Source organism: Devosia sp. A449, from assembly GCF_054489375.1.
The window spans coordinates 170869-227027 of sequence record NZ_JBTMWU010000004.1; the positions used below are offsets into that span (position 1 = coordinate 170869).

The following is a 56159-nucleotide window of genomic DNA, read 5'->3' on the forward strand; positions in this document are numbered from 1 at the left end:
TGAGCGGGCCGAAGAGGTTCGCTTTCGATCCGGCAACAAGACCCACCATATTGTCGCCGGGCTGGTGGCCCTGCATGAGGGCGTCATTCCCGGCCAGAACGCCACCCGTATGCTTGGATGTGCCCATGTTTGGGACCAGCGCCAGTTCGCCTTCAAGCCGCTTCTTGACGCCTGGGGGGCAAGTTCGGTCGAGGGCATCCGTGTTGCGGGCGATGCCGGCGGCATCGTCGGTGCGCGCAGCGCCGAGCATCAGGGCCGGTTGGCAGCGCTGGATATTTTGCATGAACTGGGCCGGCTGGACAATGCGGCCCGCGACCGGCTCGCGGCCGACGAGCGGCGCGCCCTCAATGCCCACCTAAGCGTTCGTGCTTTCCTCGATGACCTCTATCCGCCACGCACGGCCATCAATACGCCGAGCGGCGATGTGGTGCTGTGCCGCTGCGAGTCCGTCAGCGCCTCGGCGGTGCACGCCTTGGCCAAGGATGGGCTTGGGCCCAATCAGATCAAGGCCGCGCTGCGCTGCGGCATGGGGCCCTGTCAGGGGCGGCTATGCGGCTCTACGGTGGCGCAAGTCGTGGCCGCCGCGCAGGGCCAGCCTCCGCAGGACTATTACAACATCCGCCCACCACTGAAGCCGGTGTCTATGGGCGAGATTGCCACTCTGGCAGCCAAGCGCCCTTAGGCGTCAGCCTGCCAGGGCGGCCAGAACGCGCACCCAGCTGCGAATGCCGCGATGGTAGCTCTCGAGATCGTATTTCTCGTTGGGCGAGTGGATTTTGTTGTCGACGCGGGCAAAGCCGATCAGCAGCGCATCGAGGTCAAGAATGCGCTTGAAGTCGCCGACCACCGGGATGGAGCCGCCCGAGCCGGTGATCACCGCCGGCTTGCCCCATTCGTCGGAAAGCGCCGCCAACGCCTGACGCAGATGAGTGCCATCGTCCGGCACGGTGATGGCGGGTGAGCCGCCATGTTCGGTGAAGGTCACCGAGCAATCCGCCGGGATGCGTGCCTGCACATGCTGGCGGAAGGCGGCGCGGATCTTGTGTGGGTCCATGCCGGACACCAGCCGGAAGCTTATCTTGGCACTGGCCTTGGCCGGGATCACGGTCTTGAAGCCGTCGCCGGTATAGCCGCCAATCATGCCGTTGATTTCGCAGGTCGGCCGCGCCCACAGCATTTCCAGCACCGAGCGATCCCGCTCGCCCGCTGGCACTGATAGCCCGGCTTCGCCGAGAAACGCCGCCTGATCAAAGCCGAGGCCCTGCCATTGCGCTTTCAGCGCCGGGCTGATTTCGGCTACGTCATCATAAAACCCCGGCAGCGTCACCGAGCCATCCGGCCCCCGCAGGCTGGCGATGATTTCGGCCAGCACCTGATTGGGATTGCGCGCCGCATTGCCGAACATGCCGGAATGCAGATCCTTGTTGGCGCAGCTGATTTCCACCTCGTCGGCCACAAGGCCACGCAGCATGGTGATGACGGACGGCGTTGCGGCATCCCACATCCGCGTATCGCAGACCAGCGCGATATCGGCGACGCCCAGCTCAGCCTTGTTGGCCTCCATGAAGGGCGGCAGGTTCACGCCGCCGCTTTCTTCCTCACCCTCGATCATCATCGATATTCTGATCGGCAGGCTGCCAGTGGTTGCCTTCCAGGCGCGACAGGCCTCGATGAAGGTCATCATCTGCCCCTTGTCGTCCGAGGCGCCGCGCGCCACGATGATCTGGCGGCCATGGGCATCGGTCTTGAGTTCGGGCTCGAACGGATCGGTGTGCCACAGATTCAGCGGATCGACCGGCTGCACGTCGTAATGCGCGTAAAACAGCACATGCGGCCCGGCCTGCTCAGGACCATGCGCCACCACCACCGGATGGCCCGGCGTCGGGCGGGCCGCAGCGTCAAAGCCCAGTCCGGTGAGCTCACTGGTGATCCAATCTGCCGCGCGCTGGCATTCGGCGGCATAAGCGGGATCGGTGGAGACGGACTTGATGCGGAGCAGGGCATAGAGCCGCTCCAGGCTCTGCTCGAGTCCACCATCCACTGCGGCAAGAACGGCATCGAGTTTTGTAGCAACGGTCATCACGCGAATCCCTTTTCCCTACCCTGTTTGAGCCCGCTTCCGCTGTCCAGCAGCAGGCGTTCCCCGACGCAGTATTCTTGCTGATCGGGCGGTTTGACGTATGGGAAAGCCGCATTTTGAAAAGGGCGCACCTCGGCAGCGACGGCCGAAAATGCCCTGCTGGGGGCTGCTGAAAGGAATGGGGCGCGTGCTTGCCATCGCGCCCTGTTTTCGGCGCGATGGTCGTCAGCACGACTGGGCCGCGTGACTCTAGAGGGCGATCACTGCCTCGATTTCGACCTTGGCCCCCATTGGCAGGGCGCTCACCTGGTAGGTGGCGCGGGCGGGGTAGGGCTCCTGAAAGTGACGGGCATATTCCGCGTTGAGTTCGCCCCAGCGCGACAGGTCCGTCACCAGGACGGTGGTCTTGATGGTGTTGGCGAGCGAGCTGCCGGCGGCTTCGGCGATGGCGGCGATGTTGCGCAGGGACTGCGCCATCTGCGCAACGGCATCGTCGGGCATGGTGCCGGTCGCGGGGTCGAGCGGCAATTGGCCCGAGACGAAGAGCAGGTCGCCATGGCGGCGGGCCTGCGAATAGGGGCCGACGGCGGCGGGGGCGAGATCGGTAGCAATGACGGTCATGATGGGCTCGTGCAGTTGAAAATTAGCGCTGGCGGGTGCCGAGCAGCAGATCGGGGTGAAAAATGCCGGTCTCGAGGCTGTCTTCGATCAGGGCTTCGTGGGGGGCGATGTTCAGGCCTTGCTGGGTCAGCCAGGCGTCATCAAAATAGGTCTGGGCATAGCGCTCGCCGCTATCGCAGATGAGCGACACGATCGAGCCGGCATCCTTGTCCTCGCGCATCTGGCTCGCCGCCCACAGCATGCCGATGAAATTGGTGCCGGTGGAAGCGCCGACGCGCCGGCTCAACAACCGCGACAGCACGCGGGTGGCGGCGATGGAGGCAGTGTCCGGCACCTTGAGCATGGCATCGACCACATTGGGGATAAAGGACGCTTCTATACGGGGGCGACCAATGCCTTCGATGCGGCTGCCGCGCGCGCAATGCGCCTCCTGATTGACGCCGCACCAGCCCTCGTAAAACGCCGAGAATTCCGGGTCGGGGACGCACAGGCTGGTGTTGAGGCCGCGATAGAGGATGTAGCGGCCAATGGTGGCGGAGGTGCCGCCAGTGCCGGGGCTCATGACCACCCAGCGAGGAATGGGATGCCGTTCCATGGTCATCTGCTGGAAGATGGATTCGGCGATATTGTTATTGCCGCGCCAATCCGTCGCCCGTTCGGCGAAGGTGAACTGATCCAGATAATGCCCATTTTCGCGCACCGCGAGCAGCCGCGCTTCCTCATAGATGGCGGAGGGATCATCGACGAAATAGCAGGAGCCGCCCTGCTGCTCGATCGCCTCCACCTTGCTCTGGCTGGTGGTGCGCGGCAATACGGCGAAAAATCTCAGCCCCAGCAGCTTGGCATAATAGGCTTCGCTGACGGCGGTGGAGCCGGACGAGGCCTCAACCAACGCGGTGGTCGGGCCAATCAGGCCGTTGCAGATGCCATAGAGGATCAGCGAGCGGGCCAGCCGGTGTTTCAGGCTGCCGGTGGGGTGGGTCGACTCGTCCTTGAGATAGATGTCGATGTCGGGAAATGTCGGAACGGCCAGCGGAATGAGGTGTGAGTCGGCCGAGCGATGGGCGTCCGCCTCCATCACCTTGATCGCACGACGCGCCCAGCAGCGCTTGGTTTCCTCAATCTCGACAGTATTTAGCATGTGGTGCCCTATATGGTCACTGAATTAGAATTCAGTGCTGCAAATGACCTGCAACACAGAAATTCATATCATGCGCCTTGTCGGTTTTCTAGGGATAGGCTCACAAATTTCGTCAGCGTGCTGTTTTCGGCGTTAGCGGCGGGGCGCGTCTGCACAAACGACAATCCGGCCACCGCAACGCGCAGCGACCGGATTGGCGCAGGGAGCTGAAATGCGTCAGCCGTGATTGATCATCACGTGGCGAACGCTGGTGTAGTCTTCGAGCGAATAGCTCGACAGATCCTTGCCATAGCCGGACTGCTTGATGCCGCCATGCGGCATTTCATTGACCAGCATGAAGTGGGTGTTGATCCAGGTGCAGCCATAGCGCAGGCTGGCGGCGGCGCTCATCGCCTTGGAAATATCCTTGGTCCACACCGACGAGGCCAGCCCGTAATCGCTGTCATTGGCCCATTTCACCGCCTGGTCCGGCTCGTCGAAGCGGGTAATGGACACCACCGGACCGAACACTTCGCGGCGCACGATCTCGTCGCTCTGCAACGCCCCGGCCACCACCGTCGGCTCGAAGAAAAAGCCCTGTTCGCTTGATTTCTTGCCGCCCGCCGTCACTTCGATATGGGACATTTCCTGCGCCCGCTCGACAAAACTGGCCACCCGGTCGCGCTGCCGCAGCGAAATCAGCGGTCCCATTTCGTTGAGGCTATCGTCTTCCTGATTGAACTGGATGGTCGAGACCGCCGACGACAAATCCGCCACCAGCCGGTCATAAATCTTCGAGCCGGCATAGATACGGCAAGCGGCGGTGCAGTCCTGCCCGGCATTGTAATAGCCAAACGCCCGCAGCCCGGTCACCACAGCGTCGAGATCGGCATCGTCATAGACGATCACCGGAGCCTTGCCGCCCAGTTCGAGATGGGTGCGCTTGACCGATTTGGCCGCCGCCTGCAGCACCTTCTTGCCCGTGGCGATATCGCCGGTGATCGACACCATATCGATCTTGGGGTGGTTGATCAGCGCATTGCCGACGCTTTCCCCACGCCCCAGCACGATATTGACCACCCCTTCGGGCAGGATTTTCGCCAGAATCCGCGCCAGCTTGAGCGCGCTGAGCGGGGTCTGTTCCGAGGGCTTGAACACCACCGTATTGCCCCCGGCAATCGCCGGCGCCAGCTTCCACGCCATCATCATCAGCGGGTAGTTCCACGGCGCAATCGAGCCGACAATGCCGATCGGATCGCGCCGCACCATGGAAGTGTGGCCTGCCATATATTCGCCGGCCACGACGCCACTCATATTGCGCACCGCCCCGGCAAAGAAGCGGTAGCAATCCACCACCGCCGGGATTTCATCATTGCGCACCGCATTGATCGGCTTGCCGCAATTGAGCGCTTCCAATGCCGCGAATTCATCGGCCTCGGCCTCGATGGCGTCGGCAATGCGCAACAGATAGGTCGAACGCTGCTGCGGCGTGGTGCGCGACCAGTGGACAAACGCCTTGCCCGCTGCCGTCACCGCCTTGTCCACCTGCGCCAGCGAGGCTTCGGGGATGGCCTTGATCAAGCCGCCCGTCCGCGGATTGAGCACCTGTTCTTCAAAATCCACGCCGCTCTCGAACTGCGCGCCGATCAGCATGCTGGTGTCCATCATCATCTCCTGAGCAGGTTATTTGCCGGCGCCGGCGATCTGGTCGCCGTCGCGGGTGAGGTAAAAGGCGGCCAGAATGGGTAGGGTGGTAACCAGCACCACAATCATGGCGACGACATTGGTCACCGGGCGCTGACGCGGCCGGACCAGTTCCTCCAGCATCCATAGCGGCAGAGTCTGCTGCTGCCCGGAGGTGAAGGTGGTGACAATCACTTCGTCAAACGACAGCGCGAAGGCCAGCATGCCACCAGCCAGCAAGGCCGTGCCGATATTGGGCAGGATGACATGGCGGAAAGTCTGGAAGCCGTCGGCGCCGAGGTCCATCGAGGCCTCGATCAGCGATTTGGAGGTGCGGCGGAACCGCGCCACCGCATTGTTGTAAACCACCACGACGCAGAAGGTGGCGTGGCCCAGCACAATGGTCCAGAAGCTGAACGGGATTTCGGCGATGCTGAAGGCCGAGCGCAAGGCGATACCGGTGATCACGCCGGGCAGGGCGATGGGCAGAATGACCAGCAGCGAAATCGTCTCCCGGCCAAAGAACTGCGTCTGGCTCACCGCCGCGGCACACAATGTGCCAAGCACCAGTGCGATGGCGGTAGAAATACTCGCCACCTGCACCGACAGCGTCAGCGCCTGCCACACGTCGGGCCGGTTCCAGGTCACCTCGAACCATTTCAGGGTGAAGCCCGGCGGCGGCCATTGATAGCTCTTCTCCTCGGTGGTGAAGGCATAGATGAAGATCAGCACCAGTGGCGCGATCAGAAAGATCAGCCCGGCCGCCGAAGCAATTTTGAGGCCCAGCGGAGCCCGCGTCAGGTCAGAGCGCATCGAATGCCCCCTTCTTCTTGGCGGCCCACAGATAGAGGCCCATGATCAGGATCGGCACCACGGTGAAGGCGGCGGCCAGCGGGATATTCCCGGCCGTGCCCTGGTGCTGGTACACGGCCTGGCCGATGAACAGGCGCGACGTGCCGACGATCTGGGGAATGATGTAATCGCCCAGCGTCAGCGAGAAAGTGAAGATCGAGCCGGCAATCACCCCCGGCAGCGCCAGCGGGAAGATGACCTTCCAGAAGGTCTGAAACGGCGTGGCCCCGAGGTCCGACGAAGCGTCGGTCAGATTGACCGGCACGCGCTCGATTGCCGCCTGCGTCGGCAGGATCATGTAGGGCATCCACACATAGACAAACACCAGGAAGGTGCCGAGATAGCTGATCGACAGCGAGCTGCCGCCGACCACCGGAAGGGCCAGAATGGCGTCGAGCAAGAAGGTGATATGCAACTGGGCGAAGATCCAGTTCAGGATCCCTTCCTTGGCCAGGATCAGCTTCCACGCATAAATCTTGACCAGATAGCTCGACCACAGCGGCAGCATGACGCCGAGATAGAACAGCGCCTTCCATTTGCCGCGCACATAGCGCGCCGCCATATAGGCGATGGGAAAGGCGATGACCGCCGAGGCCAGGGTCACCGCGCTGGCCATCAGCACGGTGCGGATGATGATGTCGAGATTGGCCGGGCGGAACAATTCGCCATAGCTCTTGAGCGTCAGGTGGGAATAGTCGACCACGCCGCTGAATTCATCGATGGCGTAAAAGCTCTGCGCCAGCAGCGCCAGCAGCGAGCCGATATAGACCACGCCGAGCCACAGCAAAGGCGGGGCCAGCAACAGCGCAACGAACAGCTTGGGGTGGCGCCACAATTGATCCGACAGCCAGCCGAGAACCCCCGGACGCCGCTCATGTATGGCAATGGTAAGGGCCGGGGTGCTCATTGCTCACCCTCCATCAGATGCAGCGCGCTGCGCTCGAAGGCGAGGCCGGTGCGCGCGCCAATGGCGGGCAATTCGTGGCCCGAAGGCACCAGCGCATGAATGCTGCCGCCATCGACATCAATGCCGACCCGCGTCGTCGCGCCCAGATAATTCTTGGTCGTCACCACGCCGGCCAGCGCACTGCCGGCTTCGGGCACCAGCCGCACCGCTTCGGTGCGCAGGCTCGCCCAGCGCCGCTCACCTGTCAGCACCGCCACCTGGGTGGGATTGAGCACATTGGAGGAGCCAACAAAATCGGCGACAAAGCGGCTATTGGGCCGGGCATAGATTTCCTCGGGCGTGCCGACTTGGATGACCCGACCACCCGAAAACACCGCCACCCGATCCGCCATCGACAGGGCCTCGCCCTGATCATGGGTGACGAAAATAAAGGTGATGCCCAGCGCCTTTTGCAGCGACTTCAGCTCTTCCTGCATGCTTTCGCGCAGCTTGAGATCGAGCGCGCCCAGCGGCTCATCCAGCAGCAACACCTTGGGCCGGTTGACCAGTGCCCTGGCCAGCGCCACGCGCTGCCGCTGTCCGCCGGACAATTCGGAGGGGCGGCGCGCGCCATAGCCATCCAGCTTGACCATTTCCAGCGCCGCCTCGGCGGCCTTGTTGCGCTCGGCCCGCGGCACCTTTTTCAGCATCAGCGAATAGGCGACATTGTCCAACACGTTCAGATGCGGGAACAGCGCATAGTCCTGAAACACCGTGTTGACGTTGCGCCGATAGGGCGGCACGCCGGTGGCGTTCTCGCCGAAAATCTCGATATGGCCGAGCGTGGGTTGCTCAAAGCCGGCGATCACCCGCAGGCAGGTGGTCTTGCCCGATCCCGATGGGCCCAGCATGGCGAAAAACTCGCCGCTGACGATATCGAGATCGACCTGATCCATGGCCTTGATCGGGCCGAAATGGCGCGAAACGCCTTGCAGGGACACAGCAACGGTCATTTTTAGCAGCTCCGTTTCCGACGGCGGACACACCGCCGCGCAGCACAGCCTTTGCCGGCCGGCCAGACAGGATCGTCAGAATTCAACTGGGGCAGGGTGGGGGAGGCAGCCTGCCTCCCCCCTTGGCCGGGCGGTCAGCGGCCGCCGATCACGCCGATATAGTCCGAGACCCAGCGATAATAGGGCACGCATTCGCCCTGGGTGCACTGCGTGGTCGGGGTGCGCCAGAACTTGACCTGGTCGAACTGGTCATAGCCATTGTCGGTGCAGCCGGTAGCGCCCAGCAGCTCATTGCCCTGGCAGGCCGCCGGGACCGAGGGGTTGGCGCCGAACCAGGCCGAGACGTCGCCCTGGACCTTGGGGGCGAGCGAATGCTCCATCCACATATAGGCGCAGTTCGGATGCGCGCTGTTGGCGTGCAGCATGGTGGTGTCGGCCCAGCCGGTGGTGCCTTCCTCCGGGAACACCGAGGTCACCGGGCTGTCGGCCTTGAGGATATTGACCTGGAACGGCCACGAGCCGGACGCGGCCACGCCTTCATTCTTGAAGTCATCGATCTGGATGAAGGCGTCGTGCCAGTAGCGGCCGACCAGAGTGCGCTGCACCCGCAGCAGCTCAAGCGCGGCGGCATACTGCTCTTCGTTCAGTTCATAGGGGCTGGTAATGCCCAGCTCGGGCTTGTGCGCCATCAAATAGTTGGCGGCATCGGCGATATAGATCGGGCCGTCATAGGCCTGGATGCGGCCGGCATTGGGCTGCCCATCGGGGAAGTCCATCGGCTCGAACACCACATTCCAGCTGGTCGGCGGCGTGTCGCCAAACACGTCGGTATTATACATCAGTACGTTGGGACCCCAGACGTAGGGGGTGCCGTAATGCACGTCGTCAATGGTGTGCCAGGCGGCGTTCTGAATGCGTGGATCGAGCGTCGACCACGACGGGATCAGCGCGGTATTGATCGGCTGCACCTTGCCGCCGGCAATCAGTCGCTGCGAGGCGTCGCCCGAGGCGGTGACCAGGTCAAAGCCGCCTTCGTTCATCAGCGCCACCATTTCGTCCGAGGTCGCGGCGGTCTTGACCGAAACCTGGCAGCTGGTGGCCTTTTCGAAATCGCTCACCCAGTCATAGGCCGGGTCGGTTTCGCCTCGCTCAATATAGCCGGCCCAGGCGACGATGCTCAATTCGCCTTCGCCGGCGCCCAGCGCCTGCAAGGCTTCGGCGCCCATGGCCTGGGCGGAAAATACAGTCGCCATGGCAATGGCGGTACAGGTGCGTAACACAGACGTCATTTTGTCCTCCCAAAATCGCCGGTCCCCGCCAGCTATGGAAAGAGTACGCCCCGCATTAACTTTCGCAAATTCATTCGACAGATAGATGATATCGGCAAAATCGATACCACGCGTTCAGAACTTGCGCTGGTTCTGCTGTGCCTGCACTAAGCCGATGAAATCGCGGGCGGATTGCGGCAGGCCCGAGCCGCGTCGCCACACCATGCCGACCTGCACTACCGGCAAACTTCCCGAGATAATCCGGTTTTCGATGCGGTCGCCTTCCAGCGACCAGGGGCGATACACCAGATCGGGCAGGATCGCGACGCCCGCTCCGGTGGCCACCAGACTGCGCACCGCCTCCACCGACCGGGTGCGAAACGCCACCCGCGGCTTGGTGCCCAGCGCCGACAGCAGCTTGCCGGTATTTTCCTCGGTCTCGTCCACCGTCAGCATGATCAGCGGCTCGGGCACAATATCCTCGATCTGGATCACATCGGCAGAAGCCAGCCGGTGCCCCAGCGGCAGCCACAGCCGATAGGACGAGGTCTCGAAGATTTCCGCCTGCAGCGCATGTCGATCCTGCAAATCGGAAATCACCATCACCGCGACATCCAGCTCGCCGCCGATCAGCAGATGTTCGAGATAGTCGCGATTATCCTCAATCGCCGTCACCTGCACCGCCGGATAAGCCCGCCGATAGCGCGCCAGCAATTCGGACAGCACATAGCCGGCCACCAGCGACGTCACCCCCAGCGCCAGCGGGCTGGGCGGCGCCGAGGCCACTTCCACAAAGCTCCGCCGCGCATCCTGCACCCCCGAAAGAATGCGCGCGGCATGACGATGAAACTGATGCCCCTGATGGGTAATGTTGAGCCCGCGCCGATGCCGCTCAAACAGCGACACCCCCAGATCGAGCTCCAGGTCGCGGATCGCCTCGGTCACCGCCGATTGCGAAATCGACAAATTCTGCGCCGCACCCGACACGGTGCCATGCTCGGCCACGGCGATAAAATATTGCAATTGGCGCAGGGTGAAGGACATGGCCTTCACCCTAGCCGGACTTCGATCAGTCGGCGAGCCCGCCCAGGCAGGCATATTTGAGTTCGGTGAACTCCAATATGCCGTGCTGCGAGCCCTCGCGCGAATTGCCACTTTCCTTGACCCCGCCAAACGGCGCCAGTTCGGTCGAAATCAGCCCGGTATTGATGCCCACCATGCCGTATTCCAGCCCCTCCATGACGCGGAAAATCCGCCCCACATCGCGCGCATAGAAATACGCCGCCAGCCCGGTTTCGGTGTCATTGGCCGCCGCAATCACCTCCGCCTCAGTCTCGAATTTGAACACCGCCGCCAGCGGCCCAAACGTCTCCTCATTGGCCAGCGTCATCCCGGCATTGGCCCCCGTGAGCACGGTCGGCTCAAAAAACGTCCGCCCCAGCGCATGCCGCTGCCCGCCCAGCCGCACCGTCGCGCCCTTGGCCGTAGCGTCGGCGATATGCTCCTCCACCTTGCGCACCGCCGCCTCGGTGATCAGCGGTCCCTGGTTGACGCCCTCGGCAAAGCCATCGCCAACCTTCAGCGCCGCAACCCGCGCCACCAGCTTTTCCACAAACGCATCATGCACGCTGGCCTGCACATAGAAGCGATTGGTGCAAACGCAGGTCTGCCCCATATTCCGGTATTTCGAGACAATCGCGCCCTCGACCGCCGCATCCAGATCGGCGTCGTCAAACACGATGAACGGCGCATTGCCGCCCAGCTCCAGCGCCACTTTCTTGACCGTGGTGGCGGCCTGCGCCATCAAGATCTTGCCCACCGCCGTCGAGCCGGTGAACCCCACCAGCCGCACCTTGGGATGGCTGGTCAGCACCCCGCCAATGGCCTTGGCATCGCCAGTCACCACATTGATCGTACCCGCCGGAAAACCCGCGCGCTGCGCCAGTTCGGCCAGTGCCAGCGCCGTCAGCGGCGTCTCCAGCGCCGGCTTGACCACCACCGTACAGCCCGCCGCCAATGCCGGGGCAATCTTGCGGGTAATCATCGCCGCCGGGAAATTCCACGGCGTAATCGCCGCCACCACCCCAATCGGCTGGCGCAGCACCAATAGCCGCGCATCGGCCCGATGGCTGGGCAGCATTTCGCCGGCGATGCGCTTGGCCTCTTCGGCATAAAATTCGATATAGGACGCCGCATAGTCGATTTCGCCCAGCGCCTCGGCCAGTGGCTTGCCCTGCTCGCTGGTCAGGATCACCGCCAGATCCTGCCGATTTTTCACCACCAGATTGAACCAGTCGCGCAAAATCTTGCTGCGCTCCTTGGCGGTACGGACGCTCCACGCGGGCAGGGCGGCTGCTGCCGCCTCCACCGCCTGCGTCGCCTCATCCGCCCCAAACGCCGGCACCTGACCCACCACCGCCCCACTGGCCGGGTTGGTCACATCGATACTGGCCGCGCCGACAAAGCGCCCATCGAGAAACGCCTGGTTCTTCAGCAGGTTGCTATCGGCAAGATTGTGCATGGCCATATCCTTAATTCCGCGCCGCGATCAGCGCGGCTTCGAGCTTGTTCAGCCCCTCATCCAGCAAATCATCCGCGATGGTGAGCGGGTTGAGCAGCCGGATGCTATTGCCATGGATGCCGCAGGACAACAGGATCAACCCATCCGCCAGCGCCGCCTGGATCACCCTTTTGGTCGCCGCCGCATCCGGCCCGCCATCCGCCCCCACAATATCAAACGCCACCATCGCGCCCGGCCCGCGAATAAACCCAATCGGCGTGATGTCGTTGCGCCGCGCGGTAATCTCCAGCGCCGCCTTGATCCGCTCGCCAATCCGATTGGCGCGCTCGACCAAGCCTTCCTCGGCAATCACCTCCAGCACCGCCAGCGCTGCCGCACAGGCCATCGGACTCCCGGCATAAGTGCCGCCCAGCCCGCCGGCTTCCGGCGCGTCCATGATCTCGGCCCGCCCAATCACCCCCGATAGCGGAAACCCACCCGCCAACGCCTTGGCCACCGTCACCAGATCTGGCTCCACTCCCGAATGCTCGATACCAAACATCTTGCCGGTCCGGGCAAAGCCCGTCTGGATTTCATCGGCAATCAGCACGATGCCATGCTGATCGGCGATTCCGCGCAGCGCCACCAGCAGCTCGGTCGGCGCCGGCAAAAACCCGCCTTCGCCCTGCACCGGCTCGATGATGATGGCCGCCACCTCGCTCGGATCAATATCGGCGCGGAACAGCGTCTCCAGCGCCCGCAGGCTCTCACCCACACTGACGCCATGCGATTCCGCCGGGAACGGCACATGAAAAATGCCGGGGGGCGAAATGCCGAACTTCTTCTTGTACGGCGCCACCTTGCCGGTCAGCGCCATGGTGAAAGTGGTGCGGCCATGAAACCCACCGCTAAAGGCGATGACACCGGGCCGCCCGGTATGCGCCCGCGCGATCTTGACCGCATTTTCCACCGCCTCGGCCCCGGTCGAAAACAGCACCGATTTGGCCGGCCCGGAAAACGGCGCCAGCGCATTCAGCCGCTCGCACACCGCCACATAGGGCTCATAGGGCACGATCTGAAACGCCGTATGGGTGAACTGGTCGAGCTGCGCCTGCACCGCCGCCATCACCTTGGGGTGGCGGTGGCCGGTATTGAGCACGGCAATGCCGGCAGCAAAGTCGATATAACGCTTGCCCTCGACGTCCCACAATTCGCTGCCTTCGGCGCGCTGGGCAAACACCGGGAAGGCGGTGCCGATGCCGCGCGGCAAGGCCGTCTGGCGGCGGGTCTGCAAACTGGCATTGTCGGTCATGGCAAGTCTCCTCAATGCGCCCAGCCTAGGCCGTTGCCGGGCCGAGGCGGTATGTGATTATGTGGGGCAGTGTGGTGCATCCATGTTGCCACCGGAGACGCCCGCCATGCCCGACGATTCCGCCTCGCGCCTGCCGCCGCTGATGATGCTGCGCGCCTTCGAGGCCACCGGCCGCACCGGCTCGATGCGCAAGGCCGCCGACGATCTGGGCGTCAGCCACACCGTGGTCAGCCGCCATGTGCGCAATCTGGAAGCCTGGATGGGCCGCAAGCTGCTCACCGCCGGCCCGCGCGGCGTCACGCTGACTGATGAAGGCCAAATCCTGCTCGCTTCGGTCAGCAAGGCCTTCCGCCTGATCGCCAATACCGCCGGCGAATTGCGCTCGGCCCGCGCCGGGGCCATCCTGCGCATCTGGTGCATTCCCGGGCTCGCCACCCGCTGGCTGACCCCGCGCCTCGCCATCATCGAAGAGATTTTGCGCGGCACTGAGGTGGTGCTGCGCTCCACCGACGCCATGCCCGATTTTGCCAGCGGCGAAGCCGATCTGGCCATCGGCTTTGGCGATTTCGACACGCTGGCCGCTGGCGGCATGCCGCTGTTGCGACCCCGCATGTTCCCCCTCGCCAGCCCGCAATGGCTGGCCACCCATGGCACGCCAAAATCGCTGGCCGACCTGCCCAACTGGCCGCTGATCCATGAGGCCAGCCACCGCCAATGGACCGACTGGTTCGAGGCGGCCGGGGTCGGGGCCGGCCATCGCCTGCACGGCCCGCGCCTCTGGGATTCCAGCCTGGGGCTCGACGCGGCGAGCGCCAATCAGGGCATCGTGCTGGGCAGCCGCATTCTGGCCGCTGACGATCTGTCCAGCGGCCGGCTGGTGGAACTGTTCGACACCAATATCCGCCTCGGCGGCTACTACGTGGTCAGCGCCCCCCAGCGCCGCGGCAATCCCGCCATCGACCGGTTGATCGCCTGGCTCGGCACCGAACTGAAACGGGCCGAACAGGACCGCTAGCGTTGCCGCAATCTACGCCTGCAGGCGGATATTGCCGTTCATGAAATAGCGCTGGAATAGCGGGCTGGTGGCGGCGCCGATGGCGCGGGCATTGCCGCCCACGGTACCGGCCTCGATACGGGGCGCGATCAGCCCGCGCATATCCTGATTGTTCAGATAGCGCCGCGTGCGCTCGACCAGTGCGTGCTTGACCGCATCGGGAAAGGCGCCATCGATCAGGATGGCTTCAAAATCGATCACGGAGCACACCGACAGGCTCGCCTTGGCCAGTTCCTGCGCCGTCTGCCCGAGCCAGGGATCGACCAGCCGCGATAGCCCGCTCCAGTCCTGCGGCTGTGCCCACAGCGCCTGCGGATCGAGCCCGACTTCGGTCAGCCTTGTCTCCAGCAGATGGATCGAGGCGGTGTCGATCAATTGCTGGCTTTCGCCATGCGGGCCAAAACTGCGCAGCGAGCCCAGCGCCCCGGCATTGCCCTGGTGCCCCTGATACACCGAGTGGTTCAGCACCACGCCGCCGCCAATAAAGGCGCCGATGAAGAAATAGGCGTAGTCGCGGAATTCCTTGCCCCGCCCATAAATATGCTCGGCCTGGCAGCCGGCGGTGGCGTCATTGACCACGCTGACCGGCAAATCGGTAAAGCCGGCCAGCTCGGCAGCGAAATCGACGCCCTTCCAGGAATACAGCGCCTCGGCCGGCGCGCGGACCAGCTCGTTCCAGCGCCACAGCTCAAACGGAATGGCGATGCCGATGCCGCAGATGCGGGTGACTTCCACCGGGGTGCATTGCAGCAGCAGCGTCGTCATCCCCTCCTTGATGAAGCGGAAGATCTGCTCCGGCATCGGGTAGTTATAGGTGAGCTGCAATTGGTGGCGCACCGTGCCGCGAAAATCGGCCAGCAGCAGCACGGCGCTGCGCCGCCCCACCTTGCAGCCGAACGACAACACCCCGTCCTCGGCCAGACTCATCGGCACCGATGGTTTGCCCACCTTGCCCTTGATCGGCGTGCCGCGACTCAGCAGTCCCTCGGCCTCCATTTCGCGCAAAATGATCGACACTGTCTGCGGCGACAAATTCGCCAGCCGCGCCAGATCGCTGCCCGCCGTAGGGCCATTGCGCTGCAACAAGGTCAGCAGTAGCCGTTCGTTATAGTCACGAACGCCACTCTGGTTCACGCCACTGCTAAGGGTTCTGATGATTGGTTTGCCCATGGCGAGCACCATAAGCGGCGTCCGATCAGCCGGGAAGATACCCGGCATCGAATAAATAAATAAATGAGATTTATATATTGACGGGCTGCCAAAAACTGCGCCACGATGCTGGCGTCGGATCGAAAGATCAGTGGCTGCGGATCAGGGAGGAGCCCAATTCGCCGCCCACCAGGGAGAGATAAATTGAACAAGCTGCTTTTGAGCACGGCGCTGTGCCTTGCCGGCCTGTCCGTGCCTGTCATGGCGCAGGACGCTATTACCGCCTGCCTCATCACCAAGACCGATACCAACCCATTCTTCGTCAAGATGCGCGAAGGCGCCGAGGCCAAGGCCGCCGAATTGGGCGTGACGCTGAAATCCTATGCCGGCAAGGTCGATGGCGACCATGAAACCCAGGTCGCGGCCATCGAGACCTGCATTGCCGATGGCGCCAAGGGCATTCTGATCACCGCTTCGGACACCTCTTCCATCGTGCAGTCGGTGCAGCAGGCACGCACTGCCGGCCTGCTGGTGATCGCGCTCGATACCCCGCTGACCCCGGCCGATGCCGCCGACGCCACCTTCGCCACCGACAATTTCCTCGCCGGCGAACTGATCGGCAAATGGACCGCCGGCACGCTGGGCGCCGAAGCCGCCAATGCCAAGATTGCCATGCTCGATCTGGGCATCAGCCAACCCACCGTCGACGTGCTGCGCGATCAGGGGTTCCTCCAGGGCTTCGGCATCGAACTGGGCGACCCCAACAAATGGGGCGACGAAACCGATCCGCGCATCGTCGGTCATGACGTGACCGCCGGCAACGAGGAGGGCGGCCGCAAGGCGATGGAAAACCTGCTCGCCAAGGACCCGATGATCAACGTCGTTTACACCATCAACGAGCCCTCGGCGGCCGGCGCCTATGAAGCGCTCAAATCCATTGGCCGCGAAAATGACGTGACCATCGTTTCTGTCGACGGCGGCTGCCCCGGCGTCGCCAATATCAAGGACGGCGTCATCGGCGCCACCTCCCAGCAATACCCGTTGCAGATGGCCGCGCTTGGCGTCGAGGCCATCAAGGCCTGGGCCGATACCGGCGTGAAGCCGGAACCCACTCCCGGCAAGGAATTCTTCGATACCGGGGTGAAGCTGGTGACCGACGCGCCAGTGGCTGGCGTCGACAGCATTGACAGCACCGAGGGTACGGCGCTCTGCTGGGGCTAAAGCAAGGGGCGAAAAGGTGGGAACCGGCTTTTCGCTTCGAACCTTGCGACAACCAGAGTGTGCCTTAACCTGAGTGCGTATGCCCGGGGGCGGACCATGAGTCCGCCCCTATTCGATACCAATGGGGGAGAAGAGCCCATGCCCAGCGAAGCCGACATGGATGCGGCCAGCGCCGCACGCAACGAGACGGTCGCCACATTCGATCACCAGCCGACCGGATTGCTGTCGCGGCTGCAACACGCCCTGCACAGCACGCCGTCGCTGGTGCCGCTGATCGTTCTGGTGCTGTCGATCATCATTTTCGGCGCGCTGCTGGGGGGCAAGTTCTTCTCCTCCTTCGCGCTGACGCTTATCCTCCAGCAGGTGGCCATTGTCGGCATTGTCGGCGCCGCGCAATCGCTGGTCATTCTCACCGCCGGCATTGATCTGTCCGTGGGCGCCATCATGGTGCTCAGCTCGGTGATCATGGGCCAGTTCACCTTCCGCTACGGCCTGCCGCCAGTGGTATCGATCGGCATTGGCCTTATCGCCGGCACGGCGGTCGGCTATCTCAATGGCTGGCTGGTCGCGGTGGTCAAGCTGCCGCCCTTCATCGTCACCTTGGGCGTCTGGCAGATCGCACTGGCCACCAATTTCCTCTATTCCGGCAATGAGACCATCCGCGCCCAGGAGATCGAAACCCAGGCGCCGATCCTGCAATTTTTCGGCCAGACCATAAATTTCGGCGGCGCGGTGTTCACCTATGGGGTGATCTTCTTCGTGCTGCTGGTGCTGCTGCTGGCCTATGTGCTGCGCCACACCGCCTGGGGCCGCCACGTCTATGCCGTCGGGGACGATCCCGACGCGGCCGAGCTGTCCGGCGTCAACACCAAGCGCATCCTGATCTCGGTCTATATGCTGTCGGGGCTGATCTGCGCCTTTGCCGGCTGGGCGCTGATCGGGCGCATCGGCTCGGTCTCGCCCACCTCCGGCCAGTCGGCCAATATCGAAAGCATCACCGCCGTGGTGATTGGCGGCATCTCGCTGTTTGGCGGCCGCGGCTCGATCCTGGGCATGCTGTTCGGGGCGCTGATCGTCGGCGTGTTCTCGCTCGGCCTGCGCCTGCTCGGCGCCGATGCGCAATGGACCTATCTGCTGATTGGCGTGCTGATCATCGCCGCCGTTGCCGTGGACCAGTGGATCAGAAAGGTGTCGCTATGACCGAACCCCTGCTCAAGGCGCGTAACCTGTCCAAGCGCTATGGCCGCGTCACCGCGCTCGACAATTGCGACTTCGATCTGATGCCGGGGGAAATCCTCGGCGTCATCGGCGACAACGGCGCCGGCAAATCCTCGCTGATCAAGGCCCTGTCGGGGGCCATCATTCCCGACACCGGCGAGGTGTTCCTCGATGGGCAGAAGGTCAATTTCACCTCGCCCATCGATGCCCGCAATGCCGGGGTGGAAACCGTCTATCAGACGCTGGCCATGTCGCCGGCTTTGTCGATTGCCGACAATATGTTCATGGGTCGCGAGCTGCGTAAGCCGGGCATTCTCGGCTCGGTCTTCCGCCAGCTCGACCGCTCGGCCATGGAGCGCATCGCCCGCGAAAAGCTCTCCGATCTGGGGCTGATGACCATCCAGAACATCAATCAGGCGGTGGAAACCCTGTCCGGCGGCCAGCGTCAGGGTGTGGCCGTGGCGCGCGCCGCCGCCTTTGGCAGCAAGGTCATCATTCTCGATGAGCCCACCGCCGCCCTCGGCGTCAAGGAATCCCGCCGCGTCCTCGAACTGATCCAGGATGTGCGGGCGCGCGGCATTCCGATCATCCTGATCAGCCACAACATGCCCCATGTCTTCGAGGTCGCCGACCGCATCCATGTCCACCGCCTCGGCCGCCGCCTCTGCGTCATCGACCCCAAGGACTACACCATGTCCGACGCGGTCGCCTTCATGACCGGCGCCAAAGGCGCCCCCGGCGGCGCCGTCGCGGCCTAGCCATCAGCGGTCCATCCGTCGCCCAACGGGTGGACCTAACCCATATTATGATTGAAGCGCTCTACTTAATATGCGACCTGCGGGCTATTGTGTCGTTCGCCCTTTTTGCCCGCCCCCATATTCAGTAGCCTTTCATGCTCAAGCGCTTTTTCTCCTATTACGCCCCCTATAAGGGCCTGTTCATTCTCGATTTCGGCTGCGCCATCATTGCCGGCCTGCTCGAACTCGCCTTCCCGATGGCGGTGGCCTATTTCATCGATCAGTTGCTGCCGCGCTCCGAATTCGGCTTCATCCTGATCGCCGGCGCCGCGCTGCTGGCGATCTATGTGCTCAACGCCGTGCTGATGGGCGTGGTCAATTATTTCGGCCACATGCTCGGCATCGGCATCGAAACCGACATGCGCCGCCAGGTGTTTGACCACCTGCAAAAGCTCAGCTTCAGCTTTTTCGACAACAACAAGACCGGCCATCTGATCACCCATGTGACCAAGGATCTTGAGGATGTCGGCGAGGTGGCCCATCACGGCCCCGAAGACGTGTTCCTCGCCATCATGACCTTCATCGGCGCCTTCGTGCTGATGTTCACCGTCAATTGGCAACTGGCGCTGATCACCACGCTGATTGTGCCGGTGATGACCTGGCTGGTCAGCCGCTACGGCGCCAGGATGACCCAGAACTGGCGCACCCTGTTCCGCCAGGTCGGCGATTTCAACACCCGCATCGAGGACTCGATCGGCGGCATCCGCGTGGTCAAGGCCTTCGCCAATGAGTCCCACGAAGCCAAGCTGTTCGCCGGCAACAACAATGCCTATCGCCAGACCAAGCTGCAGGCTTACGCCTATATGACGGCCAGCATCACCATCACCTATCTCAGCACCCGCCTGGTGCAATTGGTGGTCATGCTGGTGGGCGCCTGGCTCGTGGTGCAGGGCGAGTTGAGCAATGGCGGCTTTGTCAGCTTCCTGCTGCTGGTCAACGTCTTCATGCGCCCGGTCGACAAGATCACCGGCGTGCTCGAAAGCTATCCCAAGGGCATTGCCGGCTTCCGCCGCTTCACCACCCTGATCGACACCGAGCCCGACATCGCCGACCGCCCCGGCGCCAAGGCGGTGACCCACCTCAACGGCGATATCGTCTTTGATAACATCGGCTTTGCCTATGAAGACGGCCGCAGCGTGCTCGACGGGGTCAGCCTCGCTATCAATGCCGGCGAAACCGTCGCCATTGTCGGCCCCTCCGGCGCCGGCAAGACCACGCTCTGCTCGCTGCTGCCGCGCTTTTACGAGCTGAACAGCGGTTCGATTTCCATCGACGGCATCGACATTCGCGACATGACCCAGACCTCCTTGCGCAGCCAGATCGGCATCGTGCAGCAGGACGTGTTCCTGTTCGGCGGCACCATTCGCGAGAACATCGCCTACGGCCAGCTCGGCGCTACCGACGACGCCATCATGGAAGCCGCCCGCCGCGCCCGTTTCGACATGGTGATCAAGCGCCTGCCCGAGGGCCTCGACACCGTGGTCGGCGAGCGCGGGGTGAAGCTCTCCGGCGGCCAGAAGCAGCGCGTCGCCATCGCCCGGATTTTCCTCAAGAACCCGCCCATCCTGATCCTCGACGAAGCCACCTCCGCCCTCGACACCGCCACCGAAGTCGCCATCCAGCGCTCGCTGAGCGAGCTGTCGCAGGGCCGCACCACCCTGGTCATCGCCCACCGTCTGGCGACCATCCAGCACGCCGACCGCATCGTGGTCATCGACGAAACCGGCATCGTCGAACAAGGCACCCACACCGCCCTCCTGGCCCAAGACGGCGCCTACGCGGTGCTGCACAAAGCCCAGTTCGGTTATCTGGCGGGGTAGGGGAGGCTACGCTCCCTTCTTCCCTTCTCCCCTCGTGGGAGAAGGTGCCCGCAGGGCGGATGAGGGGGCTCTAGCTTGCACCAAGCATCGTGGCTCCCGTCACCCCCTCCCAACCTCCCCCATCAAGGGGGAGGTGCCGCCCGGTGGTTGTGACTCGATGGTGCCCCGACCTCGATCTGATACCTCCCCCTCGATGGGGAGGCTAGGAGGGGGTGACGGTTTAGGCAGAGACGATGGGTGAACCTCAATACACCCCACCCACGATGTCATCCCGGCCTTGCGCCGGGACCCATCCTGAGATGCCCGTTCTTTCTCCCTTCTCCCCTTGAGGGAGAAGGTGCCCGAAGGGCGGATGAGGGGTCTCTTTAACGCGCCTCAAAGCATGGGATGACGCAGCACCCCTCACCCTGCTTTTCTGCTGAACGCAGAAAAGCTGTCCCTCTCCCTCAAGGGGCGAGGGAAGAGCGCTACTGCGCCGCCGCCCTCACACCATCCAACCCCGCCAACCCCCGCGCCCGGCGCAAACACTCCGCCCGCTCACTCCGATACCGCATCCCGATCTCCATCATCATCACCGTACCCGGCAAAAACGTCAGTTCCCCAAAAATCCCATCCCAGTCGATATCGCCCCAGCCCAGCGGCAGATGCAGGTCGCCAATGCCCATGGCGACGTTTTCGGCCTGATGATAGGGCACATAAAACCCCTGCGGCCGGCCAAAACTGTCATGCACATGCAGATGCCCGGTCACCGGCGCCATGGCCGCAATCTGCTGGCGGAAGTCGAGCCCGCGATAGGTCGATTCAATATAGGCGTGGCTGAAATCAATCAGCCCCACCAGATTGGGATGGTTCACCGCCCGCACCGTGTCGGCCACTTCGGCCGGCGTCTGCCGGTATTGCCCCGGCGCGGTGCTAAAAATGTTCTCCAGCGCCACGCGAATGCCATAGGGGCGGCAGAATTCGGCCAGTTCGCCCAGCGCCTCGCGCTCGCGCTGGTCGGCGCCCGGGCGGTGGTGCCACTGGTCGGCGCGCAATTCCCCGCTATGCTGCACCAGGATGCGGGCATCGATCCGGTCGCAGATTTCGGCCAGCGCCTTGGCCGCCGCCATCTGGTAGGGCAGGGTGTCCGGGTCCATGAAATTGGACGACACCAATCCATGCACTGTGTAGCGAAAATCGAATTGCCTGGTCATCGCGACCAGCCGATTGAGCCGCTCGGGCAGGATGCGGCCGCCGGCGATCAGATCGACCCCGGTGAGCCCGAGTTCCACCGTATCGGTGCCGATCTCGGCCAGCCGCCGCAGGTCGGCTTCGAGGCTGAACAGCTCGCCATCCTCGGAATCGGCATTGAACCCGGTGGCGACGATATTGCTCATGGCTGGTCCCCAAATCATGCCGGCTTGTTCTCGCCGCTGTGCATGACGATAATACGACCCTTGTCGGCGGGATAGATCGACTGTGGTCGCCAAACTGTCATGAAGTTCGGCTAGCGCAGGCCCCAACATGCCAGGCTTACGAACGCAGGATCGGCTTATCGTTATGAACACCGTCGCTCTCGGGGAACTTGTCCTCACCAATGCCCGGATCGTGCTCGCCAATGAGGTGCTGGAAGGCTCCGTGCGGGTCGATGGCGGCCTCATCACCGATGTTGGCGCGCCCAGCCGCTCCGGCGTCGATCTCGACGGGGATTATTTGATCCCGGGTCTGGTCGAACTGCACACCGACCACCTCGAAACCCATTATGCCCCGCGCCCCAAAGTGCGCTGGAACCCGGTCGCCGCCGTGCAGGCGCATGACGCCCAGATCGCCGCCTCCGGCATCACCACCGTGCTCGATGCGATCCGCGTCGGGCTCGACGAAAATTCCGATATGGGCGCCGCCGAAATGCTGACGCTGGCCAATGCCATCGCCGCCGGCACCAAAGCCGGCCGCCTGCGCGCCGAGCACCATATCCATCTGCGCTGCGAAGTCTCCGCCCCAGATTGCCTCGAAAGCTTCCTGCTGCTCAAGGACGATCCGCAGGTCCGTCTGGCCTCGCTGATGGACCACGCCCCCGGCCAGCGCCAGTTCGCCAGCATGGATGCCTACAAGACCTATTATCAGGGCAAGCTGAAGATGAGCGACGCCGCGCTCGCCGACTTTTCCGAGCGCCGCATTGCCGAATCGACCGCTCACGCCGGCCCGCATCGCCGCGCCATCGCCGCCGCCTGCCACGAGCTGGGCATCGTGCTGGCCAGCCATGACGACGCCACCCGCGACCATGTCGAGGAAGCTCTGGCCCTGGGCATCGACGTCGCCGAATTCCCCACCACGCTCGAAGCGGCCAAGGCCTCGCGCCAGGCCGGCATGGCGATCCTGATGGGCGGCCCCAATGTGGTGCGCGGCGGCTCCCACTCGGGCAATGTCTCGGCGCGGGCACTGGCGGAAGCCGATCTGCTCGATATCCTGTCCTCGGATTACATCCCCTTCTCGATGCTGCAGGGGGCCTTCGCGCTCACCGACACGATGGACCTGTTCAAGGCCATCCAGCTGGTCACCAAGCGCCCGGCCGAAGCGGCCGGTTTCCATGACCGGGGCGAAATCGCCATCGGCAAGCGCGCCGACTTCGTGCATGTGCGCGTCGAGGATGGTATCCCCATCGTGCGGACAGTGTGGCGTCAGGGCCAGCGAGTGATATGAGCGGAAAATTTGTTGCCGTTGTCGGGCCGAGCGGCGTCGGCAAGGACAGCCTGATCGGTTACGCCCGCGAGCGGCTGGAACACACCGGCCGCGTCGTCTTCGTCCGCCGCGTCGTCACCCGCCCCGCCGATGGCGGCAGTGAAGATCACGACAGCATGGATGAAGCCGCTTTCGCCGCCGCCGAAGCAGCGGGCCAGTTCACCCTGAGCTGGGGTGCCCATGGTCTGCGCTATGGCCTGCCCATTTCCCTCGAAGCCGACCTCGCCGCCGGCCGCGTCGTCGTCGCCAATCTCTCGCGTCGGGTCATTCCGGCATTGCTGGAACGCCACCCGGATGCGGTGGTGGTCCTGGTTACCGCCGAACGTTCGGTTTTGGCCCAACGCCTCGCCGCCCGCGGTCGCGAAACACCTGAGTCGATTCAGGCGCGTTTGGCCCGCAATGTTGACGACGGATTGCCGGAAAACACGATCCGCATCGACAATTCCGGCGAATTGGCAGCAGCCGGCAAGAAATTCGCCAGCATGCTGGCAGCCAATGCTGGCTTGGTCGAACCGGTCTAGCACCCAGCCTTTGCCGCTGAAACCGGCGAGCCCCGATGCGCCCCCTCCCCCTTGAGGGGAGGGCCGGGGTGGGGGTGTCGTGCCCGCAATCCACCTCGATCTGCGCTCCCTAAACCACCAACTCCATCCGCTCCGCCGGAAACCGGCTCAGCGCATAAGAGATTGGATTTCCAGCCGAATCCTCATCCACCGCCTCCGACACCAGCAGGATTGCCCCCGGCGCCAGCCCCAGCAATTTGGTCTCCTCCACATCGGCATGTCGCGCCGAAATCCTTGTCGAGGCCCGGCCATAATCACCCAGCCCATAGCTGGCAAACACCGCGGTAAATGAGCGCAATTCGGCGTATCGGTCGGCCATATCGGGAAATAGCCGATACGGCAGTATGCTTGTTGCCCGCGACAGCGGTTTGCCATCCGCCAGCGACATGGTCTCGAGCCGCACCACCTTGCTCCCAAGCTTGATTCCGAGTGCTTTGGCAGCGGTGGCGCTGGCATTTTCGAGCCTGCTGGACAGCAATTGCCCGGCGACATTTTGCGCCTGTCCGGCCAGCCCCTCGGAGAATCTGGTGCGCTTTCCGATGGGGTAGCTCAGCCGTTTGGCGCTGCGCACAAAGGTGCCGCGCCCCTGTTCAGCGCCCACCACTCCCTCTTCAGCCAGCACCGCCAGCGCCCGTCGCACGGTATGGCGATTGGCGGAAAAGCGTTGTGCCAGAACGGCTTCGGTGGGCAGGCGATCCCCCGCGGCCAGCTTGCCGCCGACGATATCGAGGCGGATCGCATCAACGATGCGCCGCCACAGGGCGATGCCGCCCAGATCGGATTTCACAACTGTCATTGCATTTTCACATAGGAAGCGTAGGACCGGATTTAGGACATTAGTTGTCTAGTGTAATAGACAAATCGAGGCAAGCATGCAAACGCCGACTTCGTTTCACAGAAAAGCGGTGCTCGACGCCCTCGCCGCTGCCCCAGCCCGCGCCTTGGCCGGGCTTTGGGACAATTGGGCCAACAAGCCAAATCACACCATGCTGCGTGGTCCCGAGGTCGGTTTGGTCATGGTTCGGGGCCGGGCCGGGGGCGGCGGCGCGCCGTTCAATCTGGGCGAAGCCAGCGTCAGTCGCGCCAGCATTCGCCTCGCCAGCGGCGAAGTGGGACACGGCTATTGCCTCGGCCGCGACCTCGCCAAAGCCGAGGTCATCGCCGTAATCGACGCCCTCTGGCAGCAACAGCCCGCGCAGGTCGAAGCCGAAATTATCGTTCCCCTGCAAGCTCTTGCGGCGAAAGCCGAGCAGCAGAGCCGCGACGAAACAGCGGCGACCAAGGTCGACTTCTTCACCATGGTACGCGGAGATGACTGAAATGGATTTCGGACTCGACAGCGGCTTCGCCAACCCCGTCCTGCAATCGCAGGCGACTTTCCGCGCCATCATGGACGCCCTCGCCAACCCCGGCACGCCACAAACCCTCACCCAGCCCGCCACCGCCCACGGCGCGCTGACGTCCGAATTAGCCAGCATTCTCCTGACCTTAGCCGATCAGGACACTGCAATCTGGCTGGCCGACGCCACCGGCATCGCCCCCTTCATCGCCTTCCACACCGGCGCGCCGATCACCCCAGAACCGGCCCGCGCCGTGTTCGCCTTCGCCGGCTCGGCCGCGGCATTGCCCCGGCTCGACCATTTCAATCTGGGCACCCAGGAATACCCCGACCGCTCCACCACCATCGTGCTTGCGGTAAAATCCCTGAGCGGTGGCAATGACTTGACCCTGCGCGGCCCCGGCATCAAAGGCCAGAGCCACATCGCTCCGGTCGGGCTCCCTGAGGATTTCGCCACCCAATGGGCCGACAATCGCGAGCTGTTTCCGCGCGGCATCGACCTGCTGCTGGTGGCCGATGGCGCGGTGCTCGGCCTGCCGCGCTCGACCCGGATTTCGGAAGGACACTGAGATGTATGTAGCCGTCAAAGGCGGGGAAGCCGCCATTGCCAACGCCCATGCCCTGCTCGCCGACCGCCGTCGCGGCGACCGTTCGGTGCCGGCCTTGCGCCTCGACCAGATCATGGAACAGCTCGGCCTCGCCGTCGACCGCGCTATGGGCGAGGGCTCGCTCTATGACCGGGAACTGGCCGCGCTGGCGCTGTTGCAGGCACGCGGCGATCTGATCGAAGCCATCTTTCTGGTGCGCGCCTATCGCACAACCTTGCCCCGTTTCGGCTATTCGCTGCCGGTGGAAACCGGCACGATGAAAATCGAGCGCCGCATCTCGGCCACCTTCAAGGACCTGCCGGGCGGGCAACTGCTCGGCCCAACCTTCGATTACACCCACCGCCTGCTCGATCCATCCATCGTCGACGGCGATGTACCCGCCCCGGTGACCCGCGAAGCAGAGACGGAACAAGCGCCCCGCGTCACCGATCTGCTCGGCCGCCAGGGGCTGATGGAGCCCGATGGCGACACCGATCCCGAGCGCGAAGTCGGCGACCTGACCCGCGAGCCACTGGATTTCCCGCTGGACCGCGACTTGCGGTTGCAGGCGCTGGCGCGCGGCGACGAGGGCTTTTTGCTGGCGCTTGGCTATTCGACCCAGCGCGGCTATGGCCGCAGCCACCCCTTTGTCGGCGAAATCCGCATCGGCGAAGTTGATGTGGAATTTGAAGTGCCCGAGCTGGGTTTTGCGGTCAACCTCGGCCGCATCCGCGTCACCGAATGCCAAATGGTCAATCAATTCAAGGGCTCAGCCAAGGTGGCGCCGCAGTTTACCCGCGGCTACGGGCTAGTGTTCGGCCAGGCTGAGCGCAAGGCCATGGCCATGTCGCTGGTCGACCGGGCGCTGCGCGCCCGCGAATTCGGCGAGGACGTGGTGGCCCCGGCGCAGGACGAGGAATTCGTCATTTCCCACTCCGACAATGTGCAGGCGACCGGCTTCGTCGAGCATCTGAAACTGCCGCATTACGTGGATTTCCAGGCCGAACTCGACCTGATCCGGCGCATGCGCGCCGAACACGATGCGGCTGAACTGAAGGAGGCCGCGGAATGAACGCCGTCGCCCAATATAATTTTGCCTATCTCGATGAGCAGACCAAGCGGATGATCCGCCGCGCCATTCTCAAGGCCATTGCGGTGCCGGGTTATCAGGTGCCGTTTTCCAGTCGCGAAATGCCGATGCCCTATGGCTGGGGCACTGGCGGGGTGCAGGTGACGGCGTCGATTATCGGGCCGGAAGACGTCCTCAAGGTGATCGATCAGGGCGCCGACGACACCACCAATGCGGTGTCGATCCGGGCGTTCTTTGCCAAGGTCACGCAGGTGGCGACCACCACCCACACCGCTGAAGCCAGCATCATCCAGACCCGTCACCGCATTCCCGAGCGGGCGCTGAGTGCCGGGCAAATCCTCGTCTATCAGGTGCCGATCCCCGAGCCGCTGCGCTTCCTCGAACCACGCGAAACCGAGACCCGCAAGATGCATGCGCTGGAAGAATATGGACTGATGCATGTCAAACTCTATGAGGACATAGCCCGCCACGGCCGGATCGCCACCACCTATGCCTATCCGGTGAAGGTGGCTGGCCGTTACGTGATGGACCCCAGTCCGACGCCCAAATTCGACAATCCGAAAATGCATATGAGCGAAGCGCTGCAATTATTCGGCGCCGGACGTGAGCACCGGATCTATGCGGTGCCGCCGCACACCGAAGTGGTGAGCCTCGATTTCGAGGATCACCCCTTTGCCATCCAGCATTTTGACGAGCCCTGCGCCCTGTGCGGCGCCGAGCAGGTCTATCTCGACGAGGTGATTTTGGATGATCGGGGCGGGCATATGTATGTCTGCTCGGACACCGACAATTGTGAAGAACGCCGCGCCGCCGGCCATATGGGCGTGCTGGGCGTGGACCCGATGGAGGCGACGAAATGAGCACCGAACCGCTGCTTCGAGTCGAAGGCCTGAGTAAATATTACGGCAGCCGGCTGGGCTGCGCCGATGTGAGTTTTGAGCTGTGGCCGGGCGAAGTGCTGGCCATTGTCGGCGAAAGCGGCTCGGGCAAGACCACGCTGCTCAACTCGCTGTCGGCAACGCTGGAGCCCAGCGCCGGCAAGACCATGTATCGGATGCGCGACGGGCAATGGCGCAATATCTATGAGTTGAGCGAGGCCGAACGGCGCTTTCTGGTGCGCACTGACTGGGGTTTTGTGCATCAGAACCCGGCCGACGGCTTGCGCATGACGGTGTCGGCCGGCGCCAATGTGGGCGAGCGGCTGATGGCCGTGGGCGATCGCCATTATGGCCATATCCGCGACACCGCGCTCGACTGGCTCGGCCGGGTGGAAATCGCCGCCGATCGGATCGACGATCAACCGCGCGACTTTTCCGGCGGCATGCGCCAGCGCCTGCAGATTGCCCGCAATCTGGTGACCGGACCGCGCCTGGTGTTCATGGACGAGCCGACCGGCGGGCTCGACGTCTCGGTGCAGGCCCGCCTGCTCGATCTGCTGCGCCAATTGGTGGGCGAATTGGGGCTGGCGGCGATTGTGGTGACCCATGATCTGGCCGTGGCGCGCCTGCTAAGCCACCGCATGATGGTGATGAAGGACGGCCATGTCATCGAGGCTGGCCTGACCGACCGCGTGCTGGACGATCCGCGCGAGCCCTATACCCAGCTTCTCGTCTCTTCGATTTTGCAGGTGTGACCATGACCGCTTTATCCGTCCAAAATCTCGCCAAGACCTTCACCATGCATTTGCGCGACGGGGTGATCTTGCCGGTGGTGGAAAATGTCAGCTTTGAGGTGGCCGCCGGCGAATGCGTCGTGCTGGGCGGGCCATCAGGGGCGGGCAAAAGCTCGATCCTCAAAATGGTCTATGGCAATTATGGCGTCGATGCCGGCGCCATTCTGCTGCAGCACCATGGCGAAATCATCGATCTGGCGACGGCCGAGCCGCGCCTGGTGCTGACTTTGCGCCGCGATTCCATCGGCTATGTCAGCCAGTTTTTGCGCACCGTGCCGCGGGTGTCGGCGCTCGATGTGGTGGCCGAGCCACTGGTGGTGCGCGGCACCGACAAGGCTGAGGCACAGGCCCGCGCCAGGGAGCTGCTAGCGCGGCTCAATCTGCCCGAGCGGCTATGGAGCCTGCCGCCGGCGACCTTTTCGGGCGGCGAGCAGCAGCGGGTCAATATCGCGCGCGGCTTCATCACGGACCACAAGGTGCTGCTGCTCGACGAGCCGACCGCCTCGCTCGACGCCACCAATCGGGGCGTGGTGGTGGCGATGATCGCCGAGAAAAAGGCAGCGGGCGTAGCGCTGCTGGGGATTTTCCACGATGAGGAGGTGCGCGAGCAGGTGGCGGACCGGATTGTCGACGTGATGGCCTTTGCCCCGAGGATTGCCGCATGACCCGGTTGAGCGAGAAACCCTCTGTCCACCCGACCGCCAATGTCGTCGGCTCGACGCTGGGGCGCTATACCGAGGTGGGCGCGGGCAGCAGCGTGTCGCGTTCGACGCTGGGGGATTATTCCTACTGCGTCGAGAACACCCAGATCGCCTATGCGCAGATTGGCAAATTCGCCAATATCGCCAGCCATGTCCGCATCTATGCCTCGATGCACCCGATGGAGCGCGCCTCGCTGCATCACTTCACCTATCGCTCGGCCTGGTATTTCGAGGGCGAAGCGGACGATCAGGAATTCTTCGACTGGCGGGCCGGGCAGGGGATCACCATCGGCCACGACACCTGGATCGGCCATGGCGCGGTGATCATGCCGGGCGTGACCATCGGCAATGGCGCCATCATCGGCTCCAACGCTGTGGTGACCAAGGATGTGGCCGATTTCGCCATCGCCGTGGGCGTTCCGGCGCGGACCATCAAGCAGCGCTTCAGCGACGATGTGGCCGGGAGGCTGGATGCCTTGGCCTGGTGGGATTGGGATCACGAGACGCTGCACGCCGCGCTGCCGGATTTTCGCAAGCTGGGGATCGAAGCATTTCTGGAGAAATACGAGGGTCGATAGTCGCCCCAACCCCGATGTCATCCCGGCCTTGAGCCGGGACCCATCTCGAGATGTTACCACGGCCGCAAGGTGCCAATGCTGGCCCTGCGGCCGTTTTGCGTAAAATGACCATCTCAGGATGGGCCCCGGCTCAAGGCCGGGGTGACACGGTGGGTGGGGCAGCACAGCAGCCCAAAACTCGGCCACATCGTCCCCTGTGCATGGTCACACAACCGTCATCCAAGTGTTATCCCAGCTTCACGTCGCCCCCCTAGGTCTGCGCCAACGTAACGGCGAGGGCGCCAGATGCTCAAGATTTCCAATGTTTCGCGGCGCTTCGGCGACAAGCTGGCCGTCGATGCCGTGAACCTCGAAATCCCCCAAGGCCAGATGGTCGGGGTGATTGGACGCTCGGGCGCCGGCAAGTCGACGCTGCTGCGCATGATCAACCGGCTCAACGACGTGTCCTCCGGCTATATCGATTATGACGGGCTGCGCGTCTCGGATCTGCGCGGGCAGGCGCTGCGCAACTGGCAGCGCGATTGCGCCATGATTTTCCAGCAGTTCAACCTGGTGCCCCGGCTCGACGTCATCACCAATGTGATGCTGGGCCGGCTCAATGGCCGCAATCCAGTGCTCAACCTGCTGCAAATGTTCTCGCCCGATGAGCAGCTGGCGGCGCTGAAGGCGCTGGAGCGGCTCGATATTGCCCAGACGGCGTTGCAATGGGCGCAGACCCTGTCGGGTGGCCAGCAACAGCGCGTGGCGATTGCCCGGGCGCTGATGCAGGGCCCCAAAATGATCCTGGCTGATGAGCCGATTGCCAGCCTCGACCCGCGCAATGCCCAGATCGTCATGGACAGCCTGCGTGACATCAATGCCGAAGGCATCACCGTCATCACCAATCTGCACACGCTGGATACGGCGCGGGCTTATTGCGAACGCATCATCGGCATGAGCGCCGGCAAGGTGGTGTTCGACGGCACGCCGAACGAGCTGACCACCGATGTGGCCCGTACCATCTATGGCGCCGACGGGCTCAAGGAAGCCTTCTCCGAGGCGATGACGTCCACCGCCATCGCCCCCATCACCCTCAAGACCAGCGCACCTGCCGCGCATTAACCGAGTTCCGCAGCCCGCTTCGGGCCTGCCGATCAACCCGCGTCCCCAAAGGAAATCATCCATGACCGCGATCCGCACCCTCCTGCTGGCCTCCGTGGCCCTCTCCATGTCCACTGCCGCTTTCGCCCAGGACGTTTCCGTCCTGCGCATTGGCCTTGACGGCGGCGAGAATGAGAGCGACCAGATCCGCCGCTCCGAATGCGTCGCCGAGCCGCTGAAGGCCGCGACCGGCGTCTCCGAAGTGCAGTTCTTCCCGTCGCCCGACTACAATGGCGTCATCCAGGGCCTGCTCGGTGGCACCATCGACATCGCCATCATGGGCGCCTCGTCCTATGCCGCCATCTACCTGCAGGACCCCAACGCCGTTGATCCGGTGCTGACCACCAAGCAGGACGACGGTTCCACCGGCTACCACACCATCATGGTCGCCCGCGCTGACTCCGGCATCACCGATCTTGCCTCGACCAAGGGCAAGAAGCTCGGCTTTGCCGATCCCGACTCCACCTCGGGTTTCCTCGTCCCCAACGTCGCGCTGCCGGTCGATCTCGGCGGCCCGATTGCCGATTTCTACGGCTCGACCGGTTTCGGCGGCGGCCATGAAAACCTCGTGCTCGGCGTGCTCGACGGCACCTGGGATGTCGGCACCACATTTGGTTCAGGCCAGGGCGAATTCTCCGAGGGCTACACCTCGGGCAACCTGCGCATCATGGTCGACAAGGGCCTGCTCGACATGGACGATCTGGTGGAAGTCTGGCAGTCGCCGATCATCCCCAACGGCCCGCTGATGGTCTCCAACAAGCTGTCCGACGAGATGAAGGCCAAGGTCACCGCCTTCTTCACCGGCCTGCCGGCTGCCGATTTCGAGTGCTTCGACAGCTTCACCAGCGGCGGCTATGTCGATTTCGCTCCGGCCAATCAGGCTTTCTACCAGACCATCATCGACGCCCGTAAGTCGGTCATCGGCGGCTGATTTTATCCTGTAATGGCGACGCTCCGGCGTCGCCATTTTTGCTTTCCGAACGACCAGCAAACGCGGTGTCACCCCGGCGAAAGCCGGGGCCCATCCTGAGATCTCGGGGTGGATCCCGGATCAGGTCCGGGATGACATCGTGAATGTGGAGACACAGCATGACGGACACCGCCCACGCCCCACCGGGCCTCTCTCCCGCCAGCCAGACCCTGCTGCGCCACTATCGCAGTCAGGTGCTCACCCGGCGGGTCTATTCGCTCATCGGCGTGGCGCTGGTGCTGGTGGCGCTGGGTGCGGCGATGAATTACGCCAACGCGGCCAACTCGGGCAAATTCTTCGAGCGGCTACCCTATCTGTTCGATTTCCTGAAGAACTTCGTGCCCAATGATCCGTTCGAGATCGTCCGCGCCATGTTCGATATCGAGTCGCCTTATTACGACGGCTCGCTCAAATATAATTACACGGCGGATCGCCTGTATCTGACCGACAGCTTCTACATTCCGAACTTCATTTATCAGCTGATCATCACGGTCAATATCGCCATCGTGTCGACCATAATCGGCGGCTCGCTGGCCTTCGTGCTGTGCTTTTTCGCCGCCACCAATCTGGTTGGCGCAGGCGCGGTGCGGTGGGTGGTGCGGCGCATCATGGAAGTGCTACGGGCCTTTCCCGAAATCGTCATTGCCGGGTTGCTGACGGCGGTGCTGTCCATCGGCCCGATTGCCGCCATCGTTGCGGTGTCGCTGCACACCATCGGCGCGCTGGGCAAACTGTTCTTTGAAGTGGTCGAAAACGCCGACATGAAGCCAGAGGAAGGGCTGCGCTCGGTCGGCGCCAGCTGGCTGGAGCGGGTGCGCTTCGCCATCGTGCCGCAGGTGCTGCCCAATTTCGTCAGCTACACGCTGCTGCGCACCGAAATCAACGTCCGCGCCTCCACCATTATCGGCGCGGTCGGCGGCGGCGGCATCGGCGAGGCGTTCCGCCTGTCGATCGGTCGCGACCATGCCGCAAAAACCTATGCCATCGTCATCCTGCTGTTGGTGACGGTCATCGCCATCGACCAGTTCTCCGGCTTTCTGCGCCGCCGGCTGGTGGGCGACCAATCCTTCCAACTGGGCCGGGAGAAAGCCTGATGACCACGATCAGTCTCGCCGAGCGCCACCGCCTCGCCGCCAAATATCCGGCCGTGTTTCAGCAGAGTTTTTTCCAGCGCTGGGGCCTGCCGGTCGGCATCGCGACAACACTGGCCTATCTGGTGTTCTGCTGGTTTTTCTTCAGCGTCGGACCGGCGCTGCAGAACGGCAAATGGGATCGCGCTGCGATCTATATTCAAGACTGGTATAGCTGGCGGGCCCAGCCGCGCCTGCGCTTCGCCGATGGCGCGGTGACGCCACAATGGTCGAGCCGGGGGCAATATGCCGAAGGCGCCAAGATTGACTGGCTGACGCCGCGCGCAGATGGTGGAATGACCGCGAGTTTTGGCAGCGCCGATGACCGGCTGGAAATCTCCACCACGCAGGTGGATGTGCATCTCGATGGCACGATCTGGCCGGTGAGCATCACCGAAGAAGGAGCTTTTGCGCCCGACAATGCGCCCTCTGCCATTGAGCAGGATGGCAGCAAGGTGCTGGTCAATTACGGCTTTGCCGGGCAGGCGGAAATTCGCAGCAATCAGGTGGCGGTGCAGCGCCGTTTCCTCGGCTGGGCCAATTTCCTTTACGATCCGCGCTCGCCGCTCTGGGGCAATGATCTGGTGTCGACCATCGGCCTCGTGTTCCAAGGCCAGGGATCATTGGTGTTGAGCGAATGGCTGGGCAACCGCACCTGGCAGCATGGCGATATTCTGGCCAAGCTGATGCAGACGCTGGTGATGGCCTTTGTCGGAACGCTGTTTGCCACGCTGATCGCCTTTCCGCTGGCTTTCATCGCCGCCCGCAACATCACCGCCAGCCGCCCGGTCAATTGGCTGATGAAGCGCAGTTTCGACTTTTTGCGCTCCATCGACATGCTGATCTGGGCGCTATTCTTCACCCGGGGTTTTGGCCCGGGCCCCATCCCCGGCATCGCCGCGATCCTGTTCACCGACACCGGGGCGCTGGGCAAGGTCTATGCCGAGGCGCTGGAAAATGTCGACGACAAGCAGCGCGAGGGCGTCAAATCGGTCGGCGCCAGCGCCGGCTCGGTCAACCGCTTCGGCGTGGTGCCGCAGGTGCTGCCGGTGTTCATTTCCCAGTCGCTGTATTTCTGGGAGAGCAATACCCGCTCGGCCACCATTATCGGCGCGGTGGGGGCCGGCGGCATTGGGCTCAAACTGCTCGAAGCCATGGGCACCAATTCGGACTGGGACAAGGTCGCCTATATGGTGCTGCTGATCCTCGGCGTGGTGTTCCTGTTCGACAATGTGTCCAACGCCATCCGCTCACGGCTGATCGGACCGGCGGCGCACTAGGTCCGGTCGCGGAATCGCCGCTGATAGTCGGGGTCGTAGAGCGAGCTTTCGCGGAAATCTGCGGCCCCCAAGCCGCGCCCGACGAAAATGATCGCGGTACGCTCCACGGGATCATCTGCGAAGCGGGCTTCGATATCAGCTAGCGTGCCACGGACGATTTTTTCGTCGGGCCACGAGGCGTGAAACACGATGGCAACGGGGCAATCCGCGCCATAGAGCGGCGTCAGCTCCTCCACCACGCGATCCAGCGCGTGGATGGCGAGGTGAATCGCCAACGTGGCCCCAGTAGCGCCAAATGCCGCAAGATTTTCGCGCTCGGGCATCGGCGAGGCACGACCGGAAATCCGGGTCAGCACCAGGCTTTGCGCTTCGGCCGGAATGGTCAGCTCACGGCCCAGCGTAGCAGCGGCGGCCGCGAAGGCCGGCACGCCGGGGGTCAGCGTATAGGGGATGCCGAGCCGGTCCAGCCGGCGCATCTGCTCGGCCACCGCGCTCCACACGGAAAGATCGCCGGAATGGAGACGCGCGACGTCCTGGCCGGCGGCATCGGCCTTGCGGTATTCAGCCTCGATTTCATCGAGCGACATGGGTGCGGTGTCAACGAGGCGGCTTTCCGGTCGGCACCAGGCCAGCATTTCGGGCGGCACGATGGAGCCGGCATAGAGACAGACCGGGCAGGCGGCGAGCAGGTTTTTGCCGCGCACGGTAATGAGATCAGCCGCGCCGGGGCCGGCGCCGATGAAATGGACGGTCATGGCTTGCTCCAAACCCATTGCGTGATCGGCATGGCCGGCCGCCAGCCGGTCATGCTGCCAAGCGCATCGGCGCGGGCGATGGCAATGCGGGTGAGGCTGCCGCCGCGCGTGGCGTGCTGGGTCACCAATAGGGCTTCCAGCTCGATGGTGACCGCATTAGCTACCAGCCGACCGCCGGGCCGCAGTGCGGCAATCGCCGCGTCGAGCACGCCGGCATCCGAGCCGCCGCCGCCGATGAAAATGGCGTGCGGCGCGTCGAGGCCAGTGAGCGCTTCGGGGGCAGTGCCGATGACCAGCTTGAGATTGGGCACGCCGCAAGCGGCAGCATTGCGGATGATGCGGTCGGCGCGATCGGGATTGGCCTCGATGGCGATCGCCGACAGGCTGGGATCGGTCAGCAGCCATTCGATGGCGATGGAGCCCGAGCCGGCGCCGATATCCCACAGCGTTTCGCCGCGCCGTGGGGCGAGGGCGGAGAGGGTCAAAGCGCGGATATCGTGCTTGGTGATCTGGCCGTCATGCTCGAACAGCGCGTCCGCGCGTCCCGGCGTCAGCGGCAGAATGCGCGCGGCGGGCAGGGCGACAACGCTGATGGCGCAAATATTGAGCGGGTCGATATCGGTAAGGCCAAAGCTCATGGCGACATGCGAGCGCACTGTTTCTTTCGGCCCGCCCAAGGCCTCAAGCACGGTAACAATGGAAATGCCGAAGCCGGATTCGGTGAGCAACTGCGCCAGCGCGGCGGGGCCATGCTCGTCCGATGTCAGCGCTAGAATGCGCGCGCCCGGATGCAGATGCGGCCGGATCAGGTCGAGCGACCGGCCATGCAGCGACAGCGTCTGCACCTCCTGCAGCGGCCAGCCCAGCAGGGCGGCGGCGAGGCTGAAGGCAGAGGGATGCGGAAACACCTGCATCTGGCTGGCGTCGATATAACGGCAGAGCGTGGCGCCGACGCCGAAATGGAATGGATCGCCCGAGGCCAGCACGCAGACTTTGCGGCCCTTCAGTGCCACGATGGCATCCACCGAGTCCGAAAACGGCGAGAGCCATTGGCGCGCTTCGCCAGTGATCGCGGCAGCAGCCAATTCAAGGTGGCGCGCGCCGCCGAAGACGACTTCCGCCTCGGTAATGGCGGCTTGTGCGGCCGTGCTCAGGCCGGGCAGGCCGTCTTCGCCGAGCCCGACAATGAACAGCCAGCTCACGGCTGGCTTCCCAGCGAGCGCGGCGAATAGACCAGCGGCGGCAGGTTGGGGCGCTCGATGATGCGGGTTTCGGGCGAGCCGATGATGACGCAGGTGGCCATGTCGGCGCGGGAGGGATCGGCGTCTGCCAACTTCATGATGGTGATGGCTTCGTCGGGCCGGCCAGCGGCGCGGCCAAAGATCACCGGCGTCGACCAGGGCAGCACTTCGCGCAAAATGGCGAAGGCGGTACCCAGCTGCCACGGGCGGGCTTTGGAAATCGGATTATACAGCGCGATCACCAGGCCCGCGCCGGCCACGGCGCGCAGGCGCTGCTCGATGACGGTCCAGGGTTTCAGATTATCTGAGAGCGAAATCGCACAAAAGTCATGCCCCAACGGGGCGCCGGCGCGGGCGGCGACGGCCAGCATGGCGGTGACGCCGGGGACGATATCGAGATCGACGGCGCGCCAGGCCGGCGGGCCGGCTTCGATGGCCTCCAACACGGCCGCGGCCATGGCGAAGACGCCGGGATCGCCACCGGAGACAACGCAGACCTTTTCGCCCGAGGCGGCGGTGTGCAGCGCATCCTTGGCGCGGGCCAGTTCCTCGCGATTATCCGAGGCGACCCGGCGTTGGTCGTCGCGCAATTCGAGGCGGTCGAGATAGGGCCCATAGCCGAAGAAGACATGGCTGGATGCAATGGCGGCCAGCGCTTCGGGCGTGGTTTGATCCGGATTGCCGGGGCCGGTGCCGACGACGACGAGCCGCCCGCTCATGGCCGCGTGCTCCAGCCGGGCACCAGCACCAGCGCAAAATACGGCGCGACATCATCCGGCTTGTCGGCAAGGCGGATCGACATGGCGTTTTCCATGGTGCCGCGTTCGACATAGACCGCGCTGTCGAGCCGACCGGCGGCAGCAATGGCGCGGCGGATCTTTGGTAGATTGCGGCCCACCTTCATGATCACCGCTCCATCGGAACTGTCGAGCCGGGCGGCCAGCGCGTCCTCATCCAGCGTGCCGGGCAGGACCGACAAGATGTCGTCGCCCTGCACCAGCGGCAGGCCGGCGGCCGACCAGCAGCCAGACATGGCGGTGATGCCGGGGATGACCTCGGTGGTGTAGTTTGGCGCGAGCCGGACATGCAGATGCATGTAGCTACCATAAAATAGCGGATCGCCCTCGCTCAGCACGGCGACGTTGCGACCGGCATCGAGGTGGACGGCAAGGCGCGCGGCGGCTTCGGCGTAGAAAGCGCTGGTGGCGGCTTTGTAGTCAGCGTGGTTGCGGTCGATCTCGGTGGTCACCGGATAGAGCAGCGGTTCTTCCAACTGGCCGGTGAGATAATCCGCCACGATGCGGCGGGCATTGCTCGCATTGCCCTGCTTGGCAAAATAGGCGACCACGTCGGCACGTTCGATGGCGCGCACCGCTTTGAGCGTGAGCAGTTCCGGATCGCCCGGGCCGGTGCCGACGCCAATCAGAGTGCCGCTCATATGCCCGGCCTCGCCAGTGCGTTGAGGGCGGCGGCGGTCATTGCCGAGCCGCCCAGGCGTCCGCGCACGATGGCATAGGGCACACCATAGGAGTGTTCCGCCAGCGCGGCCTTGGATTCGGCGGCGCCGACAAAGCCAACCGGCATGCCGATGATGGCGGCGGGTTTGGGCGCGCCGTCGCGCAGCAATTCGAGCAGGAAGAACAGCGCCGTCGGCGCATTGCCGATGGCAACCACTGCACCGGCGAGGCGCGGCAGCCACAGCTTCAGCGCGGCGGCGGAGCGGGTATTGCCCAACTCAGCGGCAAGGGCCGGCGTGGTTGGATCGCGCAGGGTGCAGATCACTTCATTCTGCGCCGGCAGGCGGGCGGCGGTGACACCACGGGCAACCATCTCCGCATCGCAGAAAATCGGCGCGCCGTTGGCCAGCGCATCGCGGGCGGCCGTCACAAAGCCGGGGCCGAATTCAAAATGCTGTGCCGCCTCAACCGCGCCGGCGGCGTGGATCATGCGGATGGCCAGCTCGGCCTCGTCGGGCGAAAACGCGCTGAGATCGGCCTCGGCGCGGATGATGGCGAAGGACTGGCGATAAATCGCGTCACCATCCTTGATGTAGTCATATGCGGTCATCGTCATCCTTGCGCGGCGGGGCCGATGGCGGACTCAAGCTGGTCCGCGCGCAGCAGCGTGATCGGCGTATCGCCTGCCGTCCCGTCAATGACAAGGCCGTAACCGTCGGGGCGGCCGACCAGCGTCAAAGCGGCGCGGCGCGGATGGGCGCAACCCTTGGCGCAGCCTGAGACATGCAGGTCCGTGTGGTCGTCGAGCAACGGCGCCAGCCGCTCGGCAATGCTGCGAGCGGCAATATGGCCCGAGGCGCAGCCAAGGCTGCCGATGCAGGCGCTGATGCGGCGGCGCGGATCCTGCCGGTGGATGATGAAATCCTCATCCAGTGCGTCGAGCAGCGAGGCCCGCGCACCGATGGCGAGCAGCGCGTGATGCGGCGCCAGACGGAATTCACTGACGCCATGATGCGGGGCAATCGCCGCCAGCGCGCTGAGCGCGTCCCACGGCACGGCGCCAAACGGCAGGCCCAACCCGATGGCGCCAGTATTCGCAAGATTGAAGCGGCCAATGGGCGTGGTGGTCGGTTGCGGCAGCGCCGGCGCGTCGGTGCATAGATGCCCAAGCACGGCGAGCAACTGGATATGCGGCAGGTCGGCGACACGCGCCTCGGGCCCGCGTTCGGCCAGCAGCGCCAGCACCACATGGGCGGCCTGCGCCGGCTGGCTGGTGGTGCCGAAGCCGAAATTGCCGGCACTAATGGTCCAACTGTCCTTGGCGGTGGCGACCAGCCTGATATCGGCCTTGAGCCCGGCCAGATTGAGCTGGCCATTGCCATCGACAATGACGGTGACTTTCGGGCCCAAGCGCGCGGTCAAAGCGGCGGAGTCACCGCGAATGGTGGCGGCCAGCGGGCGCGGGTCGGCAAGCTCCTGCGGGTCGTCGCCAGCCAGAGGCGGGGTCTCGACGACGAGGCCACGCTCGATGCTCACCGACGCTTCGATGGCCCGGGCGAAGGGCAGCGATCCTGCGGCGGTGAGGCCGCGCACCTGCAGATTGCCGCGCGCCGTGACCTCGATGGCGCCATTGCCGAAATCGCCGGCGATATTGGCAAGCTTTTCCAGCGCAGCGGGCGTCATCCGGCCGCCGGCCACGCGCAGGCGCGCCAGCAAGCCGTCACCGGTCTGCATCGGAGCATCAAGCGACGGACAGGCGCCGCGGCGCACATGGGTAAGGGGCAATGCGATGGACATAAGTAGGGTTTAGCGGATTGGCGCGGCGGGGGGAATGGGCGGCTTGTCGCGCGGGGGGGATTGGGGGGGCGCTATCCGCGCTTGCGCAGCAAATAGATGTCCATGATCCAGCCGTGGCGTTCCCGCGCTGCCTGCCTTGTGGCCACAATTTTCTCGCGCACGTCGCCCAGCCGGCCGGAGATGGTGATTTCGTCCGCCGTGCCGAGATAGGCGCCCCAGAAGATGTCGAGCTCGGGATCGGCCTCGGTGAAAGCGGTCTGGCCGTCGAGCATGACGATGGTGTCGTCATCGACGTCGCCCAGCCGGCGGCCGGTGGTGAGGTGGACCGGCTCACCAATGCGGTTGAGCGCGATGCCATGGGCGGCGGTGAGGGCCTGAATCGACGTGATGCCGGGGATGATCTCCACCGCAAAATCCGGCCGCAACCGGTCGATGATGCGGATGGTGGAATCATACAGCCCGGGATCGCCCCAGACCAGGAATGCCGCCGCGCCATCGGCCGGCACATCGCGCAACAGGCTGGCGAAGCGCAAAGCCAGCGCTGCATGCCAATCGTCGACGCCGGCAGCGTAATCCGGGTTGGCGGCGTCGCGCCGGGGCACGGCGTATTCGACCACGCGGCTGGCTGGATTGGTGACGTAGCGGGCGATGATGTCGCGGCGCAGGTCGGCCAGATCGGCCTTGACCGCGCCCTTGTCGGGAATGAACAGCACATCGGCGCGGTTGAGCGCATTGATGGCTTGCACGGTCAGATGCTCGGGATTGCCGGTGCCGATGCCCACGATGAGGATTGTCTGCATGGGGTTTCCTTGCCCGAGCGCCGGCGCGTTGACAAGCACTGGCTCAGGCGACCTGCGTTAAGGCCAGTAGTCACAATTTGCGGCGCACGCCGTCTAGCACTTGACCTTCCCATTGGGGAATCCAGCACAGCAGCGGGATCAACCGAGAGGAGTTTCCGATGAAGACGCTGATCATTGCCACCGCCCTGCTGGCCGCTTTTGCCCTGCCGACGCTGGCGCAGGACCATGCCGGCCATGGCGCCATGGCCACCGATAGCGCCGCGACCACCGCCTATAAACAGGCCAATGCCAGCATGCACGCTGCCATGGAAATGGAGTTCACCGGTGACGCCGATGCCGATTTCCTGCGCGGCATGATTCCGCATCATCAAGGCGCCGTGGATATGGCGCGGATCGTGCTCGAACATGGCAGCGACCCCGAAGTGCGGGCGCTGGCCGAAGCGGTGATTGCGGCGCAGGAGAAAGAGATTGCCTGGATGCAGGCATGGCTGGCCCAGAACAGGCTGTAGCGTCAGTCCCGCCCGATGCGACTGACCGAGTTGCGCACGATCAGCTCGGCGCGCAGTAGCACTTCGTTTTGCCGCGGCGTTTCGCCGGCCAGCAGGGCCAGCAGCAGGTCCATGGCTTCCTCGCCGATCTTGAGGCGGGGTTGCTTCATGGTGGTCAGCGACGGGCTGACGAAGCTGGCGAAGGAAATGTCGTCAAAGCCCATCACCGAGAATTCTCGCGGCAGGTCGTAGCGGCGGGCATTCAGCGCAATGATGACGCCGAGTGCCGTGGCGTCGTTGACGCAGAAAAACGCGGTCGGCAGCACGTCGCGGACAAACATGTGCTCGGCGGCCTGCCGGCCCGATTCGGTGGTGCCGTCGCCGTCAAGGATGAGCAGCGGGTCGATGCTGATGCCATGGCCCTGCAGCGCCGCAAGATAGCCGCGCTCGCGGAGCTGGTTCACCGCCTTGCTGGTGGAGTGGCCGATAAAGGCGATGCGGCGATGACCCTGGGAAATCAGATGCTCGGTGGCGACGCGGGCGCCCTCGAAATTGTCGACGCCGACAAACGGCACGTCATTATTGCTGACCGGTTCGTTGACCGCGACCATCGGCGGCAGGCGGGACTCGCCCCCCTCACTGCCGAAGCCATAGGGCAGGTGGCCGGTGAACAGGATCAAGCCATCGGCCTGGTTGGAGCTGATGAAGCGCAGATAGTCCGTTTCGCGCGTGGCGTCGTTCTGGGTATTGCCGATCAGCACGCCATAGCCGCGCTTGCTGGCCTCGGTTTCAAGGCCGACCAGGATATTGGAGAAATTCGGATCGCCCACATCGGGCGCCAGAATCAGAATCATGTTGCTGCGACGCATGCGCAACGAACGGGCCATGGCATTGGTGGTGTAGCCGGTGCGGGCAACCGCCTCGGTGACGCGGCGGCGGGTGGCGTCGGCGACCTTGGTCGGTTCGTTGATAGCGCGGCTGACCGTGGCGATGGATACGCCGGCGATCGCCGCAACGTCCTCAATTGTCGCCAGTTTCTGGTGCTTCACTCTTCGCCCCGACCACCCTGCGGCGTCTGCGCCTGCTGCCTTAGCAGATGGCGCGACCTGCGCCAGACTTCTCATTAGGCTTAGCCCATTTTCCGTCTATGTAAACCTTTACATCATTTATGAAAACCTTTACATCGCTGAGTAGTGGACGCTGAACAGGGCCAACCTGTCATGCGCCGGGGAGGGGTTTCAGACATGAGCAGTGCCGAAGGCACGTCGACGCCGGCCATCCTGTCAGCCAACAGGATTTCCAAGTCGTTTGGCGAAATCCCGGTGCTTTTCAGTGTCGATTTCGACATCAAGCCGGGCGAGGTTCACGCCATTATCGGCGAGAATGGCGCGGGCAAATCCACCCTCATCAAAATTCTCTCGGGTATCGAGCAGCCGACCTCCGGCTCGATCACCTATGATGGCCAGACCGCCGTGCTGCCGCCCAATGGCGAAGCCGAGGCCATGGGCATCGTGCTGATCCACCAGGAACTGAACCTGGCCGAGCATCTGACCGTGGCGGACTCGATCTTCCTCGGTCGCGAACTCAAGAAATACGGCTTCCTCGACCTCAAGGAAATGCGCCGTCGCGCCGTGGACGTCATGGAAACGCTGCATGTGCGGGTCGATCCCGACGCGCGAATCAATACGCTGTCGGTGGCCGACAAGCAGATGGTGGAAATCGCCAAGGCCATCAGCCGCGATGCGCGCGTGCTGATCATGGACGAACCGACGGCGGTGCTGTCGGTGGGCGAAACCGAAACCCTGTTCGAGCAGATCCGCCGGCTGACGGCCCGCGGCGTCGCGGTGATCTTCATTTCGCACAAGCTCGACGAAATCATGGACCTCGCCCAGCGCGTCACCGTGCTGCGCGACGGGCAATTGATCGCCACGATCGGCACCGAGGCGCTGACGCCGGATTCCATCGCCCAGATGATGGTCGGGCGCGAGCTGTCCAATCTCTATCCGCCCAAGCATGAGCCCGATGTCGATGCGCCGGTGGTGCTGTCGGTGCGCGGGCTGCAGGCGCCGGGCGTCAAGGAGATGTCATTCGACCTGCGCAAGGGCGAAATCCTTGGCTTTGCCGGCTTGATCGGCTCTGGTCGCACGGCGGTGGCCGAGGCGATTGTCGGGCTGACGGCCAAGACCGCCGGCGCGGTGGAGGTCGATGGCCTGCCGGTCGATTTCACCGATGTCGCCAAATCGGTCGATGCTGGGCTGGCCTATATGACCAAGGACCGCAAGGGCCGGGGCCTGCTGCTCAATGTCGGCCTGCAGCCCAATTTGACGCTGCTGACGCTGAAAAAGCACCTCAAACATGGCTTTCTCGACGGTAAGAGCGAACAGCGGGCCCTGGAGCGCGCCACACGCCGCTTCGATATTCGGGCGCGCGATGCCTCGGTGCGGGTCGGCCAGCTCTCGGGCGGCAATCAGCAGAAGCTGATGTTGGGCAAGACCATGGAAGCCGATCCGGACATCATCATCATGGATGAGCCGACGCGCGGCATCGATGTCGGCACCAAGCAGCAGATTTATCACATCATCGCGGCGCTCGCCGCCGAGGGAAAATCGATCATCCTGATCTCTTCGGAGATGCAGGAGGTCATCGGGCTCAGTCACCGCGTGTTGGTGATGCGCAATGGCCGGTTGGCCGGCAAGCTCGAAGGCGCCGAGATCGTGGAAGCAGAAATCATGCGGTACGCCGCAGGCATCAAACAGGATGGGGACGATGAGCGTATCAGCGCATGAGGCAGCCAAGCCGGGGAAAGGCTTCCGGCTCGACCTCAAGACCGCGGGACCGCTGCTGGCGCTGATCCTGCTGGTGATCCTGGGCTATTCGCTCAATCCTGCCTTCCTCAACGAAGGTAACATCACCAATATTCTCACCCGCTCGGCCTTTATCGGCATCATCGCGGTGGGGGCGACCTTTGTCATCACCGCTGGCGGCATCGACCTGTCGGTGGGCTCGATGGCGGCGTTTATCGCCGGCGTCATGATCATCATCATGAACAGCGCCGTGGAAGCCATGGGCGCGTCCATTTGGACCGTGTTGCTGGGCATCGGCTGCTCGCTGATCCTGGGCATCGGCGCCGGCTTCATCAACGGCTTCTTGACCACCAAGGGCAAGATCGAAGCCTTCATCGTGACGCTGGGCACAATGGGCATTTATCGCTCGCTGGTGACCTATTTCGCCGATGGCGGCACGCTGTCGCTCAACAATGGCGCCCGCGAAATCTATCGCCCGGTCTATTACGAGAGCTTCCTGCGCATTCCCTATCCAGTGTGGGTATTCATCGCCGTCGCCATTCTCGGCTGGGTACTGATGAACCGCACCGCCTTCGGCCGCTATTGCATGGCCATTGGCAGCAATGAGCATGTGGCGCGCTACTCGGCGATCAAGGTCGACCGGGTCAAGACCGCGACCTACATTCTGCAGGGCATGTGCGTGTCGCTGGCCACCATCATCTATGTGCCGCGTCTCGGCTCGGCTTCGTCGGCCACCGGCGTGCTGTGGGAGCTGGAAGCCATTGCGGCGGTGATCATCGGCGGCACCATGCTCAAGGGCGGCTTTGGCCGCATCGGCGGCACGGTGATCGGCGCGCTGATCCTCACCTCGATCGGCAACATCCTCAATCTCACCGAGATCATCTCCAACTACCTCAATGGGGCAGTGCAGGGCGTGATCATCATCGCGGCGGTTTATCTGCAGCGCGGCTCGCTGCGCGGTCGCCGCAAGCCGGCCGAATAAATTCAGTCATTCCACGCCGTAAAGGCGGGATCACCGGCGCAGCGTCAAACGCGCCACACATGCAGGGAGGACTATCATGTCTTTGAAGGCAATCGCACTTGGCCTGTTGGCCACCAGCGCACTGGTCGGTACGGCCGTGGCGCAGGAAAAGATCAAGATCGGCGTGTCCATTCCGGCCGCGACGCATGGTTTCATGGGCGGCCTGAACTGGCACGCTGCGGAAGCTGAAAAGCGCCTCGAAGCCGCCAATCCGAATATCGACATCATCATCGTGACCGCTGACGGCCCGGCCGATCAGGCCAGCGATCTGGAAGACCTGGTTTCGGTCCACCAGATCCAGGCGCTCGTGGTGCTGCCGTTCGAATCCGAGCCGCTGACCGAGCCGGTCCGCGCCGTTGCCGACACCGGTGCCTTCATCACCGTCGTTGACCGTGGCCTGACCGATCCGTCGATCCAGGACGTTTATGTTTCGGGCAACAACACCGAAATGGGCCAGGTTTCGGCGCAGTATATGAAGACCCGTCTGGGTGAAGGCGACAACATCGTCATCCTGCGCGGCATTCCGACCGTGCTGGACACCGAACGCTTCGACGCCTTCATGGCCGAAATCGAAGGCTCGGGCATCAACGTGCTCGACAACAAGTTCGCCAACTGGAACCGCGATGACGGTTTTGAAGTGATGCAGGACTTCCTGAGCCGCTTCCCCGACATCAAGGGCGTGTGGGCACAGGACGACGACATCACCCTGGGCGTGGTTGAAGCCGTCAAGGCTGCAGGCCGCGACAAGGAAATGTTCATCGTCGGCGGCGCCGGCATGAAGGAAATCGTCAAGGGCGTGATGGACGGCAACGAGCTGGTGCCGGTCGACGTGCTGTATCCGCCGGCGCAGATCGCGACGGCCATGGACGTCACCGTCAGCCACTTCACCTCCAACGGCCCGGTCGGCGGCACCTATATCCTGGGTTCGCCACTGATCACCAAGGACAACGCTGCGATGTACTACTTCCCCGACAGCCCGTTCTGATTCCTCCTCAGAGCGGACATGCGAAGGGCGCCCCTCGGGGCGCCCTTTGTGATTCTGCTTCTTCCTTCTCCCCCTGCGGGAGAAGGTGCCCGAAGGGCGGATGAGGGGCCTTACACCTCCTCAGGCGTATATCCAGCCTCCCGGATTGCCGCTTCGCCGGCCGCCTTGTCGCCGGTAAACGCCACCTTGTGGCTCGCCAGATCCACCGAGATCTCGGCCCCCGGCAGCGCGTCTTCCAGCGCCTTGCGCACGGTGCCTACGCAATGGCCGCAGGTCATGTCGTTGACGGTGAAAATGTTCTTGTCGCTCATCTTAGTGTCCTTTCGAAATGGGGTGCTCGCCGGCGAGGTCGTCGAGGATGGGGCAGTCGGGGCGGTTGTCGCCGCCGCAGCAATGGGCCAAATGGCTGAGGGTTTTGACCATCCCCTGCAACTCGGCGATCTTGGTTTGCAGCGCCGTGATATGGCTTGTCGCGATCTCCTTGACCTCGCCGCTGGCGCGGGATTTGTCCTGCCACAACCCGAGCAGGGTGGCGGTTTCCTCCACCGAAAAGCCCAAAGTGCGGGCGCGTTTGACGAAGCGCAGCACGTGGACTTCGTCCTCGCCATAGACGCGGTAATTGCTATCGGTGCGATGCGGCGGCCGGATCAGGCCGATGGATTCGTAATAGCGGATCATCTTGGCCGAGACGCCCGAGGCGCTGGAGGCTTCGCCGATATTCACAGGGTCACTCCTTTCACGCCGCGCAGGCGCTGCGCATTGCCCACCACGAAGACCGAGCTGAGCGCCATGGCGCCGGCGCCGATCATCGGGCTGAGCAGGATGCCGAAGCTGGGATACAGCACGCCGGCCGCCACCGGGATCAGCAGCGCATTGTAGCCAAACGCCCAGAACAGGTTTTCCCAGATGTTCTTCAGCGTCGCCCGGCTGATGATGAGGGCATTGAGCACGCCCTTGAGGTCGCCGCCGAGCAGCACCACGTCGGCGCTTTCGATGGCGGCATCGGTGCCGGTGCCGACGGCGATGCCGATATCGGCTTCGGCCAGTGCTGGCGCGTCATTGATGCCATCGCCGATAAAGGCGACGGGACCAAACTGGCGCAGGCCCTTGATGGTCGCCACCTTGTCGGCAGGCAACACTTCGGCGCGGACTTCATCAATGCCAAGCTGGCGGGCAATCGCCTCAGCCGTGCGCCGATTGTCGCCCGAGATCATCGCCGTTTTGAGACCCATGGCGTGCAGCGCGTCGATGACTGCCTTGCTGGTGGGCTTGATACTATCGGCGACGACGATGGTGGCTGCGGCCTTGCCGTTGATGGCGACAAACACCGGCGACTTGCCCTCATTGGCCAGCCGTTCGGCATCGGCGTCAAAACCGCTGAGCTCGATCCCCTCCAGATAACGCGCCGAACCGATCAGCACCGCGCGGCCATTGACCGTACCACTGACGCCATTGCCGGCCGAGGACCGGAAATCCTCCACCTGCGGCAGGGTGAGGCCCTGCTGCTCGGCCGCGGCGACGATGGCCGCACCCGTCGGATGCTCGGACTTGGCTTCGATAGCAGCCACGGCGGCCAGCACGTCGCCATGCTCAAAGCCATCGGCCAGGATCAGATCGGTCAGCGTCGGTTTGCCGGAGGTCAGCGTGCCGGTCTTGTCGAAAGCGACGACCTTGGCATCCCGCAGCTGCTGCAGCGCCTGACTCTGGCGGAACAGCACACCCATTTCGGCAGCCCGGCCGGTGCCCACCATGATCGAAGTCGGCGTGGCCAGGCCCATGGCACACGGGCAGGCGATGATCAGCACAGCGACCGCATTGACCAGACCAAACGTCGTAGCCGGGTCTGGCCCCCAGATCGCCCAGACGGCAAAGGTGGCAATCGCCAGCGCAATGACGGCGGGCACGAACCACAGCGTGATCCGGTCGACCACGGCCTGGATGGGCAGCTTGCCGCCCTGCGCTTCTTCGACCATGCGGATGATCTGCGCCAGCATGGTGTCGCCACCGACCTTGGTGGCGCGGAAGCTGAAACTGCCCGACGTATTGAGCGTGCCGCCAATAACGGTCGCGCCCACGGTCTTGGAGACGGGCAGGGGCTCGCCGGAAATCATCGATTCATCGATATGGCTACTGCCGTCGACGATTTCGCCATCTACGGCGATCTTCTCACCGGGACGGACGACGATGATATCGCCGGCCACCACCTGTTCGATCGGCAGTTCAACAATGGCGCTGTTCCGCTGCACCCGGGCGGTCTTGGCCTGTTCGCGCACCAGCCGCTGAATGGCTTCGCCGGTGCGACCCTTGGCCAAAGCTTCCAGCCAGCGACCGACCAGGATCAGCGTAACGATGACCGCCGCCGCCTCGAAATAGACGAAGCGCGTTTCGCTCGGCACCAGGTCTGGCGCAAAGGTCACCACCGTTGACAACAGCCAAGCCGCGCCGGCGCCAAGCGCCACCAGCGAGTTCATTTCGGGCGCGCCGCGCAGCAGCGCCGGAATGCCGATCTTGAAGAAGCGCCAGCCGGGCCCGAACAGCACAATGGTGGTGGCAACGAAAAAGGCCACATTGAGCGTCTGCGTCGAAACCAGCGACATCACCCACATATGGAACGGCATGTAGAGATGCCCGCCCATTTCGATGATGAAGATGGGCAGGGTGAAGAGGCCCGCAATCAGCACATCGCGGCGCAGCACGGCCGCGTCCTCGTCGTGATGCTGATGCCCGCCATGGTCATGGTGGTGCATCTCGGGCGTCTGGCTGCCCTGATAGCCGGCCTTTTCGATGGCCTTGAGTACGGCATCGAGCTGATCGGCATCGCCGAGCTGCACCGTGGCGCGCTCGGTGGCCAGGTTGACCGATGCCGACGTAACGCTCGGCACCTTGAGCAGGGCCTTTTCCACCCGTGCCACGCAGGAGGCACAGGTCATGCCGGCGATGTCGATGGAAAGCGGTTTGGTATGGACGTGTTCAGTCATGTTTTCACCTCGTCCTGCAGTATATAAAGCTTCCCATCATGGTAAGGTCAAGGGGCGGATATACGATTGTGTCCCGCACATGCGGCAGGTTGGCACTGCGACAGTTGCGCGGCTTAAAGCCTTGATAGCGCGGGCCTATGTTGGCGGTGTCAGGAGACGTTATGCCATGCAGCCCGTCCACATCGACATCCCCAAACCCGATCTTGCTCTGCTCTGCCAGAGCTGCGAATCCCGTCATCAGGGCATTTGCGGCGCCCTGACTCCCGTCCAGCGCGCCGCCCTGGTGCGTCACTCGCGCCGCGTGCAACGCGCGCCGGGGGAACTGCTGCTGGCCGATGCCGAGCCAATCTCCAGCTACGGCATTGTGCTGCGCGGCGTGGTGAAGCTCTCCAAGGTGCTGGAGGATGGCCACCAGCAGGTGGTGGGGCTGCAATTTGCGCCCGATCTGCTGGGGCGGCTATTTGCCCGCGAAAGCCGGGTAACGGCGGAGGCGGCGTCCGATGTCGATCTCTGCCTGGTGCCGAAATCGGCCATGGAAGCGCTGGTGCGAGACAATCCGGCGCTGAAACACCGGCTGATGCTGCAGACCTTGCGCGAACTCGATGAGGCGCGCGACTGGATGGTGACGCTGGGCCGTAAGAGCGCCGCGGAGAAAGTCGCGAGCTTCCTCTATCTCATCGCCAGCCACACCGAGCCGGCCGCGGCGACGCTGATGACCTTCGACCTGCCCCTGAGCCGCGCCGATATCGGCGATTTCCTCGGCCTGACCATCGAAACCGTGAGTCGGCAGATGAGCAAACTCAAGGCCGATGGCGTCATCGAAGTCGAGAACTACCGCCACGTCTCGGTGCCCGACATGGCCCGGCTAAGGGTGCGCTGCGGGTAGCGGCATTATTCCAGCATCCCATTTCGCAGCATCAGCACCCGATCCACACTGCCTTCGGGGATCGCGGCATGAGTAACCACGATCACGCTGCGGCCTTGAGCGGCACTGTGGAGGGTTTCAAAGAACGCCACCTCCGCTGCCCGGTCGAGCCCGGTGGTGGGTTCGTCGAGCAGCAGGATTTTGGCCGGCGACAGCAGCACCCGCGCCAGACACAGCCGCCGCGCCTGTCCCACCGAAACACTGCGACCGCCTTCCCCGATGAGGCTATCCAGCCCACTGGGCAGGCCACGGGCGAAAGCCTCAATGCCGGCGTCAGCCAGCGCCGACCACAGCTTTGCATCGTCGGCTTCAGGGCAGCCGATCAGCAGATTGGCGCGGATACTGTCATTAAACAGCGGGCTGTCCTGGCTTAGCAACGCCATGCTGGCGTGGATATCGGCCTGACGCAGCGCCGGCAGCGCGACGCCGCCGAGGCCGATGCTGCCCAATTGCGGTTCAGCAAGGCGCAGCAGCAGCGTGAGCAGGCTGGATTTGCCGATACCGCTGGGCCCGACAATGGCGATGTGTTCGCCCGGTACCACCGTAAGGTCCAGATCGCTCAACACCGGCGGGCCACCATAGCTGAAGGTGACGTCACGCAGGCTGAGCGTGGTGTCAGCGGGCAGCGCCACCGGACTGGCCGGATCGGCGATTGGCAGCGGACTGTCGGCAATGGCTGTGAGCCGTTCGGCGGCGGCCATGGCGGTGGTCAGCTTGCCGACGCTGCGCACGATAATACTGGTGGCCTCAAAGCTTCCGGCAATGGCCAGTAGCAGGCCGGCAAGCACCGGGCCTTCGACCGTCCCAGCCGCAAAACTCTGCAAGCCAAACCACAGCGCGCCGACCAGCGCCAGCGCCGCCAGCGCCTGCACCGCAAAGCCGGCGAGCACGGTCAGGGTGGACAGCCGCCCCTTGGCAGCGGAGAGACGCTGCGCCGCGTCGGCAAACCCGATCTGCGCCGTGCCGAGCACGCCGAACAGCGTCAAATCGGCATGGCCCTCAATGCCATCGAGCACGCTGGCCCGGGCATCGGCGGCGCGGCTGACCAGCTCACGCCCGGCGCGGCGGCTGACCAGCACCAGCCCGGACGGCACCGCCAGCACGGCCAAGCCGAAGCACAGGCCATAGACCAGCGCCGCGCTGGGCAGCAGCCAGGCCAGCAAGCCGGTCAGTGCGCCGCCAATGACCAGCGCGGCCGCAATCGGCCCGATAGCGACCAGAAAGGCGGTGTCGAGCGCATCGACATCGGCGGTGAGGCGGCTGACCAGATCGCCATGGCGCAGGCTGCGGTCGGCTAGTGGCAGGCGCGGAAACAGCCGGGCAAACAGCCAGCCGCGCAAATCGGCCAATAGCCGCAGCGTCGCGTCATGCCCGGCCAGCCGCTCGCCATAGCGGGCCAGAATGCGGATGAAGGAAAAGCCGCGCACCAGCGCCGAGGGCACGAACAGATTGAATGCCAGCCCTGCCGTGGTCAGCGCGGCGGCGGTGATGAACCAGCCCGAGGTGCCGAGCAGGGCCACGCCCGCGGCTAGCGCTATGAGCGACAGCAGCAACGTCAGCGAAAACCCCTTGGCCTGGGTTAGGAACAGGCTGCGAAAGGCGGGGAGCGATTTCATGCGACAGTCTTCCCCTTATGGCCGGGCAGGGGCATCGGCAGCAGGCTCTCGCCGGCAATGCGCCACGCCTTGTCCATCCGCGCGGCGACCGCCAGCGAATGGGTAGCGATGATCAGCGTCCGGCCGCGCGCATAGAGCTTGAGCGCGTCCAGCACCTCCTGCTTGAGCGCTGCGTCGAGATGGGCGGTCGGCTCATCCAGCAGGATCAGCCCAGCATCGCGCAGATAGATCCGCGCCAGCGCAATCCGCTGCGCCTGCCCGCCGGAGAGGCCCAAGCCACCCTCGCCAATTCGGGTAGCCAGACCCTCGGGCAACACATCGGCAAATGGGGTGACGAGCGCCCACTCGGCGGCGCGCTGGATCTCGCTGGGTGAGGCATCTGGCCGGGCCAGGGCGATATTGTCGGCAATGCTGCCGGCAAAAATGCGCGGCTTTTGCCCCAGCATGGTCATCCGTCCCCGCAATTCGGCCTCCGGCCACTCGGCCAGCGGACGTTGATCGAGCACAATGCCGCCCTCATATTTCCGCAGCCCGGCTATCGCCTCCAGCAGCGTGGATTTGCCAATGCCGCTGGGGCCGAGAATGGCGATGTGTTCGCCCGGCGCGATGGTGAGGTCGGTCTCAGCCAGGGTGACGCGGGCCTCGTCGGGGGTGCGCAAGGTAAGGTTTGTCAATACCAGACCCAGCGCGCCACTGGTCGCCGAACGCGGCGCATCGACCAGCGCTACCGGGGCAGGGGGCATCGCCCCGAGCTGGGCCTCAATCTCGCCAATGGCTGCCTTGGCGGCAGCGCGATCATGATAATGCGCGGCGAGCAGGCGCAGCGGATTATACACTTCCGGCGCCATCAGCAGCAGGAACAGCCCCAGTTGCAGCGTCAGCGGCGACGAGCGCAGCTTGAGATAGTCGATGAAGGTAAGGCCGACATAGAGCGCCACCCCGGCCACGCCCAGCGCCGCGAAAAACTCCAGCACCGCCGACGACAGAAACGCGATGCGCAGCACCCGCAGCGTCCGGCGGCGCAATTCGTCGCTGGCGGCGACAATACCCGCCGTTTCGGCTTCGGCCCGGCCGAACAGCTTCAGCGTCAGCAGCCCGCGCAGCCGGTCGGCAAACCGTCCGGTGAGCAACGACAAAGCGCGCGCTTGCTTGTTGGTGGCGATCTGCGCCCCCCAGCCGGCCAGCGCCATGAACACCGGGATCAGCGGCGCAGAGATGAGAAACAGCAGCCCAGCCAGCCAGTCGAGCGGCAGGATGATGGCGCCAAAGGCGATCGGCAAGAGGCTCGCCTGGATCACGGCGGGCAGATACTGCGCAAAGAAGCCGTCAAACGCCTCCACCTGATCGATGATAGCCGATGCCGCCGCCCCTGATTGCGGTTGTTCCGCCGCGCGCGGCGACCGCGCCAGCAGATGCGAATAAAGCGTGGCGCGAACGGCGGACTTGATCGCCTCGGCCCCCGCCGTGCCGGCCCGCTCGCCGATGGCGGCAAGGGCGGCGCGGGTCAGCAGCAAGGCGAGGATGAGCACTATGCCCGGAACCAGCGTCTCGACCGGCGCACCGCTTTCGATGGCCCCACCCAGCACGCTCGCCAGCGTCCACGCCTGCCACACCAGCAGGGCCCCGCCGAGCAGTGGGGCGGCAATGGCGAGGCTGAGCCAGATGCCGCTATGCCGGCGCAGGGTGGAGAGGGTTTTGCCGTTGCGGCGGTCGATATCGGACAAGGTCATGAATTGCAGCATAGAGTGAGTTGAGCCCGAGCCCTTGATCTGAATCAAGGCATGGGCGAGACTCGGAGCGCATAGAGTGCGCAGTGACGGCGCCGACTCGGGCGCTGCCAGACAGAAGGGCAGTAGCTCATGATCGACATGACCGTTGTCGAACTCTCGCGGTGGCAATTCGCCGCCACCGCCATGTACCACTTCATTTTCGTGCCGCTGACCATTGGCCTGTCCGTGATGATGGCCATCATGGAAAGCGTTTACGTGATGACCGGGCGCGATATCTGGCGCAAGGCGACCCTGTTCTGGGGCACGCTATTCGGCGTCAATTTCGCCATGGGCGTGGCCACCGGCATTGTCATGGAATTCCAGTTCGGCATGAACTGGAGCTATTACAGCCATTATGTGGGCGACGTGTTCGGCGCGCCGCTGGCTATTGAAGGGCTGATGGCCTTCTTCCTCGAAGCCACCTTTATCGGGCTGTTCTTCTTCGGCTGGGACCGGCTGAGCAAGGTGGGCCATCTGGCGGTCACCTGGCTGATGGCGCTGGGCGCCAATTTCTCGGCGCTGTGGATCCTGATCGCCAATGGCTGGATGCAAAATCCGGTCGGCGCCAAGTTCAATCCCGACACCATGCGCATGGAAATCACCGACTTTATCGCGGTGATCTTCAATCCGGTGGCACAGGCCAAATTCGTTCATACCGTCAGCGCCGGCTATGTCTGCGGCGCGGTGTTCATCTTCGCCATTTCCTGCCTGTTCCTGCTGCAGGGCAAGCATGTCGAACTGGCCAAGCGCTCGATGGTTGTCGCCGCCAGCTTTGGTCTGGCCTCGGCTTTGTCGGTGGTCGTGCTCGGCGACGAGAGCGGCTATGTGGCGACCGAACATCAGAAGATGAAGATCGCCGCCATGGAGGCGATGTATCACACCGAGCCCGCCCCGGCGGCGCTGACCCTGTTCGCCATTCCCAGCAATGTGCCGGGCGAGCCGGCCTTCCAGGTGCAATTGCCCTGGCTCTTGGGCCTGATCACCACCCGCTCGCTGGATATGGAACTGCCGGGCATCACCGAGCTGGTCGAGCACGCCGCGGTGCGCATCCAGTCGGGCATGGTGGCCTATGACGCGCTGCAGGAAGTCCGCGCCGATGCCGGCAACGCCGCCGCCCGCGCCACTTTCGACGAACATTGGGCCGATCTCGGCTATGGCCTGCTGCTGAAGAAATATCGCGAGGATGTCGGCAATGCCACCGGCGAGGAAATCGCTCAGGCGGCGCTCGATACGGTGCCCGATGTCTGGCCGCTGTTCTGGAGCTTCCGCCTGATGGTGGGTATCGGCTTCTTCTTCATCGCCTTCTTTTCGGTGTGGTTCTATCGCGCCTCGCGCGGCTGGCTCGATACCAATCGGCCGATGCTGTGGATCGGACTCTGCACTCTACCGCTGCCCTGGCTGGCCATCGAGGCAGGCTGGTTCATCGCCGAATATGGCCGGCAGCCTTGGGTGGTGGAGGGCGTCTTGCCCACCTTCTATGCCGCCTCGGGCCTGCACTTCTGGGACCTGGTCATCTCGCTGAGCTTCTTCGTCACGCTCTATTCGATCCTCTTCGTCATCATGATCATGCTGATGGTCAAGATCATCAAGGCCGGGCCGCAGGACCAGCTGTTTGCCGCCAGTGATGAGGGCGACGACGAGGATTTTGTCATCGACGCGCTGCTAGCGACGCCCGCCAATAAGGAGCTTGGATCGTGAGCACCATTCCACTCGACTATGAAACCCTGCGGCTGATCTGGTGGGCCTTGCTCGGCGTGTTGCTGATGGGCTTTGCCATCATGGGCGGGCGCGACCTTGGCGTCGGGGCCCTGCTGCCCTTCGCCGCCAAGACTGATGCCGAGCGGCGGGTGCTGCTCAATCTGGTCGGCCCCACCTGGGAGGGCAATCAGGTGTGGCTGGTGCTCGGGGGCGGGGCGATTTTCGCCGCCTTCCCGCCGCTCTATGCGGTGAGCTTTTCCGGCTTCTACCTGGCGATGATCGTCATCCTGCTGGCACTGATCCTGCGCCCGGTCGGCTTCAAGTTCCGCGGCAAGATCAAGGACAAGCGCTGGCGCGCCACCTGGGATTGGGCGCTATTCGTCGGTGGCGCCGTGCCCTCGCTGATTTTTGGCGTGGCGGTGGGCAATGTGCTGCTCGGCGCCCCCTTCCACCTCGATGACACGATGCGCGCCTTCTACACCGGAAATTTCTTCCAGCTGCTCACCCCCTTTGCCCTGCTCTGCGGGCTGGTCAGCCTCGGCATGATCGTCACCCAGGGCGCAGCAGTGATCGCTGGTCGCACCACCGGCCCACTGGCCGAGCGCGCCCGCAGCTATGGCATTATCGCCGGGCTGCTGACCCTGGTGCTGTTCGCGCTGGGCGGCGTCTGGATCGCCTTCGGCATTGACGGCTATGCCATCACCAGCCTGGTGGACGGCCATGCCGCCATCAATCCGCTGGCCAAGACGGTGGAGCTGACTCGCGGCGGCTGGCTGACCAATTACGGACTCTATCCGTGGATGGTGGCCGCGCCGGTGCTGGGCTTTGCCGGGCTGTTGGGCGCCGTGGTTGGCTTGCAGGCGCGCCTGCGGCTACCGACACTGCTGGCCTCCAGCATCGCCATCTTCGGCATCGTCGCCACGGCTGGGCTGTCGCTGTTCCCCTTCCTGCTGCCGTCCTCCACCGTGCCCAATTCTGGGCTGACCTTGTGGGACGCCAGCTCCAGCCACCTGACGCTGTTCATCATGCTGCTGGTGACCGCCTTCTTCCTGCCCATCATCATACTCTACACCGCTTGGGTGTTCCGGGTGATGCGCGGGACGGTCAGCACGCAGTCGCTCGAAAAGAACCCCAACGCCTATTAGGAGGCCGACATGTGGTATTTCTCGTGGATTTTGGGCCTTGGACTGGCCTGCAGCTTCGCCATTCTCAACGCCATGTGGTTCGAAATGCGGCAGGATCGCCATGAAGCTGGCGAGAATGCACAAAACTGAACCAGCGTGAGGCGCATAGCTGCTGACCAGATGGTCAAAAATTGATTAAGACGGATGCCGCGCCAGTGGCGTCCGTTTTTTCATTATATTTCAAGTAGTTGATGGGATAGTGGCACGCGGTTACTGCGCTGCATCAATCTTCGGTATGGTGGTGATTTCGGGCAATTTGTGGCGAGCGCTTGCGCCCAGTGC

The 56159-nt window shown here is 63.9% G+C and carries 54 protein-coding genes (1 of these 54 running past the window's edge); 27 read left to right on the forward strand and 27 right to left on the reverse strand.

What is annotated here, in order from left to right; translation table 11 throughout:
- Nucleotides 1-682, forward strand: partial view of an FAD/NAD(P)-dependent oxidoreductase gene (locus ACX3OW_RS13285; protein ID WP_459096264.1) — the 3' portion only. The gene continues 734 nt to the left of window position 1, outside the view; 682 of the gene's 1416 nt are visible here — the last part of the coding sequence; its start codon lies beyond the left edge, outside the window; its stop codon occupies nt 680-682.
- Nucleotides 683-685: 3 nt separating this feature from the next.
- Here ACX3OW_RS13285 and ACX3OW_RS13290 read toward each other — a convergent pair whose 3' ends face one another.
- The 11 genes from ACX3OW_RS13290 to gabT form a co-directional block, all read right to left on the reverse strand.
- Nucleotides 686-2080: a M20/M25/M40 family metallo-hydrolase gene (locus tag ACX3OW_RS13290; RefSeq protein WP_459096265.1), complete on the reverse strand. Its 1395-nt coding sequence runs from the start codon at nt 2078-2080 to the stop codon at nt 686-688.
- Between the two features lie 249 nt (nt 2081-2329).
- Nucleotides 2330-2701, reverse strand: coding sequence for a Rid family detoxifying hydrolase (locus tag ACX3OW_RS13295; RefSeq protein WP_459096266.1), 372 nt, complete (start codon nt 2699-2701; stop codon nt 2330-2332).
- Nucleotides 2702-2723: 22 nt separating this feature from the next.
- Nucleotides 2724-3842 (reverse strand): PLP-dependent cysteine synthase family protein, encoded by a 1119-nt coding sequence (locus tag ACX3OW_RS13300; RefSeq protein WP_459096267.1) that lies wholly within the window; start codon nt 3840-3842, stop codon nt 2724-2726.
- Nucleotides 3843-4058: 216 nt separating this feature from the next.
- Nucleotides 4059-5486: a gamma-aminobutyraldehyde dehydrogenase gene (locus tag ACX3OW_RS13305; protein WP_459096268.1), complete on the reverse strand. Its 1428-nt coding sequence runs from the start codon at nt 5484-5486 to the stop codon at nt 4059-4061.
- Between the two features lie 18 nt (nt 5487-5504).
- On the reverse strand, nt 5505-6317 hold the full coding sequence (locus tag ACX3OW_RS13310; RefSeq protein WP_459096269.1) for an ABC transporter permease: 813 nt from the start codon (nt 6315-6317) through the stop codon (nt 5505-5507).
- On the reverse strand, nt 6307-7263 hold the full coding sequence (locus ACX3OW_RS13315) for an ABC transporter permease (protein WP_459096270.1): 957 nt from the start codon (nt 7261-7263) through the stop codon (nt 6307-6309). The genes ACX3OW_RS13310 and ACX3OW_RS13315 overlap by 11 nt, the downstream gene beginning before the upstream one ends.
- Complete coding sequence (locus tag ACX3OW_RS13320) at nt 7260-8255, reverse strand: ABC transporter ATP-binding protein (RefSeq protein ID WP_459096271.1); 996 nt, start codon at nt 8253-8255, stop codon at nt 7260-7262. The genes ACX3OW_RS13315 and ACX3OW_RS13320 overlap by 4 nt, the downstream gene beginning before the upstream one ends.
- A 134-nt stretch (nt 8256-8389) precedes the next feature.
- Nucleotides 8390-9544 (reverse strand): ABC transporter substrate-binding protein, encoded by a 1155-nt coding sequence (locus ACX3OW_RS13325; protein WP_459096272.1) that lies wholly within the window; start codon nt 9542-9544, stop codon nt 8390-8392.
- Between the two features lie 114 nt (nt 9545-9658).
- Complete coding sequence (locus ACX3OW_RS13330) at nt 9659-10567, reverse strand: LysR family transcriptional regulator (RefSeq protein WP_459096273.1); 909 nt, start codon at nt 10565-10567, stop codon at nt 9659-9661.
- Between the two features lie 25 nt (nt 10568-10592).
- Nucleotides 10593-12044: an NAD-dependent succinate-semialdehyde dehydrogenase gene (locus tag ACX3OW_RS13335; protein WP_459096274.1), complete on the reverse strand. Its 1452-nt coding sequence runs from the start codon at nt 12042-12044 to the stop codon at nt 10593-10595.
- Between the two features lie 10 nt (nt 12045-12054).
- Nucleotides 12055-13335, reverse strand: coding sequence for a 4-aminobutyrate--2-oxoglutarate transaminase (gene gabT, locus ACX3OW_RS13340; protein WP_459096275.1), 1281 nt, complete (start codon nt 13333-13335; stop codon nt 12055-12057).
- Between the two features lie 106 nt (nt 13336-13441).
- On the opposite strand from gabT, the gene ACX3OW_RS13345 reads away from it, so the two are divergent.
- Complete coding sequence (locus tag ACX3OW_RS13345; protein WP_459096276.1) at nt 13442-14350, forward strand: LysR substrate-binding domain-containing protein; 909 nt, start codon at nt 13442-13444, stop codon at nt 14348-14350.
- A 12-nt stretch (nt 14351-14362) separates the two neighbouring features.
- On the opposite strand, the gene ACX3OW_RS13350 is transcribed toward ACX3OW_RS13345, so the two are convergent.
- Entirely contained in the window at nt 14363-15559 is a 1197-nt protein-coding gene (locus tag ACX3OW_RS13350) for an ROK family protein (protein WP_459096277.1), read from the reverse strand.
- A gap of 183 nt (nt 15560-15742) precedes the next feature.
- Between ACX3OW_RS13350 and ACX3OW_RS13355 the strand changes: the two genes are divergently transcribed.
- The 4 genes from ACX3OW_RS13355 to ACX3OW_RS13370 all read left to right on the forward strand — a co-directional run bounded on the left by ACX3OW_RS13355 (nt 15743) and on the right by ACX3OW_RS13370 (nt 20594).
- Complete coding sequence (locus ACX3OW_RS13355; RefSeq protein WP_459096278.1) at nt 15743-16759, forward strand: substrate-binding domain-containing protein; 1017 nt, start codon at nt 15743-15745, stop codon at nt 16757-16759.
- A gap of 138 nt (nt 16760-16897) precedes the next feature.
- A complete protein-coding gene (locus ACX3OW_RS13360) occupies nt 16898-17959 on the forward strand; it encodes an ABC transporter permease (RefSeq protein WP_459096279.1) in 1062 nt (353 codons plus the stop codon).
- Nucleotides 17956-18735 (forward strand): ATP-binding cassette domain-containing protein, encoded by a 780-nt coding sequence (locus ACX3OW_RS13365; RefSeq protein ID WP_459096280.1) that lies wholly within the window; start codon nt 17956-17958, stop codon nt 18733-18735. The genes ACX3OW_RS13360 and ACX3OW_RS13365 overlap by 4 nt, the downstream gene beginning before the upstream one ends.
- A gap of 134 nt (nt 18736-18869) precedes the next feature.
- A complete protein-coding gene (locus ACX3OW_RS13370) occupies nt 18870-20594 on the forward strand; it encodes an ABC transporter ATP-binding protein (RefSeq protein WP_459096281.1) in 1725 nt (574 codons plus the stop codon).
- Between the two features lie 467 nt (nt 20595-21061).
- On the opposite strand, the gene ACX3OW_RS13375 is transcribed toward ACX3OW_RS13370, so the two are convergent.
- Complete coding sequence (locus ACX3OW_RS13375; protein WP_459096282.1) at nt 21062-21970, reverse strand: TIM barrel protein; 909 nt, start codon at nt 21968-21970, stop codon at nt 21062-21064.
- A gap of 163 nt (nt 21971-22133) precedes the next feature.
- On the opposite strand from ACX3OW_RS13375, the gene ACX3OW_RS13380 reads away from it, so the two are divergent.
- Both ACX3OW_RS13380 and phnN read left to right on the forward strand, forming a co-directional pair.
- On the forward strand, nt 22134-23273 hold the full coding sequence (locus tag ACX3OW_RS13380) for an alpha-D-ribose 1-methylphosphonate 5-triphosphate diphosphatase (protein WP_459096283.1): 1140 nt from the start codon (nt 22134-22136) through the stop codon (nt 23271-23273).
- Entirely contained in the window at nt 23270-23833 is a 564-nt protein-coding gene (gene phnN, locus ACX3OW_RS13385; protein ID WP_459096284.1) for a phosphonate metabolism protein/1,5-bisphosphokinase (PRPP-forming) PhnN, read from the forward strand. Before ACX3OW_RS13380 ends, phnN begins: the two co-directional genes overlap by 4 nt.
- Before the next feature lie 109 nt (nt 23834-23942).
- On the opposite strand, the gene phnF is transcribed toward phnN, so the two are convergent.
- The gene (gene phnF / locus ACX3OW_RS13390) at nt 23943-24668 is read right to left on the reverse strand and encodes a phosphonate metabolism transcriptional regulator PhnF (RefSeq protein WP_459096285.1); all 726 of its coding nucleotides are present in this window, start codon (nt 24666-24668) and stop codon (nt 23943-23945) included.
- A gap of 76 nt (nt 24669-24744) precedes the next feature.
- On the opposite strand from phnF, the gene phnG reads away from it, so the two are divergent.
- From phnG to phnE (ACX3OW_RS13445), 11 genes are all read left to right on the forward strand, one after another.
- The gene (gene phnG / locus ACX3OW_RS13395; RefSeq protein WP_459096286.1) at nt 24745-25191 is read left to right on the forward strand and encodes a phosphonate C-P lyase system protein PhnG; all 447 of its coding nucleotides are present in this window, start codon (nt 24745-24747) and stop codon (nt 25189-25191) included.
- A 1-nt stretch (nt 25192) separates the two neighbouring features.
- The gene (gene phnH / locus ACX3OW_RS13400) at nt 25193-25780 is read left to right on the forward strand and encodes a phosphonate C-P lyase system protein PhnH (protein ID WP_459096287.1); all 588 of its coding nucleotides are present in this window, start codon (nt 25193-25195) and stop codon (nt 25778-25780) included.
- Nucleotide 25781: 1 nt separating this feature from the next.
- Nucleotides 25782-26870 carry a carbon-phosphorus lyase complex subunit gene (locus ACX3OW_RS13405; protein ID WP_459096288.1) on the forward strand — a complete coding sequence of 363 codons (1089 nt, stop codon included), beginning with the start codon at nt 25782-25784 and terminating at the stop codon, nt 26868-26870.
- The gene (locus ACX3OW_RS13410; RefSeq protein ID WP_459096289.1) at nt 26867-27748 is read left to right on the forward strand and encodes an alpha-D-ribose 1-methylphosphonate 5-phosphate C-P-lyase PhnJ; all 882 of its coding nucleotides are present in this window, start codon (nt 26867-26869) and stop codon (nt 27746-27748) included. The genes ACX3OW_RS13405 and ACX3OW_RS13410 overlap by 4 nt, the downstream gene beginning before the upstream one ends.
- On the forward strand, nt 27745-28521 hold the full coding sequence (gene phnK / locus ACX3OW_RS13415; RefSeq protein ID WP_459096290.1) for a phosphonate C-P lyase system protein PhnK: 777 nt from the start codon (nt 27745-27747) through the stop codon (nt 28519-28521). Before ACX3OW_RS13410 ends, phnK begins: the two co-directional genes overlap by 4 nt.
- A 2-nt stretch (nt 28522-28523) precedes the next feature.
- Nucleotides 28524-29225: a phosphonate C-P lyase system protein PhnL gene (gene phnL / locus ACX3OW_RS13420; RefSeq protein ID WP_459096291.1), complete on the forward strand. Its 702-nt coding sequence runs from the start codon at nt 28524-28526 to the stop codon at nt 29223-29225.
- On the forward strand, nt 29222-29839 hold the full coding sequence (locus ACX3OW_RS13425) for a DapH/DapD/GlmU-related protein (RefSeq protein WP_459096292.1): 618 nt from the start codon (nt 29222-29224) through the stop codon (nt 29837-29839). Before phnL ends, ACX3OW_RS13425 begins: the two co-directional genes overlap by 4 nt.
- A gap of 285 nt (nt 29840-30124) precedes the next feature.
- On the forward strand, nt 30125-30940 hold the full coding sequence (gene phnC, locus ACX3OW_RS13430; protein WP_459096293.1) for a phosphonate ABC transporter ATP-binding protein: 816 nt from the start codon (nt 30125-30127) through the stop codon (nt 30938-30940).
- 61 nt (nt 30941-31001) lie between these two features.
- Entirely contained in the window at nt 31002-31910 is a 909-nt protein-coding gene (gene phnD / locus ACX3OW_RS13435; RefSeq protein WP_459096294.1) for a phosphonate ABC transporter substrate-binding protein, read from the forward strand.
- Between the two features lie 158 nt (nt 31911-32068).
- The gene (gene phnE / locus ACX3OW_RS13440; RefSeq protein WP_459096295.1) at nt 32069-33043 is read left to right on the forward strand and encodes a phosphonate ABC transporter, permease protein PhnE; all 975 of its coding nucleotides are present in this window, start codon (nt 32069-32071) and stop codon (nt 33041-33043) included.
- Entirely contained in the window at nt 33043-34359 is a 1317-nt protein-coding gene (phnE, locus tag ACX3OW_RS13445; RefSeq protein ID WP_459096296.1) for a phosphonate ABC transporter, permease protein PhnE, read from the forward strand. The genes phnE (ACX3OW_RS13440) and phnE (ACX3OW_RS13445) overlap by 1 nt, the downstream gene beginning before the upstream one ends.
- Here the strand turns inward: phnE (ACX3OW_RS13445) and cobM are convergent.
- The 7 genes from cobM to cobF form a co-directional block, all read right to left on the reverse strand.
- On the reverse strand, nt 34356-35114 hold the full coding sequence (gene cobM, locus ACX3OW_RS13450) for a precorrin-4 C(11)-methyltransferase (protein ID WP_459096297.1): 759 nt from the start codon (nt 35112-35114) through the stop codon (nt 34356-34358). The genes phnE (ACX3OW_RS13445) and cobM overlap by 4 nt on opposite strands.
- Nucleotides 35111-36316 (reverse strand): precorrin-6y C5,15-methyltransferase (decarboxylating) subunit CbiE, encoded by a 1206-nt coding sequence (cbiE, locus tag ACX3OW_RS13455; RefSeq protein WP_459096298.1) that lies wholly within the window; start codon nt 36314-36316, stop codon nt 35111-35113. The genes cobM and cbiE overlap by 4 nt, the downstream gene beginning before the upstream one ends.
- The gene (locus ACX3OW_RS13460; protein WP_459096299.1) at nt 36313-37074 is read right to left on the reverse strand and encodes a precorrin-3B C(17)-methyltransferase; all 762 of its coding nucleotides are present in this window, start codon (nt 37072-37074) and stop codon (nt 36313-36315) included. The genes cbiE and ACX3OW_RS13460 overlap by 4 nt, the downstream gene beginning before the upstream one ends.
- Complete coding sequence (locus ACX3OW_RS13465; protein ID WP_459096300.1) at nt 37071-37793, reverse strand: precorrin-2 C(20)-methyltransferase; 723 nt, start codon at nt 37791-37793, stop codon at nt 37071-37073. Before ACX3OW_RS13465 ends, ACX3OW_RS13460 begins: the two co-directional genes overlap by 4 nt.
- Entirely contained in the window at nt 37790-38422 is a 633-nt protein-coding gene (locus tag ACX3OW_RS13470) for a precorrin-8X methylmutase (RefSeq protein WP_459096301.1), read from the reverse strand. Before ACX3OW_RS13470 ends, ACX3OW_RS13465 begins: the two co-directional genes overlap by 4 nt.
- A 2-nt stretch (nt 38423-38424) precedes the next feature.
- Nucleotides 38425-39609 (reverse strand): precorrin-3B synthase, encoded by a 1185-nt coding sequence (gene cobG / locus ACX3OW_RS13475; RefSeq protein ID WP_459096302.1) that lies wholly within the window; start codon nt 39607-39609, stop codon nt 38425-38427.
- A 71-nt stretch (nt 39610-39680) separates the two neighbouring features.
- Nucleotides 39681-40409: a precorrin-6A synthase (deacetylating) gene (gene cobF, locus ACX3OW_RS13480; RefSeq protein WP_459096303.1), complete on the reverse strand. Its 729-nt coding sequence runs from the start codon at nt 40407-40409 to the stop codon at nt 39681-39683.
- A 158-nt stretch (nt 40410-40567) separates the two neighbouring features.
- Between cobF and copM the strand changes: the two genes are divergently transcribed.
- A complete protein-coding gene (copM, locus tag ACX3OW_RS13485; RefSeq protein WP_459096304.1) occupies nt 40568-40918 on the forward strand; it encodes a CopM family metallochaperone in 351 nt (116 codons plus the stop codon).
- 2 nt (nt 40919-40920) lie between these two features.
- Here the strand turns inward: copM and ACX3OW_RS13490 are convergent, their stop codons facing one another.
- Entirely contained in the window at nt 40921-41946 is a 1026-nt protein-coding gene (locus tag ACX3OW_RS13490) for a LacI family DNA-binding transcriptional regulator (protein ID WP_459096305.1), read from the reverse strand.
- Nucleotides 41947-42141: 195 nt separating this feature from the next.
- Between ACX3OW_RS13490 and ACX3OW_RS13495 the strand changes: the two genes are divergently transcribed.
- The 3 genes from ACX3OW_RS13495 (at nt 42142) to ACX3OW_RS13505 (ending at nt 45707) form a co-directional block, all read left to right on the forward strand.
- Entirely contained in the window at nt 42142-43683 is a 1542-nt protein-coding gene (locus ACX3OW_RS13495) for a sugar ABC transporter ATP-binding protein (RefSeq protein ID WP_459096306.1), read from the forward strand.
- On the forward strand, nt 43664-44683 hold the full coding sequence (locus ACX3OW_RS13500; protein WP_459096307.1) for an ABC transporter permease: 1020 nt from the start codon (nt 43664-43666) through the stop codon (nt 44681-44683). The genes ACX3OW_RS13495 and ACX3OW_RS13500 overlap by 20 nt, the downstream gene beginning before the upstream one ends.
- Before the next feature lie 76 nt (nt 44684-44759).
- Entirely contained in the window at nt 44760-45707 is a 948-nt protein-coding gene (locus ACX3OW_RS13505) for a substrate-binding domain-containing protein (RefSeq protein ID WP_459096308.1), read from the forward strand.
- Nucleotides 45708-45817: 110 nt separating this feature from the next.
- Here ACX3OW_RS13505 and ACX3OW_RS13510 read toward each other — a convergent pair whose 3' ends face one another.
- From ACX3OW_RS13510 to ACX3OW_RS13520, 3 genes are read right to left on the reverse strand one after another with little or no spacing between them, the layout of a single operon-like run.
- Nucleotides 45818-46018 (reverse strand): heavy-metal-associated domain-containing protein, encoded by a 201-nt coding sequence (locus ACX3OW_RS13510; RefSeq protein ID WP_459096309.1) that lies wholly within the window; start codon nt 46016-46018, stop codon nt 45818-45820.
- A gap of 1 nt (nt 46019) precedes the next feature.
- On the reverse strand, nt 46020-46430 hold the full coding sequence (cueR, locus tag ACX3OW_RS13515) for a Cu(I)-responsive transcriptional regulator (protein WP_459096310.1): 411 nt from the start codon (nt 46428-46430) through the stop codon (nt 46020-46022).
- Nucleotides 46427-48685 carry a heavy metal translocating P-type ATPase gene (locus ACX3OW_RS13520; protein ID WP_459096311.1) on the reverse strand — a complete coding sequence of 753 codons (2259 nt, stop codon included), beginning with the start codon at nt 48683-48685 and terminating at the stop codon, nt 46427-46429. The genes cueR and ACX3OW_RS13520 overlap by 4 nt, the downstream gene beginning before the upstream one ends.
- 166 nt (nt 48686-48851) lie before the next feature.
- On the opposite strand from ACX3OW_RS13520, the gene ACX3OW_RS13525 reads away from it, so the two are divergent.
- The gene (locus tag ACX3OW_RS13525) at nt 48852-49571 is read left to right on the forward strand and encodes a Crp/Fnr family transcriptional regulator (protein WP_459096312.1); all 720 of its coding nucleotides are present in this window, start codon (nt 48852-48854) and stop codon (nt 49569-49571) included.
- Nucleotides 49572-49576: 5 nt separating this feature from the next.
- On the opposite strand, the gene cydC is transcribed toward ACX3OW_RS13525, so the two are convergent.
- Together cydC and cydD are read right to left on the reverse strand one after the other, a co-directional pair.
- Nucleotides 49577-51226, reverse strand: coding sequence for a thiol reductant ABC exporter subunit CydC (gene cydC, locus ACX3OW_RS13530; RefSeq protein WP_459096313.1), 1650 nt, complete (start codon nt 51224-51226; stop codon nt 49577-49579).
- Complete coding sequence (gene cydD / locus ACX3OW_RS13535) at nt 51223-52956, reverse strand: thiol reductant ABC exporter subunit CydD (protein WP_459096314.1); 1734 nt, start codon at nt 52954-52956, stop codon at nt 51223-51225. The genes cydC and cydD overlap by 4 nt, the downstream gene beginning before the upstream one ends.
- Before the next feature lie 129 nt (nt 52957-53085).
- On the opposite strand from cydD, the gene ACX3OW_RS13540 reads away from it, so the two are divergent.
- The 3 genes from ACX3OW_RS13540 to cydX are packed head-to-tail and all read left to right on the forward strand — an operon-like array spanning nt 53086 to nt 55967.
- A complete protein-coding gene (locus ACX3OW_RS13540) occupies nt 53086-54693 on the forward strand; it encodes a cytochrome ubiquinol oxidase subunit I (protein ID WP_459096315.1) in 1608 nt (535 codons plus the stop codon).
- Complete coding sequence (gene cydB / locus ACX3OW_RS13545; RefSeq protein ID WP_459096316.1) at nt 54690-55838, forward strand: cytochrome d ubiquinol oxidase subunit II; 1149 nt, start codon at nt 54690-54692, stop codon at nt 55836-55838. The genes ACX3OW_RS13540 and cydB overlap by 4 nt, the downstream gene beginning before the upstream one ends.
- Before the next feature lie 9 nt (nt 55839-55847).
- The gene (gene cydX / locus ACX3OW_RS13550) at nt 55848-55967 is read left to right on the forward strand and encodes a cytochrome bd-I oxidase subunit CydX (protein ID WP_459096317.1); all 120 of its coding nucleotides are present in this window, start codon (nt 55848-55850) and stop codon (nt 55965-55967) included.
- The last annotated feature ends 192 nt before the right edge of the window (nt 55968-56159 follow it).

Coding starts and splice junctions, on each gene's coding strand:
- ACX3OW_RS13410 (WP_459096289.1), top strand. CDS start 26,867: ATGAACGCCGTCGCCCAATATAATTTTGCCTATCTCGATGAGCAGACC.
- phnG (WP_459096286.1), top strand. CDS start 24,745: ATGCAAACGCCGACTTCGTTTCACAGAAAAGCGGTGCTCGACGCCCTC.
- cobG (WP_459096302.1), bottom strand. CDS start 39,609: ATGTCCATCGCATTGCCCCTTACCCATGTGCGCCGCGGCGCCTGTCCG.
- phnE (WP_459096296.1), top strand. CDS start 33,043: ATGACCACGATCAGTCTCGCCGAGCGCCACCGCCTCGCCGCCAAATAT.
- ACX3OW_RS13290 (WP_459096265.1), bottom strand. CDS start 2,080: ATGACCGTTGCTACAAAACTCGATGCCGTTCTTGCCGCAGTGGATGGT.
- ACX3OW_RS13335 (WP_459096274.1), bottom strand. CDS start 12,044: ATGCACAATCTTGCCGATAGCAACCTGCTGAAGAACCAGGCGTTTCTC.
- ACX3OW_RS13470 (WP_459096301.1), bottom strand. CDS start 38,422: ATGACCGCATATGACTACATCAAGGATGGTGACGCGATTTATCGCCAG.
- ACX3OW_RS13540 (WP_459096315.1), top strand. CDS start 53,086: ATGATCGACATGACCGTTGTCGAACTCTCGCGGTGGCAATTCGCCGCC.
- ACX3OW_RS13370 (WP_459096281.1), top strand. CDS start 18,870: ATGCTCAAGCGCTTTTTCTCCTATTACGCCCCCTATAAGGGCCTGTTC.
- ACX3OW_RS13520 (WP_459096311.1), bottom strand. CDS start 48,685: ATGACTGAACACGTCCATACCAAACCGCTTTCCATCGACATCGCCGGC.
- gabT (WP_459096275.1), bottom strand. CDS start 13,335: ATGACCGACAATGCCAGTTTGCAGACCCGCCGCCAGACGGCCTTGCCG.
- phnF (WP_459096285.1), bottom strand. CDS start 24,668: ATGACAGTTGTGAAATCCGATCTGGGCGGCATCGCCCTGTGGCGGCGC.
- cobF (WP_459096303.1), bottom strand. CDS start 40,409: ATGCAGACAATCCTCATCGTGGGCATCGGCACCGGCAATCCCGAGCAT.
- ACX3OW_RS13365 (WP_459096280.1), top strand. CDS start 17,956: ATGACCGAACCCCTGCTCAAGGCGCGTAACCTGTCCAAGCGCTATGGC.
- ACX3OW_RS13350 (WP_459096277.1), bottom strand. CDS start 15,559: ATGGGCAAACCAATCATCAGAACCCTTAGCAGTGGCGTGAACCAGAGT.
- ACX3OW_RS13505 (WP_459096308.1), top strand. CDS start 44,760: ATGTCTTTGAAGGCAATCGCACTTGGCCTGTTGGCCACCAGCGCACTG.
- ACX3OW_RS13295 (WP_459096266.1), bottom strand. CDS start 2,701: ATGACCGTCATTGCTACCGATCTCGCCCCCGCCGCCGTCGGCCCCTAT.
- phnC (WP_459096293.1), top strand. CDS start 30,125: ATGCTCAAGATTTCCAATGTTTCGCGGCGCTTCGGCGACAAGCTGGCC.
- ACX3OW_RS13375 (WP_459096282.1), bottom strand. CDS start 21,970: ATGAGCAATATCGTCGCCACCGGGTTCAATGCCGATTCCGAGGATGGC.
- phnD (WP_459096294.1), top strand. CDS start 31,002: ATGACCGCGATCCGCACCCTCCTGCTGGCCTCCGTGGCCCTCTCCATG.
- phnH (WP_459096287.1), top strand. CDS start 25,193: ATGGATTTCGGACTCGACAGCGGCTTCGCCAACCCCGTCCTGCAATCG.
- phnE (WP_459096295.1), top strand. CDS start 32,069: ATGACGGACACCGCCCACGCCCCACCGGGCCTCTCTCCCGCCAGCCAG.
- ACX3OW_RS13360 (WP_459096279.1), top strand. CDS start 16,898: ATGCCCAGCGAAGCCGACATGGATGCGGCCAGCGCCGCACGCAACGAG.
- phnK (WP_459096290.1), top strand. CDS start 27,745: ATGAGCACCGAACCGCTGCTTCGAGTCGAAGGCCTGAGTAAATATTAC.
- cydX (WP_459096317.1), top strand. CDS start 55,848: ATGTGGTATTTCTCGTGGATTTTGGGCCTTGGACTGGCCTGCAGCTTC.
- cydC (WP_459096313.1), bottom strand. CDS start 51,226: ATGAAATCGCTCCCCGCCTTTCGCAGCCTGTTCCTAACCCAGGCCAAG.
- ACX3OW_RS13300 (WP_459096267.1), bottom strand. CDS start 3,842: ATGCTAAATACTGTCGAGATTGAGGAAACCAAGCGCTGCTGGGCGCGT.
- ACX3OW_RS13330 (WP_459096273.1), bottom strand. CDS start 10,567: ATGTCCTTCACCCTGCGCCAATTGCAATATTTTATCGCCGTGGCCGAG.
- ACX3OW_RS13310 (WP_459096269.1), bottom strand. CDS start 6,317: ATGCGCTCTGACCTGACGCGGGCTCCGCTGGGCCTCAAAATTGCTTCG.
- ACX3OW_RS13405 (WP_459096288.1), top strand. CDS start 25,782: ATGTATGTAGCCGTCAAAGGCGGGGAAGCCGCCATTGCCAACGCCCAT.
- ACX3OW_RS13380 (WP_459096283.1), top strand. CDS start 22,134: ATGAACACCGTCGCTCTCGGGGAACTTGTCCTCACCAATGCCCGGATC.
- ACX3OW_RS13525 (WP_459096312.1), top strand. CDS start 48,852: ATGCAGCCCGTCCACATCGACATCCCCAAACCCGATCTTGCTCTGCTC.
- copM (WP_459096304.1), top strand. CDS start 40,568: ATGAAGACGCTGATCATTGCCACCGCCCTGCTGGCCGCTTTTGCCCTG.
- phnN (WP_459096284.1), top strand. CDS start 23,270: ATGAGCGGAAAATTTGTTGCCGTTGTCGGGCCGAGCGGCGTCGGCAAG.
- ACX3OW_RS13325 (WP_459096272.1), bottom strand. CDS start 9,544: ATGACGTCTGTGTTACGCACCTGTACCGCCATTGCCATGGCGACTGTA.
- cobM (WP_459096297.1), bottom strand. CDS start 35,114: ATGACCGTCCATTTCATCGGCGCCGGCCCCGGCGCGGCTGATCTCATT.
- phnL (WP_459096291.1), top strand. CDS start 28,524: ATGACCGCTTTATCCGTCCAAAATCTCGCCAAGACCTTCACCATGCAT.
- ACX3OW_RS13315 (WP_459096270.1), bottom strand. CDS start 7,263: ATGAGCACCCCGGCCCTTACCATTGCCATACATGAGCGGCGTCCGGGG.
- ACX3OW_RS13495 (WP_459096306.1), top strand. CDS start 42,142: ATGAGCAGTGCCGAAGGCACGTCGACGCCGGCCATCCTGTCAGCCAAC.
- ACX3OW_RS13345 (WP_459096276.1), top strand. CDS start 13,442: ATGCCCGACGATTCCGCCTCGCGCCTGCCGCCGCTGATGATGCTGCGC.
- ACX3OW_RS13510 (WP_459096309.1), bottom strand. CDS start 46,018: ATGAGCGACAAGAACATTTTCACCGTCAACGACATGACCTGCGGCCAT.
- ACX3OW_RS13425 (WP_459096292.1), top strand. CDS start 29,222: ATGACCCGGTTGAGCGAGAAACCCTCTGTCCACCCGACCGCCAATGTC.
- ACX3OW_RS13320 (WP_459096271.1), bottom strand. CDS start 8,255: ATGACCGTTGCTGTGTCCCTGCAAGGCGTTTCGCGCCATTTCGGCCCG.
- ACX3OW_RS13500 (WP_459096307.1), top strand. CDS start 43,664: ATGAGCGTATCAGCGCATGAGGCAGCCAAGCCGGGGAAAGGCTTCCGG.
- ACX3OW_RS13460 (WP_459096299.1), bottom strand. CDS start 37,074: ATGAGCGGGCGGCTCGTCGTCGTCGGCACCGGCCCCGGCAATCCGGAT.
- cydD (WP_459096314.1), bottom strand. CDS start 52,956: ATGACCTTGTCCGATATCGACCGCCGCAACGGCAAAACCCTCTCCACC.
- ACX3OW_RS13305 (WP_459096268.1), bottom strand. CDS start 5,486: ATGGACACCAGCATGCTGATCGGCGCGCAGTTCGAGAGCGGCGTGGAT.
- ACX3OW_RS13465 (WP_459096300.1), bottom strand. CDS start 37,793: ATGAGCGGCACTCTGATTGGCGTCGGCACCGGCCCGGGCGATCCGGAA.